Source organism: Thermus sp., from assembly GCF_056332225.1.
Window position 1 is genome coordinate 287 of record NZ_JBWGQW010000008.1, and the last position, 51,778, is coordinate 52,064.

The window sequence follows — 51,778 nt, forward strand, 5'->3', positions numbered from 1 at the left end:
GTCTACAAGGTGCGGGGGGCGGCGGAGCTTTTAAAGCGCTACTACCCCGAGCTCTCCCGCCCCGAGTTCAAAAGCCGCATCGCCCTGGGCCACAACCGCTACTCCACCAACACCCTCTCCACCTTTGAGCAGGTCCAGCCCTTCGGCCTCCTCGGCCACAACGGCGAAATCAACACCATTGAGCGCCTGAGGCGGGAGATGGACTTCCTGGGCATCCCCCGCACCGGGGGCTCGGACTCCCAGGACCTGAACCGCATGCTGGAGGGGCTCATCTACCGCTTTGGCCTCACCCTCCCCGAGGCCATGGACCTGGTCTTTCCCCCCGTTTTGGGGGAGATCAAGGCCCTGCCCGAGGACCTCCAGGACCTTTACATGGCCCTGCGCCAGCGCTTCGGACCCTTGGCCCAGGGCCCGGCCGCCATCGTGAGCCGCCACGGGGACGAGGCCGTGTTCGCCACCGACGCCATGGGCTTGAGGCCCCTTTGGCAGTTTGAAACCCCCTATGAAATCGTCTTCTCCTCCGAGCGCGGGGTCTTCAGCGCCGAGGAGTTCGTCTCCGAGCCCAAGCCTTTGGCCCCGGGGGAGAAGGTCTACCTCCGCCTCACCCCGGAAGGCCCCAAGGTCCTGCCCTTTGACCGGCACCAGCGCCTGGTGCTGGAGAGGATGGCCGCCCGCACCCCGGTGGGGGGCTACCGGGTGCACCTGGCGGGGCCCCTCCGCGAGGGCCCGCCCCCCCTGGCGGGAGGAAGCGGGGCCGAGGTGGAGGAAAAGCCCGCCCCACCCCCCCTGGGCCTGGAGCGGGCCTACGGCTGGGACCGCTGGGACCAGGCCTACCTCGAGGCCCTGGCCAAGACGGGCAACGAGCCCATCGGCTCCCTGGGCTACGACGGGCCCCTCGCTGCCCTCAACCCGGAAAAGCCCAACCTCTCCGAGTTCTTCAAGGAGACGGTGGCGGTGGTGACCAACCCCGCCATTGACCGGGAGCGGGAGGTGGAGCACTTCTCCACCCGCACCCTCCTCGGCAGAAGGCCCCTTCCCGACGGCCGGGAGGGGGGAAGGGTGGAGGAGCTCCTTCTGCCCCTGGTGCTGGAGGAGGACCAGGCCCTGGCCGAGGCCTTCGGCACCCTGACCCTCTCCGAGGTCCGGGCCCGCTTCAAGACCCAGACCCTCGTCCCCCAGTTCGCCGTGGAGGAGGGGCTCCTTGCGGGGCTCAAGCGCCTGGAGGAGGAGGCGGTGAAGGCCGTGGAGGAGGGGGCCGAGGTCCTCATCCTCTCCGACCGGGAGGCCTTCCAAGGAGGGGTCTGGATTGACATCGGCCTCGCCGTGGCCGCGGTGAACCGGGCCCTCATGAAGCGGGACGCCGAGGGGGTGGCCCTAAGGCGCAGGACCTCCCTCCTCGTCCACTCCGGGGGCGTGCGGAACCTCCACGATCTGGCCTTCCTCCTCGGCCTCGGGGCGGAGGCGGTGGCCCCGTGGCTTCTGGAGGAGAAGGCCCGGGCCCTGGAGGGGAGGAAGGGGGTGGCGAACGCCCTCGAGGCCCTCCGCAAGGGCCTGGAGAAGGTCATCTCCACCATGGGCATCCACGAGCTTAGGGGCTACGGCCGGATCTTCAGCGCCATCGGCCTCAAGCCCGAGCTCGCCGAGCTCTTCGGCACGCGAAACTTCTTGGGCTCGGAGGGCGCCGGGTACGGCTTTTTGGAGCTGGAGCGCACCCTCCTTGAGCGGGAGGGCTTCCTTAGGGCGGAGAAGGTCATGCCCGCCAAGGACTTCCGCTTCAACCCCAGGATCTACAAGGCGGCCCAGGAGGTGGCCGCGGGCCAGGCCCCTTACGCCCACTTCCAGGAGAAGGTCCGCGCCCTGGAGCGGGAAAACCCCGTGGCCGCCCGCCAGCTTCTGGAGGTGCGCTTCCCCGAAAGGAGCGAGGTGGCCCCGGAGGAGGTGGACCTCTCCGTGGGGGCCCACTCCCTGCCCTTCGTCATCAGCGCCATGAGCTTCGGCTCCCAGGGGGAGGCCTCCTTCCGCGCTTACGTGGAGGCGGCCAAGCGCCTCAACATGCTCTGCGTGAACGGGGAAGGCGGGGAGATCCCCGACATGCTGGGCAAGTACACCCCCTGGCGGGGCCAGCAGGTGGCCTCGGGCCGCTTCGGGGTCCACGCCTACATGCTGAACTCCGCGAGCGTCATTGAGATCAAGATCGGCCAGGGGGCGAAGCCCGGCGAGGGAGGGCACCTCCCCGGCAAGAAGGTCTCGCCCAAGGTGGCGGCCGCCCGGAACGCCGTCCCCGGGGTGGACCTCATCAGCCCCTCCAACAACCACGACCTCTACTCCATTGAGGACCTGGCCCAGCTCATTGAGGAGCTGAAGACGGTGAACCCCAAGGCCCTGGTCTCGGTGAAGGTGCCCGTGATCCCCGGCATCGGCACCATCGCCGTGGGCATCGCCAAGGCGGGGGCGGACGTCATCACCCTCTCCGGGTTTGAGGGGGGGACGGGGGCGGCGAGACTCCACGCCCTGAAGTACGCCGGGCTTCCCGTGGAGCTCGGGGTGCGCCGGGCCCACCGGGCCCTGGTGCGGGCGGGGCTTAGGGACCGGGTGGAGATCTGGGCCGACGGGGGCCTCAAGACCGCCTACGACGTCTTGCGCATGGTTCTCCTGGGGGCCGACCGGGTGGGCATGGCCACCATGGCCATGGTGGCCATCGGCTGCACCATCTGCCGCGGCTGCCAGTTGGACACCTGCCACGTGGGCATCACCACCCAGATCGAGACCCTGGAGGAGGCCCTGGCCCACGGCCTCAAGCGCTTCGTCCCCCAGGACCTGGACCGGGCGGTGGAGCAGCTCGTCCGCTTTTTCGGGGCCAAGGGAGAGGCCCTAAGGGAGCTCGTGGCCGCCCTTGGGGCCCGCTCCCTTCGGGAGCTAAGGGGCCGCTCGGACCTCCTCTACCAGCGGGACCACCTGGAGGAGCTGGACCTGGGCTACTTCTTCGCCCCCGTGGAGGAGCCCGACTGGCTCAAGGACACCTCGGCCCACGTCCTCAGGAAGCCCCTGAACCAGCTCACCCGCACCATCACCGAGGTGGTCATGGCCGCCTACGCCGAGGGCAGCAAGCGCCTCGTCTTCCAGGAAGGCCCCGTGGACTCCACCGACCGGGCCCTTGGGGCCCACCTCGCCGGGGAGATCGCCCGGAGGCGCCTTTACGGCAAGGGGTTTGAGGCCGAGGTGGAGCTCCGCTTTGACGCCGGGAGCGTGGCCGGAAACGGCCTCGCCGCCTTCAACGTGGAGGGGATGAAGGTGGTGGTGGAAGGCGGGGCCCAGGACGGGGTGGCCAAGGGCGCCTTCGGCGGCACCGTGGCCGTCCTCAAGGGGCGGAACCCCTACGGGGCCTACGTGGACGGCTCCGTGGGCAAGAGCTTCGCCTACGGGGCCATCGGGGGCCTCCTCATCGTGGAGGGGGTGGCGGACAGCCGCTTCTGCATCCGGCTTTCCGGGGCCGACGTGGTCCTGGGCGGCGAGCCGGAAAGGCCCTTAAGGGACGACCTCGGCAACCTCGCCGCCCGGGCCCAGGCCAAGGGCTTCGCCTTTGAGTACATGACCCGGGGGCGGGCCCTGGTCCTCGGGGACCCCGGGCCCTGGATCTGCTCGGGGATGACCGGGGGGCGGGTCTACCTAAGGCACTGGCCGGAGATGGGCCTCACCGAGGAGGCCATGAAGCGCCGGCTGGCCAAGGGGGCCAAGGTGGCGGTGAAGCCCCTGGACGCCCGGGGCGTGGAGGACGTGCGGGAGCTCCTTACCGCCTACCTCCGCGTGCTTAGGGAGGCCAAGCGGGAGGAGAAGGCGAGGCGGCTGGAGACCCTCCTGGAGAACCCGGCGGAGCACTTCCGCATGGTGGAGCCCGCGAACCAGCAGGTGGAGCAGGGGGTGAGCACGGAGTAGCGGCACCCCATGCCGGCGTAAGCACCCCAACGGCATAAGCTCGGCCGGAGGAGGTAGGCCGAGCTTTTCCATCGCCTTCTTGGGCAGAGGGCCCGCACCCCCTGCCTGGAGCCGGGCCCTTTGCCCTAGACGGGAAGAGCCCGGGAAGGGTAGATTTGTCCCGTGGGCCCCGGGGAGCTTTTGCAACTCCTAAAGCGGCGCACGGGCTTCACCGAGGCCCATGCCGCCCTCCTTAGGGAGCTCGGCGAGGTCATGACCCCTATCGCCCACGAGGTGGCCCTGGCCTTCTACGACTACCTGGGGCGGGACCCGGAGCTCGGCGCCATCCTCCACGCCGAGCCGGGGCGGGTGGAGCGGCTTTACCGGACCTTCGCCCGCTGGTACGGCGAGCTCTTCTCGGGGGCGTACGACCGGGCCTACGCGGAAAGGAGGCGGCGCATCGGCCTGGTGCACGCCCGGCTCGGCATCGGTCCCAAGGCCATGATCCCCGCTATGGGCATCGTGCAGGAGCTTTCCCTGGAGCATCTGCGCACCGCCCTCCGTGGCCCCGAGGTCTACAGCGCCGTGGAGGCTTTTGAGAAGATCGTCGCCATAGAGATCGCCCTTATAGAGGAGAGCTACCTCGAGGCCCTCTCCTTAGGCCTTTCCCTGGGGCACCGGGACCTCGCCCGTGCCCTCAAGGAGGGGGCCTCGGCCCTTCTTTCCCAGGCCTAGGGTTCCTTGGCCAGGTCGTTGAAGCGCACGTGCTGGGCGTGGAACTGCAGCTCCACGGTGCCCGTGGGGCCGTTCCTTTGCTTGCCCACGATGATCTCGGCGATGCCCGCCTTCTCCGAGTCGCGGTTGTAGTACTCGTCCCGGTAGATGAACATCACCAGGTCGGCGTCCTGCTCAATGGAGCCCGACTCCCGGAGGTCGGAGAGCATGGGGCGCTTGTTGGGCCTGGCCTCCACCGCCCGGGAGAGCTGGCTTAAGGCGATCACCGGCACGTCCAGCTCCCGGGCCAAGGCCTTAAGCCCCCGGGAGATGGCGGCGATCTCCTGCTGCCGGTTCTCCCCCTTCTGCCCCCCGCCGGGCCCCGACATGAGCTGGAGGTAGTCTATGATGATCAGGCCCACCCCGTGCTGGCTCTTAAGCCGCCTCGCCCGGGCGCGAAGCTCCATGAGGGTGAGGTCGGGGGTGTCGTCAATGAAGATGGGGGCCTCGGAGAGGCGTCCCGCCACGTCCACGAGCCGGGAGAAGTCCCGGTCGGAAAGCTGCCCGAGCCGCACCCGGTTCATGTCAATGCGGGCCTCGGAGCACATCATGCGCAAGGCCAGCTGGGCGGCGGGCATCTCCAGGGAGTAGATCCCCACCCCCACCCCCTCCTTGAGGGCGGCGTGCTGGGCGATGGTGAGGGCGAAGGCGGTCTTGCCCATGGCGGGGCGGGCGGCGATGATGTTGAGGGAGCCCGGGGCCAGGGTGCCGATGAGCCCGTCCAGCTCCTTGAAGCCGGTGCGGACCCCGGCCACCTCCCCCTTATTTTGGAAAAGGGCCTCAATGTGCTCAAAGGTCTCGTGGACCAGCTCCCGCATGGCCCGGGCCTCGGTCTCGGTCTGGGTGAGGGCCACCTCGAGGATCCGCTTCCCCGCCTGGTCCAGGATCTCGTCCAGGCTCCCCGCCTCCTCGTAGGCGAGGCGCATGGCTTCACCGGCGGCCTGGATGAGCTTTCTCAGGGTCCACTTCTCCGCCACGATGCGGGCGTAGTGCTCGGCGTAGGCGGCGGTGGGGGTGGCCTCGGAGAGCTGCACCAGGTAGCTCACCCCGCCCACCCCCGCAAGCTCGTCCCGGCGGGAAAGCTCCTCGGCCAGGGTCACCAGGTCCACGGGCTTCCCCTGGGCCCTTAAGGCCTGCATGGCGGCGTAGATCTTGCGGTGGGCTTCCATGTAAAAGGCCTCGGGGGAGGGGAGGAGGCCCTCCAGCTCGTCCATCACGCCGGAATCCAGGAGGATGGACCCGAGCACGCTCTGCTCGGCCTCGAGGCTGTGGGGAGGAATACGGCCTTCCAAACCCATAGACCCCACCAGGCTACGCCCGCCCCCCCTCTTCCCGCCAGGGTCCTTCCCCTGTGGGAAGGATTGGCTCTTTGCCGCCTCTCAGGAGGAGAGAATAAGCTCTAAGGCGTGCGCTGGCTTCTCCTCTTTCTCCTCATCCTCGCCGCCTGCCGGGCCCAGGACCTACCCGGGCCCTACGCCGCCCTGGAGAAGGGCAACGTGGAGGCCCTCCGCCAGGTGGCCCTCTCCGGCGAGGGGTACGCGGGGCTCCTCGCGGGCTGGCTCCTGGTGCGGGAGGAAGACCTCCCTCTTTCCGAGCGGGCGGAGTACGCCTGGCGCTACGCCCTCTTCCTGGAGGAGGTACGGGCCTTTGAGCCGGGCTGGGAGGCGGAGGCCTTCTGGCGTGTGGCAGCCCCCCTTTTGGAGCGGGCGGGGGACGTGAGGGCCTTCTCCGCCTGGGCGAGGCTCCTCCCTAGGGAGGAGGCCGCCCAGGCCCTCCTCCGCCTGGGCCAAGGGGAGAGGCTCTGGGAGGCCCTTTTTAGGGGCCGGGCGTACGAAGCCCTCCTCAAGGCCCTCCCCGAAGGGCAACGGCCCGACCTCCGCGCCCAGGCCCTCTACCGCCTGGGGCGCTACGAGGAGGCCCTTCCCCACTACCGGGCCTGGGCGGAGGCCGACCCCCGGGGCTACCTGGGCCTCGGGTACGCCCTATGGCGGCTTGGAAGGCGGGAGGAGGCCCTAAGGGCCTTCGCCCGCTACGACCACCCGGAAAGCCGCCTGGCCGAAGGCCGCCTCCTAGAGGCCATGGGGAAAGTGGAAGAGGCCCTGGTCCGCTACCGGGAGGGCCCCCCGGAGGGCCTCTGGCGGGCCACGGCCCTTCTGGAGCGCCTGGGCAGGAAGGCCGAGGCCCTTCCCCTCTACCTCGCCCTGGCCCGAGGGGAAAGCCCCTACGCCGACGACGCCGCCCTCCGCGCCTACCTCCTCGCCGGGGAGCTCGGGAAAAAGGAGGCGCAGCAGGAGGCTTACGCCCGCCTCGAGGGGGGCCTCGGCCTCCTCGTGGGCAAGGCGCCGAGCCCACCCCCCCAGGCCCCTGGGGCCCCGATGCCGGAGGTGGCTCCCCTGGTGGAGGCCCTGGCCCGGGCGGGAAGGGAGGCCTGGGCCCGGGGAGAAGTGCGCTACGCCCTCTGGCGGAGGCCCGAGGACTGGCCCGCCCTCGTCCCCCTCCTCTACCGCCTGGGGGCCTACCGGGAGGGGATCCGGGCCGCCTGGCCCACCGCCCTCGCCTACCCCCGGGCCTACCGGGCGTGGGTGGAGGGCTACGCGAGGAGGGAGGGCCTGGACCCCGACCTCCTCTTCGCCCTCCTCCACGTGGAAAGCCGCTTTGACCCGGGGGCGAGGAGCCCCACGGGGGCCTTTGGCCTCGCCCAGTTCCTGCGGAGCACCTGGGCGGACGTGGCGCGGATGCTCGGAGAGCCCCCCGCCGACCCCTTGGACCCCGAAAGCGCCATCCGCTACGCCGCCCGCTACCTCCGCTGGCTCATGGAGCGGTGCGCCGCCTTCTCCGGCGTGGAGCAGCTCGCCTGCGCCCTCACCGCCTACAACGGCGGGATCGGCTACACCCTAAGGGGCGTGGCCCGGGAAGGGGGGCTTTTCGCCTTCCTCCGCTTCCAGGAAAGAGACGAGCCCCGGGAGTACCTCGCCAGGGTGCTCTCCGCCTACGCCGCCTACAAGGCTACTCCTTCGCCCCCTTGAGGCCCGCTTCCGCCCAGGCGATGAGGGGCTTTAAGGCGAAGGGGGCGAAGAGGGTGGTGAAGACCACCATGAAGAGGACGATGGCGTACTCCTCCTCGTTCACCGCCCCCGCCGAAAGGCCCAAGGCGGCCACGATGAGCCCCACCTCCCCCCGGGGGGCCATCCCCACCCCCACGGTGAAGGCGCTCCGCACCCCTTGGGTGAGGGACCCGAGGAACCCCCCGAGGACCTTCCCCAGGATGGCGATGAGGGTGACTACGGCTCCCGCCGCCAGGACCACGGGGCTCGCCAAGGCGGCGAGCTCCAACCTCACCCCCACCATGGCGAAGAAGAGGGGGGCGAGGAAGCCCTCTATGGCGAAGACGGGCTCCTCGAGGCGGTACTTCTCCCGGACCTCGGAGAGGAGCATCCCCCCGAGGAAGGCCCCCACGATGGGGGCGAGGCCGATGCTGGCCGCCAGGGCCGCCATGCCCACGCCCAAGGCCAGGGCGAAGCCCAAGGGGCTCCCCACGGGAAGCCTCTCCAGGGGCAGGCGGGCCACCCAGGTGGAGAGGAGGACCGCCAGGCCCACGAAGGCCACGGAGAGGAGGACGAGCTTGAGGATGGCCCCCACCTCCACCTGGCCCGTCTTGGCCACCCCGTTCACCACCGCCAGCACCATGAGGCCCAGCACGTCGTCAATCACCGCCGCCCCCAGGATGATGCGGGCGTAGGGGCGGGAGAGGACCCCGAGCTCCTGGAGGACCCTGGCGGTGATGCCCACGCTGGTGGCCACCAAGGAGGTGCCCAGGAAGAGGGCGGGGAGGGTTTGGAAGCCGATTTGCAGGCCGTAGAGGTACCCCCCCACGAAGGGGAAGGCCACCCCCAAAACGGCCACCAAAAAGGCCTCCTTCCCCACGGCCAGGATGTCCTTGAGCCGGGTCTCCAGGCCCACCATGAAGAGGAGGAAGATGGCCCCAAGCTCCGCCAAAAACTCCAGCACCTCCCCCTCGTGCACGAGGCCCAAAAGGGCGGGCCCCACCAGGACGCCCGCAAGCACCTCCCCGATGACCACGGGCTGGTTCAGGCGCCGGAAGAGGAAGGCCATGACCTGGGCCGCGAGGAGAAGGTAGAAGATCTCCAATAGGTGTTCCGCCCCGTGCATCAGCCCCTCCCCAGGATGAGCTTGAGGAAGTCGCTCCGGGTGAGGAGGCCCACCACCCGGTCCTCTCCGTCCACCACCGGGAGGTGGCGGACCTCGCTGGTAAGGAGGATCTCCAAGGCCTTGCCCAAAGGGGTTTCCGGATGGACCCGGGGGAGGTCGGTGCGCATCACCGCCTTTACCGGGGTCTTCTGGTAGCGGCGGTAGATCTCCTGGAGCACCCCCTCGTCCACCCACTCCCCGAAAAGCTGCAGGGCCTCCACATCGGAGAAGGGGACGTTTTCCGGCCTGGGCAGGAGCTCCTCCACCTGCAAAAGCCCGAGGAGGCGGCCCTCCCGGTCCACCACGGGGAAGCTCCCGTAGCGGGTTTCCAGGAGGCGCCGGGCGGCCTCCTCGAGGGTCGCCTCGGGGCCAAGGGTCTCGGGGTTTCGGGTCATGACCTCGGCCACCTTCATGGCCTAGAGTCTACCAGCGCCGCCACCTCCGGGCGAAGCGCGGGGCGAGGAGGAGGCCGAAGAGAAAGCCTCCGAGGTGGGCCCACCAGGCCACCCCGGGAAGGCCAAGGAGGCCCTGGAAGAGCTGGAGGATGGCCCAGTACCCCAGGTAGAACCCGGCGGGAAAGGTGACGAAGAAGGGGAGGACGAAGAAGACCACGGAAACCACATAAGCCCGGGGGAAGAGGACGTAGTAGGCCCCGAGCACGGCAGAGACCGCCCCGCTCGCCCCGATCATGGGCACGGTGGAGCCGGGCATGGCGAGGCCCTGGGCCAAGGCGGCGGCCACCCCTCCCAAGAGGTAGAAGAGGAGGAAGCGCCCGTGGCCCATGCGGTCCTCCACGTTGTCCCCGAAGACCCAGAGGAACCACATGTTGGAGAGGATGTGGAAAAGCCCCCCGTGGAGGAACATGCTGGTGAGGAGGCGGTGGGCCTGCCCCACGGGGTCCTGGAAGAAGAGGGCGGGGACGAAGCCCAGGGCCTCCACCACCCTCTCGGGGCCCGCGGCGAGCTCAAAGAGGAAGGCGAGGGCGTTGGCCAGGACCAGGCCCCGCACCACCACGGCGGGCCGATAGGCCCGGTTCAGGTCGTAGAGGGGGAACACCTACCGCCCCCCTCCTTGGCGGTAGGGGAGGGGCACGTACTGGACGCTCGGCCTCTGTCCCTGGGCCTGGGGGTAGAGGTCCATGAGCTCGTAGACCTCGAGGGGCATCTCCGTGGAAACCCTAAGCCCCATCTCCCGGGCCTGGGCCACGTCAATGGGGTAGTCGTGGGTCCAGGTGCCCTGGGAAAGGAGGGTGGCCACCTCCTCCGCCCTCTCCTCGGGCATGTGCTTCCTTAGGAGGTTCTTCACCGTGGCCTTCACCTGCCTCAGGGCCTTCTCCGCCACGTCGGCGAGGATCAGGGTCTGGTCGTCTATCTCGGAGAGGGGCTTCTTCTCCAGGACCTTGAGAATGCTTGCCGCCGGGTACTGGCCGAGCTGGGGGTCCACCGGTCCCAAGACGGCGTTTTCGTCCATGACGATCTCGTCCGCGGCCAGGGCGATGAGGGTGCCCCCGGACATGGCGTAGTGGGGGACGAAGACCGTGACCTTGGCGGGATGGCGAAGCAAGGCCTCGGCGATCTGCTCCGCCGCCAGCACCAGGCCCCCTGGGGTGTGGAGGATGAGGTCAATGGGCACGTTCTTGTCGGTGAGGCGGATGGCCCTCAGGACCTGTTCGGAGTCGTCTATGTTGATGAAGCGGCTGATGGGGATCCCGAGCAGGTTCACCGCTTCCTGTCGGTGGATGAGGGTGATGACCCGGCTTTGCCGCTTCCTTTCCAGCTCGGCGATCTTCCGGGCCCGGGCCCCGAGGAGCATCTGCTGCTGCAGGTAAGGGCTTAGGGCCGAGAGGATGAAGAAAAGCCAAAAAAGCTGGAAGAAAATCTCCATATGCGCCTCCAAGAGAAGTATACAGGGTCCTTGGCCTCACGGGGAGGCCGGGGGTTTTCCCGGAAGCCGCTTCCTCGAGGCCTCCCGGTAGAGGCGCTGGCCGAGCTCCGGGGCGAAGCGGATGAGGAGGGCTCCCAGGGGGATGGAGACCAGCACCAAGAGGACGGCCACCTGGGCCACCAGGGGGTAGCCTTGGCCTAAGGCCAAAGCCCCCAGCACCAGGTTGAACTCGCCCCGGGGGACCAGGTAGAGGGCGCTGTAGAGGCGCCGCTTCCGCCCAAGCCCCGCCTGGGCCCCGCCCAGGTGGTTGAGGGGAAGCTTGAGGGCGATCCCCATAAGGGCGAGGGCCAGGGCCCAGGGCGTAAGCCCTTGGAGAAGCCCCAGGGCCTGGGCCCCCACCACCAGGAAGAAGAGGGCCACCCCCAGGTCCCGCACGGGGCCGAAGAGGCGCTCAAGCCTTTCCCGAAGCCCGAGGCTTGCGGCGATGACCCCGGAGAGGAAAGCCCCAACGCCCTCCGAGGCCCCCGCGGCGTGGAAGAGGAGGGCGGTGCCCGCGGTGAAGGCGGCCCCGAGGAGAAGGACCAGCTCATCGGAGAACGTTTCCGCGAAGCGCACCATGGGGGGCCCGAGGAAGCGGGCGAAGAGGAGGTAAAGGAGGGCCAGGGCCACTCCACCCAGGAAGCCCGTGGGCCCGTGGCCGCCCAGGAGGGCGAGGAGGAGGGCGACGACCAGGTCTTCCAGGACCAGGACCCCCAGGACCACCTCGCTTTCGGGGTTGGCGGCCCGGCGCAGGTCAACGATGAGCTTGACGATGACCGCGCTGGAGCTCGCGTAGACTACCCCGGCCAAGAGGGCCGCCCCCTTGAGGTCCAGCCCGGCGAGAAGCCCCAGGAGGAGGCCCAAAGGCAGGGCTAAGGCGTCAAAAAGCCCTGCCCTCAGGGCCTTCCCCGAAAGGCTCCTAAGGCGGTCGGGGCCGAACTCCAGGCCCACGGAGAAGAGGAGGAGCAAAAGCCCAAGGGAGGGCAAAGGCTCCAGCTCCTCCACGTTAAGCCTTTCCCCCACGAGGAGGCCCGTGAGGAGGTAGACGGGAAGGGGCGGGAAGCCATAGCGGTGGACCAGGGCTGCCCCCAGGGCCAGAAGCCCCGCGGCCAAGGTGAAGGCCTCCAGGGAAGGGTGCATCAGAGGTTCCTCTTAAAGGCCTCCACCGCCTCCCGGCTCCCCGCCACCACCAGGGTGTCCCCCACCTCCAGGACCACCCCGGGCCCGGGGTGGGGAAGGAGGGGGGCCCCGGGGCGGTCCACGGCCAGCACGTGCGCCCCAGGGGGCAGGGGGAGGTCCCCCACCCGCTTGCCCGCGAGCCTGGAACCGGGCAGGACCTTGATCCACTCAATGACCTTCTCGGAGAGCTTGCTCTGGGTGTCCCCCACCGCCTCGGGGTGGAAGAGGACGCCGGAAAGGATGGCCCCGATCTCCCGGGCCTCCTCGTCGGTGAGGTCTAGGGCCATAGCGGGCTCGTCCTCCTCCCCGGCCTCAAAGTACTGGACCTCCCGCTTCCCCGAGTGGTGGACCACGATGACCAAGCGGTCGCCGCTTTGCACGGTGATGGTGAACTTCCGGCCCACTCCGGGCAGGACCACTTCCTCTACCTTCATGCCCTCCTCCTTTCCGGGGGGAAGCGCACGGCCAGGGTGCGCCCGGCCACCATGGCCAGGATTCCCAGGCTCCAAAGAAAGAGATCCGTTCCGGAAATCCGCTCGGCAAAAAGCAAGAGGAGAAGCTCCCTGAGGGCCAGGGCGATGCCCACCTCCAGAAGCACCTCCAGGCGGACCCGCTCAAACTCAAAGTACTCCACGAAGACCCGGACGAGCTCCAGGACGATAACCAGGGAAAGGACGTTGGTGATAAGATCCTTGAGCCCCAGGCGCACCGTGGGCTCCGTGAGGGTGAGGCCGAGTTCCAAGAAGGTGCGCCCCACCCCCGCGAAGAGGCCCACCAAGAGGGCCACCACCACCAGGTTGAAGACAAGCCGCGTGGCCCCCCGGTAAAGGCTTAAAAACAGGTCCTGGGACATGCTAAATCAGGAGATTGAAGACCCGCTCGGCCCGCTCGTGGTGCTCCGTCCTCGGGTTCTTGAGGGCGGGGTCCAGCTCCTTGAGCACCCGGGCGTAGGCCACCACCAGGGCCCCGGCGAGCTCGGGAAGGAGGTTCCGCACGTCCTCGGCGACCTCGAGGTCCAAGGGGGGGAGGGCCGCCAGGGCGTCCAGCACGGGCTTGAGTTCCAAGGCGGTGTCCATGCGGCGGAACTCCTTTAGGGTCTCCTGGAGGCCCTTGGTGATGGGCAGGTCGGGCTCAAAGATGAGGTCCCTGCCGTTGTAGCGGGCGTTCCGCTCCGCCACCACCAGGAGGTCGTAGAGCTTGTTGCGCAGGAAGTCGGAGAGGCGCTTCAGGTCGTTCTTGTCCACGTCCAGCCCGGCGGCCAGCCGGAAGAGCTTCTCAAACTCGGCGATCTTCATCAACATAAACCCTCACCGTCCCCAGGTTATCTGATTCAGCATCTTTATGTCAAGAATATTGCCCCTGAAAGAATCAGGGGCCCGGCGGTAGCCGGGCCCCCGGGGCTATCCTTCCCGGATCGGGATCTTCACCGGAGGCTCCTCGAGGCGCTTTTCCCGCGGGATCTTTACCTCCAGCACCCCCTTGGCGAGCCTGGCCTCAATCCCCTCCTTCTTGGCGTCCTTGGGGAGGAGGTAGGCCCGGTAGATCCGGCCGTAGGCGATCTCGGCGAGGTGCTTGGTGCGCTTCTCCTCCCGCTTCTCCCCTTCTATGACCAGCTGGTCCCCTTCCAGGCGCACCTCGAGGTTCTCGGGGCCAAGCCCCGGCACCTCCACCCGGAGGAGGTAGTGGTCCTCGCGCTCCTCGAGCTCGGAGAGGGGCTCCAGCACCCCTCCTGGCTCCTGGAAGACCTTCTCCAGGGCCTCCTCCACGGCTTTGCGGAAGCGGGACCGGCCAAAGGGCCAAAGCTTCTCCAGCATGGCGCACCCCTAGCGCACGTTCCCCGTCTCCAGCTTCCTCGCCTGGAGGTCCAGGAGGCTGTACTCCCCTTCGGAGAGGTCGCCGGGCACCACCACCCAGCTCGCCCCCAGGGTCTCGTGCTTCTGGCCCTTCCCGGCCACCACCACCAGGAGGGGGTTATGGGTCTTGATGAGGTGGGCCACCTCGTGGGAGCCTCCCTCTCCTAGGCCTTTGTGGTGGGGCATGGTGTGGAAGAGGAAGATCTTGGGGTAGTCCTTGAGCTCCCAGAGGGCCTTCAGGTGGTACTCGGCCACCCAGGCGGGGTAGCGGAGGGCCTCCTTCTCCTCGGGCTCGCCTTCATCGGTGATCTCCCCGCCGATGCCCGCCACCAGATAGGGGCCTTTCCAGAAGGTGAAGGTCTCGTGGACGTTCCGCATCTCGGGGCGGACCAGCTCAACGTTGGCCGCCTCCCTGAGGTACTCCCAGATGGGAGCGTCCTGGGGTCCGGGGACGTAGGCCGTGGGCAGGTGGGCCTCCGAGAGCACGCGGAAGAAGGCGGCGTAGTCGCGGCTCCTCGCCGTCTTGGGCATGAGGTTCCCGATCAGGGCGATGGCGTCTGCCCCGGTGTCGGGAGCCACCTTGACGAACTTCTCCAGGGCCTCGAGGTCCCCCATGGGGTTGGAGGTGGCCAGGATGTAGCGCACCGTCCGGCGCATACCCCACCTCCTCAGCCTTCCACCTGCACCTGAATCCTCTTAGGCTTGGTGGCCTCGGCCTTGGGCACCTTTAGGTGCAAGACCCCGTGGCGGAAGCGGGCCTCCACCTTGGCGAGGTCGTAGGTGCTCGGGACGTTGAAGCTCCGGGCGAAGGTGCCGTAGGGGCCCTCGAGGCGGTGGTAGGCCACGCCCTCCTTCTTCTCAAAGGGCCTCTCGGCCTTCACCGCCAAGACGCCCTCCTCCGCCACCACCTCCACCTTCTCGGGCTCCACCCCGGGCAGGTAGACCAGGATGTGGAGCCCCTCCCCGTCCTCCAGGATGTCCACGGGCGGCGCGAACACCCTCGGCCCTTGCTGGGGGGCGGCGAAGGTGCGGGCCAGCCTTTCCTGAAGCTCCTCCAGCTCCTTGAAGGGATCAAACCGGATCATTCTGCCTCACCTCCTACCACCTCAAGAGCGCGGCCATGCCGCCGCGCTCAAGAAGCCTCCTTTCGGCCTCGCCGCGCACGAACTCCAGCCTGGCGGCGTACCCGGCGGCGAGCTCCGGCGCCACCAGGGCCAGGGGCTTGGCCTGGGGTTGGTCGCAAAGGCCTAAGGCCTCGGCCTCATCGGCGAAGTAAAGGCCCTCGCAGGCGTAGACGCCGCCTTCCAGGTTCCAGGGAAGGACCCAAAGCTCTACCCGGCCTTCCTGCAGGCGGGCCAGCACCTCGGGGCCGAAGGCGGCCTTGGGGTAGGCCTCCTCCAGCCTCTTTAGGAGCTTGACCTCCTCCCGGCGCTCCACCTCCTCCAAGACCGGCTCCAAGCGCTTCAGCACCTCGCCGGGGCTCGCCCCAGGGTGGGGCAGGGAGGGAAGCTCCGCCACCACCCGCTCCCTTAGGCGTCCGGGGAGGTGGGTGAGGAAGAGCTTGGTGTGCTCCTCGGGGCCCATGAGGACGAGGCGGGTGAAGCCCCTTTCTGCCCAGAGCTTTTCCAGGTCGTGGGCTAGGGCTTTGTAGAAGCGCCCCTCCCAGGCCTCGAGGCGCTTGGCGAAGAGGTCCTGCCCCGCCCCGCCCCGGGCGATGCCCCCAAGGTGGAAGCGGCGCCCTGGGGCGTCCAGGGAGAGGCGGCGCCAGGCCTCCGTGTCCAGGGCCAGGAAGGCGTCCTGGACCTCGGCGATCTCCCCCAGGAAGACCTCAAAGACCCGCCACCGCTCCCGGTCCACGTAGACCACGCCGTAGCGCTCGTACTCGTCCAGGGCGTAGACCAGGGGGAGGAGGAAGGGCTCGCCAAAGTGGGCCAAGACCCCGTCGGTGAGGAGGCGGCTTGCCCCTTCGTCCAGGAAGGTGGTCTTGAGGGCGCTCACCAGGGGTAGCTCCACCTGCAAGGGGTAAAGTTCCAGGCGGGCCTCGTCGGCGAAAAGGGCCAGGGTCTTGGCCTGGATGACCTCGTGCCTGAGAAGCTCCAACACCCTCTCCGCCAAGGCCTCGGGCACCCGGAGGGCCTTCATGGCGTCCTTGGCCCTAAGGGCGTAGGCCCGGCCCGCGTTTTCCGGCTTGGCCGGGTTCACGTCCAGGTAGAGGGAGAGGCTTGGGGTCTTCAGGCCTTCCAGGCTTTCCTTGATGCGGCGGATCTCCTCTTTGCCAATCATAGGCTACCTCCTAAAAGGGCGATGGCCTTGCGCACCGCTTCCTGGTTGAGCCTTTCCTCCTGGCCGAGCCGGGTGAAGAGGGCTTCCAGCTCGGGGTCGGGGAGGGTGCTCTCCAGGTAGTAGGCCCGGTCCAGCCCCTCCTCGGAGAGGAGGCGGAGGAGGCTTTCCCACCCCCTCTCCTCGGGCTTGGGGGCGGGGGGAAGGGAGGCCCCGAGGCGGCGGAGGGCCTCGGCCAGGGCCTCGGCGTGGGCCCGCTCCCGCTCGGCCACCTCCTTGAGGAGCTTCTTGAGGTGGGGGTAGGGAATGCCCTCCGCCGCCCTTTCCGCCCTGAGGGCGTCCAGGAGCTCGTCCTGGTAAGCTTTCTGCAGAACCTCCTCTACCCTCATGGCTTCCCCCTTTAGGCCACCAGACGCTCGGCGGTTTGGAAGGTGAGGCCCGTGGGCCCGGCCTCCACCACCACCCGGTCGCCTTCCTTGACCTCTCCCGCCAGAATCTTCTTGGCCAGGGGCGTCTCCAGCTCCCGCTGGATCACCCGCTTGAGGGGCCTCGCGCCGAAGACCGGGTCGTAGCCCCTTTCCGCCAGGAAGTCCTTGGCGGCCTCGGTGAGCTCCAGGGTGATGCGCTTCTCGGCGAGGCGCGCCCGGAGGTAAGAGAGCTGGATCTCCACGATCTCGCGGATCTGCTCCTTGGAGAGGGGCCGGAAGACCACGATCTCGTCCAGGCGGTTCAGGAACTCGGGGCGGAAGTGCTTCTGCAGGACCCCGAAGACCTCGTCCCGGATCCTTTCGTAGGGCCAGCCCTTCTGGATGCCTTCCAGGATGAGGGGGCTTCCCAGGTTGGAGGTGAGGATGATGACGGTGTTGCGGAAGTCCACGGTGCGCCCGTGGCTGTCGGTGAGGCGGCCGTCGTCCAGGATCTGGAGGAGGAGGTTGAAGACGTCGGGGTGGGCCTTCTCAATCTCGTCAAAGAGGATGACCGTGTAGGGCCTCCTCCGCACCGCCTCGGTGAGCTGGCCCCCCTCCTCGTAGCCCACGTAGCCGGGCGGGGCCCCGATGAGGCGGGAGACGGCGTGCTTCTCCATGTACTCCGTCATGTCAATGCGCACCATGGCCTCCTCGGTGTCAAAGAGGGTGGCGGCCAGGGTCTTGGCGAGCTCGGTCTTGCCCACCCCCGTGGGCCCGAGGAAGAGGAAGCTCCCGATGGGGCGGTTCGGGTCCTTGAGGCCGGCCCGGGCCCTCCGGATGGCGTCGGCCACCGCCCTTATGGCCTCCTCCTGCCCCACCACGCGCTTGTGGAGCTCCTCCTCGAGCCTAAGAAGCTTCTCCCTTTCCCCTTCCAGGAGCCTGGCCACGGGGATCCCGGTCCAGCGGGAGACGATCTCGGCGATGTCCTCCTCGGTGACCTCGAGGCGGACGAAGCGGGCGTTCTTCAGCCTCTCGGAGAGGGCCTCCACCTCGGCCTCCAGCCTGGGAAGTTCCCCGTAGCGGAGCTCCGCCGCCCGGTTCAGGTCGTACTGCCGCTCGGCGAGCTCAATCTCCCGCCTCACCTCGTCCAGGCGGTGCTGGGCCTCCCGGAGCTTCTTCAGGACCTCCCTTTCCGCCTCCCACTCGGCCCGGAGCTTGGCGATCTCCTCCGTGAGCTTGGCGATCTCCTCTTCAATGGCCTTGAGGCGCTCCTGGGAGTCGGGGTCCTTCTCCTTCTTGAGGGCTTCCCGCTCAATCTCCAGCTGGAGCTTCTTGCGCTCCAGGGCGTCAATCTCCTCGGGAGCGCTCTCCAGGGCCATCCTCAGGCGGGCCGCCGCCTCGTCCACGAGGTCAATGGCCTTGTCGGGGAGGCGCCTTTCGGGGATGTAGCGGTGGGAGAGGACCGCCGCCGCCACCAGGGCGGGGTCGGCGATGCGCACCCCGTGGTGCACCTCGTACTTCTCCTTGATGCCCCGGAGGATGGAGATGGTTTCCTCCACGCTGGGCTCGTCCACGTAGACGGGCTGGAAGCGCCGCTCCAGGGCGGGGTCTTTCTCAATCTCCCGGTACTCGTCCAGGGTGGTGGCCCCGATGAGCCTGAGCTCCCCGCGGGCCAAGGCGGGCTTCAGCATGTTGCCCGCGTCCACGGCGCCCTCGGCCTTGCCCGCCCCCACCACGGTGTGGAGCTCGTCAATGAAGAGGATGACCTCCCCTTGGCTCCCCACCACCTCCTGGATCACCGCCTTGAGGCGCTCCTCAAACTCGCCCCGGTACTTGGCCCCGGCGAGGAGGGAGCCCATCTGCAAGGAGACGATGCGCTTGCCCTTCAGGCCCTCGGGCACGTCCCCCTTGACGATGCGCTGGGCCAGCCCCTCCACGATGGCCGTCTTGCCCACGCCGGGCTCGCCGATGAGCACCGGGTTGTTCTTGGTGCGCCGGAGGAGGATCTGGATGGTGCGGCGGATCTCCTCGTCCCGGCCGATCACCGGGTCCAACTTGCCCTCGGCGGCGAGCTTGGTCAGGTCAATGCCGTACTGCTCCAAGGCGTTGTAGGTGCTTTCCGCGTGTTCGGTCTGCACGTTTTTCCCTCCTCTCAGTTCCCAAAGGGCCTTCTTTAGCGCTTCCAGGCTGGGTAGCCCAGGGGTGGCCTCCCCCAGGGCCAGCACCAGGGTGTCCACGGCCACGAAACGGTCCTTGAGCTCCTCCATGAGGGCTTCGGCCCGGTTCAGGGCCCCGGAAAGCCGGGGGGTGAGGTACTGGCCGGCCTCGGCCCCCTCCACCCTGGGCAGCCGGGCGAGCTCCTTTTCCTGGAGCTCCCTAAAGGCCTTGGGATCGGCCCCGGCCTTTTCCAGAAGGCGCCAGGCCAGGCTTCCCGGCTCCTTAAGGAGCACCCGCCACAGGTGGGGCAGGTCTATGGCCTGGTGCTTCATCTCCCGGGCCAGGACCTGGGCCTGGGCCAGGGTTTCCCGCGCGGCTTGGGTCCAGCGTTCCAGGTTCATGCCTTCCTGCCCTCCTTTGCTACTTCTAGCATATCCATTGATAACGCTGTTGTCAAGAGATATGAGTAGGAAAACTTGAGGCGCTGAGTCCGAAGGCGGAGAAGGGGAGCCGCTACCCTGATTGTAGGGGAAGCCGAAGAGGAAAGATGTCCCTAGCCGCTCTCCAGAATCTCCACCACCAAAGCCGCCCCGATGAGGTTGGCTCCCAGGTCCTTGCGGATGCGCTCCGCTTTGGCCATTCTCAGGAGGTCCTTCTCCCGGAAGTACCAGGTGCCCCCCACCTCCAAGGGCTCCACGAAGCCGATCTCCACGTAGGCCCGCACGGCCCCTAGGGAGAGGCCGTACTGGGGGAGGGCCTCGAGGGAAAGCCACTGGCTACGCGCGAGCATAGTAGGCCTCCGCGAGCTTCTTCCAAAGGGCCTCCTCCTCGGGGGTGAGGCGCTCGGGGATGGTGACCCGCACCTCGAGGTAGAGGTCCCCCCGGCCCCCGGGGCCGGGGAAGCCCTTGCCCCTAAGCCTCAGCTTCTTCCCCGCCTGGGTCCTGGGCGGGATGGTAACCTCCACCGGGCCCTCTAGGGTAGGGGCCCGCACCTTCCCCCCCACCACGGCGATGGGGGCGGGGACGTCCAGGGTGGCGTGGAGGTCCTGCCCTTCCAGGCGGAAGACGGGGTGGGGGAGGAGGCGCACGGTGAGGAGGAGGTCCCCCGGGGGCTCGCCACGCTCCCCCATCCCCGGCACCCGGATCACGCTCCCCTCCTGGACCCCAGGAGGGATGCGCACCGTGACCCGCCTTCCCCCCACCTCCAGGACCCGCTCCCCGCCGTGGAAGGCCTCCTCGAGGCTTAGGGGAAGCTCGGCCCTGAGGTCGCGGCCCCGGCGGGGGCCCGACCTGCGCCTGCCGAAGAGTCCGGCCCCGAAGAGCTCCTGGAAGAACTCGGAGAAGTCTTCCACCTCAAAGCCCGAGAAGTCGTACCCGCCAGGGGGTGGGGGCGGGGGCGGGGTGGTGGTGCCGTAGGTGTCGTAGACCCGCCGCTTCTCGGGGTCGGAGAGGACGGCGTAGGCCTCGTTGATCTCCTTGAACTTCTCCTCGGCCTCGGGGCTTTTGTTGACGTCGGGGTGGTACTGCCGGGCCAGGCGCTTGTAGGCCCGCTTGATCTCCTCTTGGGTGGCGTTTTTGGGCACCCCCAGGATGGCGTAGTAGTCCTTCATGGTTTACTCCAGCTCGGCCTCTTCCGGCTTGGCCTCCCCCACCGCCACCCGGGCCGGGCGCACCAGGGCCTCGCCCAGGCGGAAACCCCGCTGGAAGACCCGGGCCACCTTGCCGGGCTCGCCGGGGAGGAGGCCCACCGCCTCGTGGTACCTGGGGTCAAAGGCCTCCCCCTCCCCCGGCACCTCCTCCACCCCAAGGCCCGCCAGGGTGCGGAAGAAGCCGTCCCGGACCGCCTTCACCCCCTGGCGGATGCTCTCGGGGCTCGCCTCGGCGAACTCCAGAGCCCGGTCCAGGTCGTCAAGGACGGGAAGGAGCGCCCTCAAGGCCTTGAGCACGCCCTCCCGCTCCCGCGCCTTGAGCTCCCCCTCCACCCGCTTGCGGTAGTTGTCAAAGTCGGCGAGGAGGCGGAGGTACCTGTCCTTGAGGCCTCTAAGCTCCTCCTCCGCCGCCTTTAGGCGCTCCTCCAGGGCCTGGGCCTCCTGGCCCACGGCCTCTAGGTCCTTCTCCAGGGTGTTCTCGTGGTTCCGCTCCTCCATGGGCCCTCCCCAAAAGGGGCCCCACCCAAAGGGGCGGAGCCCCCTTCCCTCGCCTTACTCCGCGGGCTTGTAGTCGGCGTCGATCACGTCGCCCTGGCCCTTGCCGGAGGCCGCCCCCGAGCCCTCGTAGGCCTGGACCGCCCTGAGGAGCTCCTCGGTGGCCGCCTTGAGCTCGGGGTCGGGGGCGTCCCGCTCCACGAGCTCCTTGGCCTTGCGGATGGCCTCCTCCAGCCGGGCCTTGGCCTCGGGGGCCCCCTGCTTCTCCTGGAGAACCCGCTCCGCCTGGATGCGGGCCGAGTCCAGGGCGTTCTTGAGCTCGGCGTGCTCCTTGCGGCGGCGGTCCTCCTCGGCGTGGCGCTTCGCCTCCTCAATCATCCGCTGGATCTCCTCCTCGGAAAGGGTGGTGGTGTTCTGGATGGTGATGGAGGCCTCGCGCCCGGTGGACTTCTCCTTGGCGGTCACGTGGAGGATGCCGTTGGCGTCTATGTCAAAGCAGACCTCAATCTGGGGGACGCCTGCGGGCATGGGGGGGATGCCCTCGAGGCGGAAGCGGCCCAGGCTCTTGTTGTCCGCCGCCATGGGGCGCTCCCCCTGGAGGACGTGGATCTCCACGGCGGTCTGGTTGTGCTCGGCGGTGGTGAAGATCTCGCACTTGCGGGTGGGGATGGTGGTGTTCCTCGGGATGAGCACCGTCATCACCCCGCCCTTGGTCTCCACGCCCAGGGAGAGGGGGGTGACGTCCAGGAGGACCACGTCCCGCACCTCGCCCATGAGCACCCCGGCCTGGATGGCCGCCCCCATGGCCACCACCTCGTCGGGGTTCACCGAGCGGTTGGGTTCCTTGCCCAGAAGCTCCTTCACCACCCGCTGCACCGCGGGCACCCGGGTGGCCCCGCCCACCAGGATCACCTCGTCGATCTGGGCGGGGGTGAGGCCCGCGTCCTTTAGGGCCTGCTCCACCGGGCCCCTTAGGCGCTTCAAGAGGGGCTCAATGAGCTCCTCAAACCTGGCCCGGGTGAGCTTCTTCTCCAGGTGGAGGGGGGTCTTGCTCGCCGGGTCCAAAGCGATGAAGGGGAGGCTGATGGTGGTCTCCAGGGTGCTGGAGAGCTCAATCTTGGCCTTCTCCGCCGCCTCAATGAGGCGCTGGAGGGCCTGGCGGTCGGCCTTGAGGTCCACCCCGTACTCCCGCTTGAACTCCTCGGCGAGCCAGTTGACGATGGCGTGGTCCATATCCGACCCGCCCAGGTGGGTGTCCCCGGAGGTGGCCTTCACCTCAAAGACCCCTTCGCCGATCTCCAGGATGGTGACGTCAAAGGTCCCGCCTCCCAGGTCAAAGACCAGGACGGTCTCGTTCCCCTTCTTGTCCAGGCCGTAGGCCAAAGCGGCGGCGGTGGGCTCGTTGATGATGCGCAAGACCTCGAGCCCCGCGATCCTCCCGGCGTTGGCCGTGGCCTCCCGCTGGGCGTTGTTGAAGTAGGCGGGCACGGTGATCACCGCCTTGGTGATCTTCTCCCCGAGCTTCTTGGAGGCGTCCTCCACCAGCTTGCGGAGGACCATGGCGCTGATCTCCTCGGGGGTGTAGAGCTTGCCCTTGACCTCCACCCTTACCCCCCCGTCGGGCCCGGGGACCACCTTGTAAGGCACCCGCTTGGCCTCCTCCTCTACCTCCTCAAAGCGGCGGCCGATGAAGCGCTTGATCTCAAAGATGGTCCCCTCGGGGTTCAGGACCGCCTGGCGCTTGGCCATGCGGCCCACCAAGGTCTCCCCGTCGCGGAAGGCCACCACGCTGGGGGTAACCCTTTCCCCTTCGGCGTTCTCCAAAACCACGGGCTTCCCGCCCTCCATGACGGCGATCACGCTGTTGGTGGTACCCAGGTCAATGCCCACTGCCTTGGCCATAACGCACCTCTCCCTTCTAGCGTAAGCGGTTCGGATTGTTCTTGTCAAGAGAGTTGAGCGCCATTGTATCATGGTGCCCCAGGCTACCCGGGCTTCCCTCTTTTCGTGTACCTTAGGGAAAGACATGTCCCGTTTGCCTTTGAACTTCCTGATCTTCCTCCTCGGCCTTCTCCTCCTGGCGTGGGCCTTCAGCCTGGCGGGAACCACGGGCGGCACCGGGGGTGGGGTGAACTACACCACCTTCCTCGAGGACCTCAAGGCGGGCCGGGTGAAGGAGGTGGTGGTGCGCTCGGGAGAGACCCGCATCCAGGGGACCCTGGTGGACGGCTCCACCTTCACCACCTACGCCGCAAGCCCCCCCGACAACGCCACCCTCGAGGCCTGGATGCAAAAGGGGGTGAGCGTGCGGGTGGAACCTCCTCAGGGGCAAAGCCCCCTGGGCTTCCTCTGGCCCCTCCTCCTGGTGGGCCTCCTCATCGGCGCCCTCTACTACTTCTCCCGCACGGGCCGGGCCGGGCCTTCGGACTCCGCCTTCAGCTTCACCAAGAGCCGGGCCCGGGTCCTCACCGAGGCCCCCAAGGTCACCTTCAAGGACGTGGCCGGGGCGGAGGAGGCCAAGGAGGAACTTAGGGAGATCGTGGAGTTCCTCAAAAACCCCGGCCGCTTCCACGAGATGGGGGCCAGGATCCCCAAGGGGGTCCTCCTGGTGGGGCCTCCGGGGGTGGGGAAGACCCACATCGCCCGGGCCGTGGCCGGGGAGGCCCGGGTGCCCTTCATCACCGCCTCGGGCTCCGACTTCGTGGAGATGTTCGTGGGGGTGGGGGCGGCGAGGGTCCGGGACCTCTTTGAGACCGCCAAGCGCCACGCCCCCTGCATCGTCTTCATAGACGAGATTGACGCCGTGGGAAGGAGACGGGGAAGCGGGGTGGGGGGCGGGAACGACGAGCGGGAGCAGACCCTAAACCAGCTCCTGGTGGAGATGGACGGCTTTGAGAAGGACTCCACTATCATTGTGATGGCCGCCACCAACCGCCCGGATGTGCTGGACCCCGCCCTCCTCCGCCCCGGGCGCTTTGACCGCCAGATCGCCATAGACGCCCCCGACGTCCGGGGCAGGGAGCAGATCCTGAGGATCCACGCCCGGGGGAAGCCCCTGGCCGAGGACGTGGACCTGGCCCTCCTCGCCAAGCGCACCCCGGGCTTCGTGGGGGCGGACCTGGAGAACCTCTTGAACGAGGCCGCCCTCCTCGCCGCCCGGGAGGGGCGGAAGAAGATCACCATGAAAGACCTCGAGGAGGCCGCCGACCGGGTGATGATGGGCCCGGCCAAGAAGAGCCTCGTCCTCACCCCCCGCGACCGCCGCATCACCGCCTACCACGAGGCGGGGCACGCCCTGGCGGCCCACTTCCTGGAGCACGCCGACGGGGTGCACAAGGTGACCATCGTGCCCCGGGGGAGAGCCTTAGGCTTCATGATGCCCAGGCGCGAGGACATGCTCCACTGGTCCAGGAAGCGGCTTCTGGACCAGATCGCCGTGGCCCTGGCGGGAAGGGCGGCGGAGGAGCTGGTCTTTGAGGACGTGACCACCGGGGCGGAGAACGACTTCCGCCAGGCCACGGAGCTCGCCCGCCGCATGATCACCGAGTGGGGCATGCACCCCGAGTTCGGCCCCGTGGCCTACGCCGTGCGCGAGGACACCTACTTGGGAGGCTACGACGTGCGCCAGTACTCCGAGGAGACGGCCAAGCGCATAGACGAGGCGGTGCGCCGCCTCATTGAGGAGCAGTACCAGAGGGTGAAGGCCCTTCTCACGGAGAAGCGGGAAGTCCTGGAGCGAGTGGCGGAGACCCTCCTGGAGCGGGAGACCCTGACCGCCGAGGAGTTCCAAAGGGTGGTGGAGGGCCTGCCCCTGGAGGAGCCCAAGGCCCCGGAGCCCAGGGAGGAAAGGGAGGCTCCCCGGGTGGTCCCCAAGGTCAAGCCCGGCGGGGCTTTGGGCGGGGTTTAGGCGCCATGAAGAGATAACCCGGGGAGGACTTCCTCCCCGGAGGAAGGGAATAGCTTACTTCTTGACCTTGTCCTTGAGGGCCTTGCCCGGCTTGAAGGCGGGGTACTGGGTGGCGGGGATCTTGATCTTCTCCTTGGTGCCGGGCTTCACGCCGGTGCGGGCCTTGCGCTTGCGCACCTCAAAGGTGCCGAAGCCGGTGAGCTGCACCTTGTTGCCCGCCGCCAGGGCCTCCTCCACCTTGCTCAGGAAGGCGTCCACCGCCGCCTTGACGTCTTTCTTCTTGAGGCCCGCAGCCGCGGCCACCTGGTCCACCAGATCCGCTTTGGTTACCGTCTTCTTTGCTGCCATTCTTTACCTCCTTTCCCTTTTCCCTTCCGGGCGGAATATATCACGCTTTAAGGTCCTCGCGCAATACCCCTGCCCATTTCTATACTTGTGTATAGCTATATGTGATAGCGGAAGCATTGACTCTAGCGGTAGCGAGGGGGGAGAAGTTCCCGTACCCGGGCCTCTATTTCCCGGGTGAGGTTTTCCAGCTCCTGGTGGGTGACCTTGCTTTTCCTTGGAACGGGGATGGGTTCCCCGTAGACCACCCGGATAGGGCGGCGGAGCCGGAAGAGCTTTTTCCCCACGGGCCAGGCCTCCTCCGTGCCGATGACCGCCACGGGCACCACCGAGGCGCCCGCGCGCAAGGCGATGGCCGCCACCCCGGTCTTAAAGGGCTGGAGCTTTCCGCTCCGGCTTCTCGTGCCCTCGGGGAAGATGCCGAAGGCCATGCCCTTTTCCAGGGCGCGGATGGCGCTTTTCACGGCGGAGAGGTCTCCTGTGCCCCGCTCCACGGGGATGGCGTAGAGGCGGGGAAGGAGCCAGGAGAGGAAGGGGAGCCGGAAGACATCCGCCCGGGCGAGGAAGCTCACCGGCCGCCGCACCCCTGCCCCTATCGCGATGGGGTCCAGGATGGAGAGGTGGTTGGCCGCCAGGATCACCGGGCCCACCTGGGGCACCCTTTCCGCGCCCTCCACCCGGTAGCCGAAAAGGAGGTGGAGGAGAAACCGGGCCAGGCGCCAGGCCGCCCGGTAGACGGGGTTGGGCTTCGTGGCCTCCACGCCCCTCAGTCTAAGGCCCGGAGGGCGCGGAGGGCTTCCAGGTGGGCGAGCCTCAGGGGCTCGGGAAGGCGGTAGCGGGTGGGAAGGCGCCTCACGAAGGCCAGGGCCTCCTCCAGCCCAGTTCGGTGTCCCGGGGAGACGTAGAGGGGTTTGGCCCCGGCTCGGCTCCGGTAGGCGTAGCCTATGGGCCTGCCATCCGGGGCGAGGAGGCGGACGGCGCTTCCCGCTTCACGAGGGAGAGGCCTCTCCAGGCGGCCAAAGAGGAGGCTTTTGGCCACGCCGATGCTGGGTAGGTCCAGGTGGACCCCCAGGTGGCTGGCGATGCCTAGGCCCCTAGGGTGGGCGATGCCCTGCCCGTCCACGAGGAGGGCCTCCGGGGCCTCGGGGAGGGCCTTCAGGGCCAGGAGGTAGGCGGGGGCCTCCCGGAAGGAGAGAAAGCCCGGGATGTAGGGGAAGAGCTCCGCCTCGGGGAGGAGGCCTTTCCCCACGAAGAGGGGCCCCCTTTCCAGGTGGTAAAGGACGGCCACGGCCAAGAGGGGCTTCCCCCGCTTGTGGGAGGCGTCCAGGGCGGCGATGCGTTTTACCCCCTCGAGGCTCCCCTCCACCCTCACCCGGGCGGCGAGGGCCTTCTGGAGCCTTGCCGCCTCCTCTAGGTTCCCGGGGCGGGGAAAGGGGGGGACTTCCACTAGCTCGCCTCCCGGAGCCTCTCCAGCACCTCCTGGTCCGAAGGGTCCACCCCGTAGAGGAGGGCGAGGTAGTAGGCGGTCCAGGCCAGGCGGTACCAGAGGGCCATGGCCTGGGCGAGGCGGCTCCCCTCCGGGGCGGGCACCTCGGCGAGGGCGTCCACCCGGGTCTCCAGGATCTCCTTGGCCAAGGAGGCGGCCTCCCCCCCTCCTAAGAGGACCGCCGCCAGGGAGTCCCCCTGCTCGTGGCGGGCCTCGAGGCCCGTGAGGAAGAACTCCAGGGCGCTATGGGGCGGGGTCAAGGAGAGGCTCTTGCCGATGCGGGCGAAGAGGCTTTGGGCGGCCCCCTCCAGGGGACGAAAGAAGGGGCTATAGAAGAGGGGAAGCCGTTCCAGGAGGGTGTAGGCCAGGAACTTGGCCGGGTTCTCCTCCAGGGGCACCTCGGGGGCGAGGCGCCGCCTTTCCCGGAGGAGGGCCTGGTCCACTTCCTCCAGGGCCTCCTCCCTCCCGGTGGCGAGGAGGAGGAAGCGGAGGTAGCGGTAGGGGCTTAAGGGGCTGGGGGCCAGGTAGACCTCTCCGCCCTCCCGGAAGCCCACCCGCACCACCCGCGCCCTTCCCGACTCCGCCAGGAGGCCCATGGCCGCGGCCTCCCCCAGGTCGTACCCCCCTTCCAGGAGGAAGAGGGTGCCCTCCTCCACCCACTCGGGGAGGGAGAGGAGCTGGGCGGCGAACCACCCCTCCCCGTAGGCCAGGACCCCGTGGGGGCCGGGGTAGGCTTCGGGGGGCACGGGGCCCGTGCCCACCAGGTCCCGAAGCTCCAAGGCCAGGCCCCGGCGGTCGGCCAGGTAGGTTTCCTCCCGGTCCAGGTCGCGCATACCCCTTATGCTAAACCCCGTGCGCCTCTTCGCGCCCAAACCCGTGGCCCGCATCTGGGGAGGAAGCGCCCTGGGCTTCGGCCCGGGGATCGGGGAGGTGTGGCTCTGCGAGGAGCCGCTTCTCGTGAAGCTCCTGGACCCGGCGGAGTGGCTTTCCGTCCAGGTGCACCCGCCCCACGCCTACGCCCTAAGGGTGGAGGGGAAGCCGGGCAAGTACGAGGCCTGGTACGTCCTCTCCTCGGGGGAGATCGTTTACGGCTTTGGCCAGCCCGTGGCCCGGGAGGAAGCGCTGAGGCGGGCGGAGGAGGGCCGCCTGGAGGAGGTCCTCCGGCGGGTGCGGGTGGAGCCCGGCCAGGTGGTCTACCTGCCCGCGGGGGTGGTGCACGCCCTGGGCCCGGGCACCCGGGTCTACGAGGTCCAAACCCCCTCGGACCTCACCTACCGCCTCTACGACTACGGCAGGCCCCGGGAGCTCCACCTGGAGAAGGCCCTGGAGGTGGCCCTCCTGGAGCCCACCCCTCTTCCCGAGGCGAGGCCCGAGCCCGTGGAGGGAGGGGAGAGGCTCCTTTCCACCCCCTACTTCTGCCTCTACCGCTATCCCCTAAAGGGGCGGCTTGCCCTGAGGCCGGAGGCTCCCCTGATCCTCACCCTCCTAGAGGGGGAGGCTCGCCTAGGGGAGAGGGTTTTGCGGCCCTTCGCCACCTTTCTTCTGGAGGCCAAAGAGGAGGCCCTCCTGGAAGGGGAAGGGCTCGTCCTGGGGGCTAGCCCAAGAGGCGCCTGAGGAGGGCCTCTACCCTGGGGGAAGGTTTTTCGCCAAGCTCCTCCCAGAGCCGCTTCCGGTAGCGCTCCAGGTGGGCTTGGGCCCGGGCCCGCTGCCCCCGGGCCAGGCACCCCTCCACCAGGGGGAGGAGGGCCTCCTCGTCCAGGGGGTCCAGCTCCAGGAGCCGCTCCAGATAGCGCGCCTCCCCGCCCTTGAGGAGAAGGGCCCGCACCCGGTGGAAGACCTCCTCCCGCTTCCGGTCCAGGAGGGGGTGGTCCAGACCGGGGAAGAGGGGCTCTTGGTAAAGGGCGTAGACCCTCTCTGCGTCCCCCTGCTTTAGGGCCTCCTCCAGGGCGTGGAGGTCGCAGTCCACCCGCCTCAGGCCTTCCTCGCCCAAGTAGGTGGGGACACCCCAGGGCTCGAGGGCCTTCCTGAGACGGTTCAGCCAGACGTAGAGGTTGTTCAGGGCGGCCTCCTCGGAGAGGTCGGGCCAGAGGGCGAAGGCCACCTCCTTCCGGGGAAGCCCCAGGAGGAGGAGGGCGAAGACCGCCTGCTCCTTGCCCTTGAGCTCCACCCCGCCCAAGGGGTTCCTCACCCGGAAGGTTCCCAGGACCTCTACCTGGAGAGGGGGGATTTCGGCGAGCCTCAGGGCCACGGCCTCCTTCCAGCCGCTCCTCAGGACCTCCCCCAGGGGGTAGGCCCGGGCGAGCTCCGGGCGCTTCCGGGGGAGGAGCCCTAGGGGGACGAGGCCCGGGAGGACCCGCTCCTTGGCGTCGGTTAGGGAGAGGAGGGCCTCGAGGTCTTCCTCCTCCCGAAGGAGGCGGTAGCGGGCGGCGTGCCAGTGGAGGCGCTCCTCCCGCTCCTCGGGGTAGGGAGGGAGGAGGGCGGGGTCCTCGAGGAGGAGGGCCCGGGCGAGGGCGGGGAGGAAGCCCTGGAGGCCCTGGAGGAGGCCCGGGTCCCGGCGGAGCCCGGCGAGGAGGGCCCGCCCCCGCGCCACCAGGTAGGGGTTCTCCAAGAGCTCCGCCTGGGCCACCAGGCGGGAAAGCCCTTCGGCGTCTTCCTCCAGGTGGGCGAGGAGCATCCGGGCCTCGAGGGCGGCCAGGGGGTGGCCCTCGGCCTCCTGGGCCCTTTTCAGGTGCTCCCGGGCCTTCTCCCTCTCCCCGAGGAGGAGGTAGAGCCGCCCCAGGTCCCGGAGGTGCCCCGCCAGGTTGGCGGGCCCGAGGGGCCCGAGGCGTTCCACCGCCTCCTCCAAGGCGGCGATCCGCCCGAGGAGGCTTCCTTCCCGCTCAAAGCGAAGGAAGGCCAGGTTGGTGAGGGGGGCGAGGCGGTAGGGGCTTTCCAAGGGAAGCCGCCTCAAGGCCTCCTCCAAGAGGGCCTCGGCTTCCAGGAGCCTCCCCTCCTCGTAGGGGACCCGGGCTGCGTCGTTGAGGAAGCGGCCCGCGAGCTCGGGGGGGACGCGGTCCAAGAGGGCCAGGCCCCGTTCCAGGTGGGCCCGGGCCGCCCCCAGGTCCTGGCCCAGAAGGGGGTCGGCCAGGTAGTAGGCCAGGTGGCCGGAGGCCGTGAGGGCCACGCCGGGGTCCGGGGATGCGGCCAGGGCCTCGAGGAGGGCGAACCCCTCCCGCCTCCCCACCTGGAGCAACGCCTCCCCCAGGCGGAGCCGGGCCCGGGGGCCGCCCCGGCGCAACACGCCCTCCCAGGCCACGAGCCTCTCCGCGGGGATGGGGAGGGGGATGGGCCTCTCCACGAGCTCAAGGAGCTCCTCCTCGAGCCCCGCCCCGAAGAGGGCCTCGGCCAGGAGCTCCGGGGGAAGCCGGCCCTCGGCCCCCCGCACCGCCTCCCGGACCTCCTCCCCCAGGGTCCTGAGGGCCATCCCCCGGAGGAGGGGGTGGAGGCGGTAGCCCGCGGGAACCCGCTGGAGGAGGCCCTTCCGGAAGAGGCCCTCCGTGACGGGGAGGGCGTGAGCGGAGGGGAGAAGGGGCAGGGCGGCGAGGAGGAGGCCTTCCCGGAACTCCTCCCCGGAGAGGCTTTCCCGCAGGCCCTGGAGGAGGGCCTCGGGCTCGGGGGACCTTCCGGTGAAGGCGGAGAGGAAGAGAGGCAGGGCCCAGCCCCCCGTGGCCCGGTGGGCCTCCCGCCACCCCTCCCGCCCCCCGAAGAGGGCCTCCGCCTCCTCCTCGGTGAAGGCGAGGTCTGGGGCCTGGAGGTGGACGAGCCTTCCCTCGGCGAGGAGCTTGGGGAGCTCGGGGTAGGGGAGGGGTTTGCGGCTCGCCAGGACCAAGAGGCAAGGTAGGGTGCGGAGGAGGGGGGAGAGGGCCTCCTCCCCGGTGAGGTCCTCGAGGACCACGAGGGAGGGCGCCTCCCCTAAAGCGGCCACCACCGCGTTCCAGGGGGCCTCCCGGGGAAGGCCCAGGGCCTCGGCCAGAAGGGCCCTCGGCTCCCCCAAAAGGGCGCTCGCCCAGAGGGCGCGGAGGCCAAGCCTGGCGGCGAGCTGACCGGCCAGGACGCTTTTGCCGAAGCCCGCCGGGGCCTCGAGCCAGACGCAAAAGCCCGGCTCCTCGGGGAGGAGGTCTAAAAGCCTTTTCCTCTCCAGGTAGACCGGGCTTGACCAGGCCAGGGCCATGCTTGGCTTCTATTCTAGCCAAGGTCCGCCCTTGACCAGACCCCCTCCCCGCCCCGAGACTATGAAGTCATGGACCGGCCTTTTCTGGACCTCCCTCCCTGCGGCCCTCTGCGGGGGGTCTTGCGGGTTCCCGGGGACAAGTCCGTCACCCACCGGGGCCTCATGCTCTTGGCCTTGGCCGAGGGGGAGGGGAGGCTCCTTTACCCCTTGAAGGCGGGGGACACCCTCTCCACGGCCCGGGTCCTTCGGGCCCTCGGGGCGGAGATCGTAGAGGAGGGTCCCCACTTCCTCGTGCGGGGGCGGGGCCTCCGCCTGGAGGAGCCGGAGGACGTCCTGGACTGCGGCAACGCCGGGACCCTCATCCGCCTCCTCCTGGGCCTTCTCGCCGGGCAGGAGGGGCTTTTCGCCGTGCTCACCGGGGACGCCTCCTTGCGCCGGAGGCCCATGGGGAGGGTGGTGGAGCCCCTTCGGGCCATGGGGGCGAGGGTGGACGGGCGGGAGAGGGGGGAGAAGGCGCCCCTTGCGGTGCGGGGCCAAGCCCTGAGGGGCATCCGCTATTCCCTTCCCGTCCCCAGCGCCCAGGTGAAGAGCGCCCTCCTCCTCGCCGGCCTCTTCGCCGAAGGGATGACGGAGGTGGAGGAACCCCTACCCACCCGGGACCACACGGAAAGGCTCTTCCGCCACTTCGGCCTGCCCCTTTGGGTGGAGGAAAACCGCATCCGCACCCAAAGGACCGGTCCCTTTCCCGCCAAGGACCTGGTGGTGCCCGGGGACTTCTCCTCGGCGGCCTTCTTTTTGGTGGCGGCCCTCCTTGCCCCGGGCTCGGAGGTGGTGGTGGAGGGGGTGGGCCTCAACCCCACCCGAACCGGCCTCCTCCGGGTCCTCAGGTCCATGGGGGCCGACCTGGAGTGGCAGGTGCTGGAGGGGGAGGCGGGGGAGCCCGTGGGGTGGGTGCGGGCCCGGTATAGCCCCTTAAAGGGGGTTTCCGTGGACCCTTCCCTCATCCCCCTCATGGTGGACGAGGTGCCCATCCTGGCCGCCGCCGCCGCCTGGGCGGAAGGGGAGACCCATATCCCGGGCCTGTCCGAGCTCCGGGTGAAGGAGTCGGACCGCCTTTCGGCCATCGCCAGGAACCTCCGGGCCCTCGGGGTGGAGGTGGAGGAGGGCCCGGACTGGCTCAGGATCCGGGGCGGGGGGGTGCGGCCCGGGGAGGTGGAGCCCTTCCACGACCACCGCATCGCCATGGCCTTCGCCGTGGCGGGCCTGCCCGTGGGGGTTAGGGTCTGGGATCCGGAGTGGGCCGAGATCTCCTACCCCGGCTTCTTCCAGGACCTGAAGGGGCTATGCGCGGCATCGTGACCATAGACGGACCCTCGGCCTCCGGGAAGAGCTCCGCGGCCCGGCGGGTGGCCGAGGCCCTGGGGGTGCCCTACCTCTCCAGCGGCCTCCTCTACCGGGCGGCCGCCTTCCTCGCCCTGAGGGCCGGGGTGGACCCGGGGGACGAGGCGGGGCTTTTGGGACTTCTCCAGGGGTTTCGGGTGCGCCTGGTGCCGGGGAAGGAGAACCGGGTCTTGGCCGACGGGGAGGACCTTACGCCAAGCCTCCACACCCTCGAGGTGGACCGCGTGGTCTCGGAGGTGGCCCGGCTTCCGGGGGTGCGGGCCTGGGTGAACGAGCGGCTTAAGGAGGTGCCCCCGCCCTTCGTGGCCGAGGGCCGGGACATGGGCACGGCGGTTTTTCCCGAGGCCCCTCACAAGTTCTACCTCACCGCTCGGCCGGAGGTGCGGGCCAAGAGGCGGGCCAAGGAGCGGCCTCAGGCCTACGAGGCCATCCTTCAGGACCTCCTTAGGAGGGACGAGAAGGACAAGGCCCAAAGCGCCCCCGCCCCCGATGCCCTTCTTCTGGACACCAGCGACCTTACCCTGGAGGAGGTGGTGGCCTGGATTCTGGAGCGCGTGAGGGACTAGCCATGGTGCCCGGGGCGAAGGCGAGACCCGTCCAGGAGTTCTTGAACCTGGTCCTCTACCGCCCCCTGGCCCACTTGGTGGTGCGCCTCCTCCTCCCCACCCCCGTGAGGCCCCACCACCTGGTCCTCTTTCACACCTTCTTGGTCCTCCTTGCCGCCTGGCTCGTCCTTAGGGAAGAGGACCTGCTTGCGGCCCTCCTCTTGCAGGTCAAGACCGTGCTGGACAACGCCGACGGGCAGCTTGCCCGCCTGAGAGGGGAGGTCACGGAGCTCGGGCGGTACCTGGACACGGAGCTGGACTTCCTGGGCAACCTCTGCCTCTTCCTGGCCCTCGGGGGGAGGACGGGGGAGTGGGGAAAGGCCCTCCTGGCCTTTCTGGTCTTCACCTTCGTCCAGTCCTACGACTTTAACCTGGAAAGGCTCTACCGAAGGGCCCGGGGCCTCCCAGAGCCCGAGGGGGCCCAGGACCCCGAGACCCCCCTCCTCGCCCTCTTAAGGGGGGCCTACCGCCTCCTCTTCCTGCCCCAGGACCGGGGCATCGCCGCCCTGGAGGCGGGCTTGGCGGGCCGGCTTGGCCTGGACCCCCGCCGCTTTTGGGACGAGGGGACCCTGGCGGGGGTGGTCAACCTGGGCCTCACCACCCAGCTCTTCTTCCTAGGAGTGTTTCTCGTCTTCCGCCAGCCTGGCGCCTACCTCACCTTCGTCCTCCTCCAAGGCGGGTATCTTGGCCTTTGGTACCTATGGAGGATCGCCCGCAGTATCCCATCCCCACGGTAGGGGCCTTGGTGGAGAAGGAAGGCCTTGTGCTCTTGGTGCGCACGGCCAAGTGGCGGGGGCTTTGGGGGGTGCCCGGGGGGAAGGTGGAGTGGGGAGAGGCCCTGGAGGAGGCCCTGAGGCGGGAGTTCAGCGAGGAGGTGGGCCTCGCCCTTTCCCGCATCCGCTTCGCCCTTTTGCAGGAGGCCATCTTCAGCCCCGAGTTTTACAGGCCCACCCACATGCTCCTCTTCAACTACTTCGCCCGGGCGGAAGGGGAGGTGCGCCCGAACGAGGAGATCCTGGAGTGGGCCTGGGTGGAGCCCGAGGCGGGGCTCGCCTACCCCTTGAACGCCTTCACCCGGGCCCTTCTGGAGCGCTACCTGGAGGAAGGATGAGGACCGCTTTGGTGACGGGAAGCGCCAAGGGCATCGGGAGGGCCATCCTCCTCGCCCTCGCCCGGGAGGGCTACGCCGTGGCCGTCCACTACCGCACCTCCGAGGGCCTGGCCGAGGCCACCCGGAAGGAGGCGGAGGCCCTCGGGGTGAGGGCCATCAAGGTCCAGGCCGACCTCACCCGGGAAGAGGAGGTGGCCCATTTGGTGGAAGAGGTGCGCTACCACTTAGGGGGCGTGGGCGTTTTGGTGAACAACGTGGGGGACTACCTCTACAAGCCCATAGAGGAGGTGAGCCTGGAGGAGTGGCGCTGGATCCTGGACACCAACCTCACCGCCACCTTCCTCCTCACCCAGAAGGTCCTCCCCCTCATGGTGGAGCAGGGCTATGGCCGCATCGTGAACCTGGGCTACGCCGGGGCGGGCAACCTCCTCGCCCGGACCCACATCACCCCCTACGCCATCGCCAAGACCGGGGTGATCCTCTACACCAAGGCCATCGCCAAGCGCTTCGCCCAAGCGGGCATCACCGCCAACGTGGTGGCCCCCGGGGTGGCGGAGAACTCGGTTTCCAAGCCCCTTCACGAGATCCCCATGGGGCGGCTCGCCCTTCTTGAGGAGATCGCCCAGGCGGTGCTCTTCTTCGTGCGCGAGCCCTACCTCACGGGCCAGGTGCTGGAGGTGGCGGGGGGGTGGAACCTTTAGCCCATCATGATGTGCTAAACTGTGTCCATGGGCCGGAACCTTACCCTGAGGCTTCCTGAGGACCTAGTACGCCGAGCCCGGGAGGAGGCGCTGCGCCGGGGGAAGAGCCTAAACGCCTTTGTGGAGGCCCTTTTGCGGGAGGCCGTGGGAGAGGAAGAGGGTGAGGCCTTCGCCCGTCAACTCTCTTGGATGCGTAGGGGACTTTACCGTACCGGGGGTGGAGCCTTGCCTTCCCGGGAGGAGCGGCATGCCCGTGGGGCTTGAGTTCGTGGATACCAACGTCTTGGTCTACGCCTACGATCTTTCCTCTCCGGAGAAAAGGACACGGGCCATCGCCCTTCTGGAGCCCCTTCTTTTGCAGAGAAGGCTAGCCCTCTCTTTGCAGGTGCTCCAGGAGTTCTACGTGGTGGTGACCCGCAAACTCCCAGAGCCTTTAGATGGGGAAACTGCCAGGCAGATCCTGGGAGATCTGGGGAAAGCCCGCCTGCACCTACCGACCTTGGAGGATGTCCTCTCCGCCTCCCTCCTCTCGGAGCGCTACCGCCTTTCCTTCTGGGACGCCATGGTCCTGCAAAGCGCGAAGGCTTTGGGGGCCAAGGTGGTGTGGAGCGAGGACCTCCACCCTGCTTCCTACGGGGGGGTGCGGGTAAAGAACCCTTTTGCGTGATACCTTAGCTTCGTGGACGGAAACGCCCCTGAACCCCAGTACTGGGACAAGATGCGCCTGGTGGCCGAGGTCTTGAAGGCGGTGGAGGGCCCCGTTTATATCGCCACCCACGTGGACCCGGACGGGGACGCCATCGGAAGCTCCTTGGGGCTTTATAGGGCCCTCAAGGCCCTGGGCAAGGAGGCCTACTGGGTGGCCGAGCCCCCGAGGTTCCTCCGCTTCCTCCCCAAGGAGGAGGAGTACTCCGACCCCGTGGATAAGCTCCCTCCGGGGGCCACCCTGGTGGCCCTGGACAGCGCCGAGCCTTCCCGGGTCGTGGGGGTCCCCGTGGAGGGCTTCGTCATCAACATTGACCACCACGGCACCAACCCCCGCTTCGGCCACCTCGCCGTGGTGGACCCCTCCAAGGCGGCCACCGCCCAGATGGTGAAGGACCTCATTGACCTTTTGGGCGTGGGGTGGACGGCGGAGATCGCCACCCCCGTCCTCACGGGCATCCTCACCGACACCGGCAACTTCCGCTTCGCCAACACCACGCCCGAGGTTCTTCGGGTGGCGGCGGAGCTTTTGGGCTATGGGGTGAAGCTCGCCGAGCTCACCGACCGCCTCCAGTTCCGCCCCCCTTCCTACTTCCGCCTCATGGGGCAGGTGCTCTCCACCGTGGCCTTCCACTTCGGGGGGCTCCTCGTCACCGCCCACCTCCCCGAGGACGCCAAGCGGGAAGAGGAGGACTCCGACGACTTCGTGGGCCTCATCCGCTACGTGGAGGGGAGCGTGGTCTCGGTCTTCCTCCGCAAGCGGGAAGAGGGGGTGAAGGTCTCCATCCGCTCCCGGGGCGGGGTTTCGGCCCAGAACATTGCCCTGAGGCTCGGGGGCGGGGGGCACGTGCCCGCCGCCGGGGCTACCCTGAAGGGGGTGGACCTGGACCGGGCCTACGAGGTGGTCCTCGAGGCCGTCCGGGAGGAGCTCACGCGGGCGGGGTACCTCTAGGCCCCGTACTTGAGGAGCTTCCCCGCGTGGGCGAGGAGGAGGGGCATGAGCTCCACCCCCCGGAGGTGGCCGAGGCTTCCCCTTAGGGCCTCCCCTTCCGTGAAGCGCCTCGCCCCGTCGGCCCGCAGGTAGGGGGCCTTCAGGAGGAGGGGCACGGGGTGCCAGGAGTGGGCCTTGAGGAGGGCGGGGGTGGAGTGGTCCCCCGTGATGGCGAGGACGTCCGGGCCCAGGGCCAGGATCTCGGGGAGGAGGGCGTCAAAGAGCTCAATCTTCTCCACCTTCCCCCAGAAGTTCCCGTCCTCCCCCATGGCGTCCGTCTTCTTCACGTGGAAGTAGAAGAAGTCGTACCGGTCCCAGTTCTCCCTCAGGGCCTCGAGCTTCCCCTCCAGGGCGTCCCCCTCCCCCTCCACGGGGAGGACCTCCATGCCCACCAGGCTGGCCAGGCCCTTGTACATGGGGTAGCTGGCGATGGCGGCGGGGGTAAGCCCGTAGACCTCCCCCATCCTGGGGAAGCTCGGTTTCTTGGAGGCTCCCCGGAAGAGGGCCCCGTTCATCCGGGGCTCGTCCTTGAGGACCTCCTGGATCCTCTGCGAAAGCAGGTTGACGATACGGGCCGTCTTCTCCGAGGCCGGGTTTAGGGCCTGGGCCCTTAGGGGGGGTAGGCCCGGCTTCTGGGGGTCGGTGTCCGTCACCTTGTCCTCTAGCCCTTCCCCCCTGAGGATCACCAGGAAGCGGTGCTCGCTTTCGGTGTAGAAGTGGACCTCCACGTCCTCTAGGCGGGGGATGGCCTCCTTGAGCCTGGCGACGACCCTTTGGTTCTCCTCGGTGCTGGGCCTTCCCGCCCTCCGGTCCACCACCTTGCCCTCGGCGAGGGTGGCGAAGTTCCCCCTTAAGGCCACGTCCCCCTCCCGGAAGTCGGCCCCGAGGCCCAAGGCGGAAAGCGCCCCCCGGCCCACCACGTAGCGGAAGGGGTCGTAGCCGAAGAGGGCCAGGTGGCCGGGGCCGGAGCCGGGAGCGAGGCCGGGGTAAACCGGGGTGAGGAGGCCTAAGGCGCTCCCCTCCGCCAGGCGGTCTAGGTTTGGGGTCTTGGCGGCCTCGAGCTCCGTGGGGCCCCCCGGCTCCAGGGGAAGCCCCCCCACGCCGTCTAAGACGATGAGGAGGATCTTGCTCGGGGTCTTCTGGGCGAGCTCCTCGAGGACGGGGAAGAGGTCCATGGGGCCATTTTACTGGGGTAAGATGGGCGGGTATGGCGAAGGAGAAGGGCCTAACCCCCCAGAGCCAGGACTTCAGCGAGTGGTACCTCGAGGTCATCCAAAAGGCCGAGCTCGCCGACTACGGGCCCGTGCGGGGGACCATCGTGGTCCGCCCCTACGGGTACGCCCTTTGGGAGAACATCCAGGGGGTTCTGGACCGCATGTTCAAGGAAACCGGCCACCAGAACGCCTACTTCCCCCTCTTCATCCCCATGAGCTTCCTCAAGAAGGAGGCCGAGCACGTGGAGGGCTTCTCCCCCGAGCTCGCCGTGGTCACCCACGCCGGGGGCGAAGAGTTGGAGGAGCCCCTGGCGGTGCGGCCCACCTCGGAGACGGTCATCGGCTACATGTGGTCCAAGTGGATCAAGAGCTACCGCGACCTGCCCCAGCTCCTCAACCAGTGGGGGAACGTGGTGCGCTGGGAGATGCGCACGAGGCCCTTCCTCCGCACGAGCGAGTTCCTCTGGCAGGAGGGGCACACCGCCCACGCCACCCGCGAGGAGGCGGAAGAGGAGGTGCGGCGGATGCTCTCCATCTACGCCAAGCTCGCCCGGGAGTACGCCGCCATCCCCGTGATTGAGGGCATGAAGACCGAGAAGGAGAAGTTCGCGGGGGCGGTCTACACCACCACCATTGAGGCCATGATGAAAGACGGCAAGGCCCTCCAGGCGGGCACGAGCCACTACCTGGGGGAGAACTTCGCCCGGGCCTTTGACATCAAGTTCCAGGACAAGGACCTCCAGGTGAAGTACGTGCACACCACGAGCTGGGGCCTCTCCTGGCGCTTCATCGGGGCCATCATCATGACCCACGGGGACGACCGGGGCCTTATTTTGCCCCCACGCCTCGCCCCCATCCAGGTGGTCATCGTCCCCATCTACAAGGAGGAAAGCCGCGAGCGGGTTCTGGAGGCCGCCTGGGGCCTCCGCCAGGCCCTTCTTGCCCAGGGCCTCCGGGTCCACCTGGACGACCGGGACCAGCACACCCCGGGCTACAAGTTCCACGAGTGGGAGCTCAAGGGGGTGCCCTTCCGCGTGGAGCTCGGGCCCAAGGACCTGGAAGGGGGCCAGGCGGTGCTGGCGAGCCGCCTCGGGGGCAAGGAGACCCTGCCCCTCGCCGCCCTCCCCGAGGTGTTGCCCCAAAAGCTTGACGCCTTCCACGAGGAGCTCTACCAAAGGGCCCTCGCCTTCCGGGAGGCCCACACCCGCAAGGTGGACACCTACGAGGCCTTCAAGGAGGCGGTGCAGGAGGGGTTCGCCCTGGCCTTCCACTGCGGGGACAAGGCCTGCGAGCGGCGCATCCAGGAGGAGACCACCGCCACCACCCGCTGCGTGCCCTTTGAGGCCGAGCCCGAAGAGGGCCCTTGCGTCCGTTGCGGCAGGCCCTCCGCCTACGGCAAGCGGGTGGTCTTCGCCAAGGCCTACTAGGCCATGCCCCGGGTCCTGGGCCGCAGGATCTACTGGCGCTGGTACGGGGAGGTCCTCCTTTCCGGGGGGGTCCTCCTCAGGATGTCGGGGGACGCCGCCAAGTGGCTGAGGCCGGGGGAGCGGGTGAGGCTTCGCACCGAGTTCAAGAAGCCCGTCCTCGGCTTTGAGGAGTACGCCCTCGAGGCCGCCTTCCCCCTCTGGCCCCCCTTCGCCAAGACCCTGGAGCACGTTCGGGAAAGCCCCTTGGGGGGCGAGGCCTACCGCTACCGCCTTAGGGCGCGGGAGGCCACCTACGAGGGGGATTACGAGGCCATCGCCGAGCTGGAGCAGTTCCACTACGCCTCGGAGAAGGAGGTGGTGGCCCTCTGGGTCTGCACCCGGTGCCGCAAGACCCTTCCCGCCAACGCCAAGCCCCTCTGCGACTGCGGCGGGGAGGCCAGGCTCAAGGAGATCCGGGGCTCCACTCCGGCAAGCCGCTTCCTGGTGCTGGAGCTCGTGGAGCGCCTCCCCTTTGAGCCCCGGATCCTCGGCTACCTGCGCCTAGACCCCCCCATCCCCCGCATGCACCGGAGGACCCCTGGGGGCGTGGAGCGGGACATCCGGGAAAAGATCTTCCCCCGGGACTGGTTCCACCCCACCTACGAGGGCGGGGCGGACTGGGAGAAGGCCTTAGACCGGGTGGAGACGGCCGCCGCCCGCATCGCCCGGGTGGTGGTCCACCCCGACTACCGCTCCGAGGGCTTCGGGGCGCTTCTCGTGCGGGTGGCCCTGGAGTGGGCGAGGGAGCGGGGGGCCCCCGAGGGGAGGCGGGAGAAGCACCTCGTCTACACCATCGCCCAGATGGCCCGCTACCACCCCTTTTTTGAGAAGGTGGGCTTCCGCTACCTCTTTGACACCGCCTCGGGAAGGCCCGTCCTCTTCTACCCCCTCACGGAGGAGGCCGAGGCCTACCTGGAGCGCTTCCTCCAGGAAGACCCCTACGCCCGTGCCCACGGGGGGCGGCTCTATAGGCCCCGGTTCGGGCGGGTTTCGGGGCTAAAGGGCCCCATCCGCCTTGCCGGGGTCCACAAGGCCTACCGGAGCCACCTGGACCTTTCGGGGCTTTCCGAGGAGGTGCGGGAGGCCCTCCTCGCCTTCGGGGTGAAGGCGAGGCGGTTGGAGCGGGCGGTCCTCAAGGGCGTGGACCTGGAGATCCCCCCGGGAAGCCTCGTGGTCCTGGCCGGGGCGAGCGGGGCGGGGAAGACCACCCTTCTATGCCTCCTCCTGGGGGAGGCCCCGGACCTCGGGGAGGTGGCGGCCCCTCCGGGAAGGCGGGTGGCCTACATCCCCGGGGAGGTGGAGGTGGACCTGGGGGAGGCGCCCATCCTCGAGGCCGTCTACCGGAGGCTAGGGGACGTGGGGGCGGCCATAGAGGTGCTGAACCGGGTGGGGCTTTCCGACGCCGTGCTCTACCGGGCAAGGCCCAAAGAGCTTTCCACCGGGCAGAGGGAGCGCTTCCGCTTAGCCCTCCTCCTCGCCGAGCGCCCCGACCTTCTCCTCCTTGACGAGTTCGCCGCCCACCTGGACGTGCCCACGGCGAGGCGGGTGGCCCTGGGGCTGGGGAAGCTCTGCCGGGAGGCGGGGATCACCCTGGTGGCCGCCACCCACCGGCCCGAGGTGGTGGCCGCCCTGGACCCGGACCTCCTCGTCTACGTGGGCTACGGGGGGCTCACCACCGTACCTCGGAGAGGTCCACGAACATGACCCGCCCGGGCCTTTTGGGGACGTAAAGGGGCTTTTCATAGCGGAAGGCGTTCTCCAGGACCCAGGCGTAAAGGGGAGCCCCTTCGGCGTAGGCCCGGAGGAAGGCCTCCTCCGCCCGGTGCTTCTCCCGGTGGGCGAGGAGCTCCTCCACGCTGAAAGGCCCCTCCACCCCCACCAGGTCCGCCTGGCCGATGAGCCTCCCCCCGGTGACGATGCCCAAGGGGCCCCGGTGGTGGGCTTTCCGCTTGCGGATCTCCCAGACCTTCTTCCCGTCCACGATGAGGCTGGCGTAGGGCTCCCGGACGATGAGGCCGAGCTTGGGCCTTTCCACCTCCTCATTGTAGAGTGGAGGGCGTGGCGTGCCCGGAGGAGGGCAAAAGGGAGAAAAGGGCCCGGGCCCAAAGGATCCTGGAGGCCCTGGAGAAGGCCTACCCTGGGGCCCGCACCGAGCTTAGGCACGAAAACCCCTTCCAGCTCCTCGTGGCCACGGTCCTCTCCGCCCAGGCCACCGATAAAAGCGTGAACGAGGCCACCCCGGCCCTCTTCGCCCGCTTTCCCGACGCCAAGGCCCTGGCGAAGGCCACCCCGGAGGAGGTGGAGCCCTACATCCGGAAGATCGGCCTCTACCGCACCAAGGCGAAGAACCTGGTGGCCCTGGCGAGGAGGCTCGTGGAGGAACACGGGGGAGAGGTGCCCAGGGACAAGGAGGCCCTGATGCGCCTTCCCGGGGTGGGGTGGAAGACGGCCACCGTGGTGCTGGGGGCGGCCTTTGGGGTGCCGGGGATCGCCGTGGACACCCACGTGGCCCGCCTCGCCCGGAGGCTCTGCCTCTCGGAGGCCAAGGCCCCGGAGAGGATCGGGAAGGACCTCGAGGCCCTCTTCCCCAAGGAGCGGTGGGTCTTCGTCCACCACGCCCTGGTCCTCCACGGGCGCTACGTGTGCACCGCAAGGAGGCCCCGCTGCGGGGCCTGCCCCCTCGCGCCCCACTGCCCAAGCCGCGAGGTCTAGCGCCACCCCACGCGGGCTTGGGCCGGCGTGGGGGGCTATTTGGGGATTTCTGAGGCCGGGCGCGAGAAGGGGCATAAGAAAGGAGACGCTTTGCGCGAACCCTCTCCCGCCTACCGCTTTCTCTTGGCAGGCTTCCTCTGGTCCTTCGGGGGGAACCTGGTCTACTTCTTCCTCAACTTCCACCTCGAGGCCCTGGGCTTCTCCCGCCAGGCCATCGGCTTGGCCCAGGCGGTGGTCCTCCTCTCCGGGGTGGCCTTCGCCCTGCCCCTGGCCTACCTCATCCCCCGCCTGGGCTACCTGAAAAGCCTCTACCTGGCCTTTTTCCTCGCCGTGGGGAGCGGGTTCCTTCTGGGCCTGGGGCTTTGGGTCTTCCCCTCCCTGGCGGGCTACGGCCTGGCGGGGGCCCTCCTGCAGGGGGCCTCGGCCCCTCTCCTCGCCCAGCTTGTCCCCGAGGGGAAGCGGGTGGCCTTCTTCAGCCTCCAGGCCGCCCTCACCACGGCGAGCGGCTTCTTCTCCACCCTGCTTGCGGGCTACCTCTCGGACCTCCTCGGGGCGCGGTGGGTCCTCCTCTTCGCCCTGCCCTTCTTCTTCCTGGGCCTTCCCCTGGTGCGGGGCCTGCCCGCCGGGGTGGGGGAGGGCAGGCCCCCCCGCTTCCTGGGCCGGGTCCGGGCGTGGCTCAGGCTCCTTTTGCCCCAGGTGCTCATCGGCTTCGGGGCGGGGCTCGTCATCCCCTTTCTGAACCTCTTCCTCAAGGAGAAGTTCGGCCTCACCTACGGGACCACGGGGCTGGTCTTCGCCCTCTCCTCCCTGGCCACGGGGGCGGCCATGCTCCTCCAGCCCCTTCTTGCGCGAAGGCTTGGGCGGCTTGGGGCCATCGTCTTCGTCCAGGCCCTCTCCCTTCCCTTCCTCGCCGCCCTGGCCTGGGCTCCCTGGCTTCCCCTGGTCACCCTGGCCCTCCTCATCCGGGGGGCCCTGATGAACGCCGCCGGGCCCGTCTACGCCGCCTTGGTCATGGACTACCTGGCCGAGGAGGAGCGCCCCGGCTTCTTCCTCCTGGAAAGCGCCCTCTGGAGCCTGCTCTTCGCCCTGGCGAGCGCCCTTTCCGGGGCGGTGCAGGGGGCCTTGGGCCTAAGGGCCTTTGACCTCCTCTTCGGGGCCACCCTCGCCCTCTATACCTTGGGCATCGCCCTCTGGCCCTGGGCCTTCCGGGGGCTAAAGCGGGTAGACTGAGGTGCGATGCGGACGAACCTCTCCGTGGAGGAAGCCCTGGAGGTGGTCCTCGAGGCGGCTCAGGGAAAGCTTCCCGTGGAGGAGCTTCCCCTCAAGGAGGCCTTCGGCCGGGTGCTGGCGGAAGACCTCGCCTCCCTGGTGGACCACCCCGACCAGGACGACACCGCCATAGACGGCTACGCCTGCCGGGCGGAGGACACCCTGGGGGCCTCCTTAGAGCGCCCGGTGCGCCTCAAGGTCATCGGGGAGTCCCCGGCGGGGAGGCCCTTCCCCGGCGAGGTGGGGCGGGGCGAGGCCGTGGCCCTCTACACCGGGGCCCCCATCCCCAAGGGGGCGGACGCGGTGGTCCGGGTGGAGGACACCAGGCGGGAAGGAGATGAGGTCCTCCTCTTCGCCCCCGCTTCCCCCAAGGACATCCGCCCCAAGGGGGATGACCTCAGGCGGGGAGAGGTCTACCTGAGGCGGGGGGACCTCCTCACCCCGGGAAGGCTCGGCCTGGCGGCGGCCATGGGCCACCCCCGCCTCAGGGTCTTCCGGAGGCCCCGGGTGGGGGTCCTCTCCACCGGGGACGAGGTGGTGGAGCCGGGGGAGCCCCTGCCCTATGGCGGGGTCTACAACTCCAACGCCTACAGCCTCATGGGGCTGGTCCTCGAGGCGGGGGGGGAGCCCGTCCTCTTAGGTAAGGTCCCGGACGAGCCGGAGGCGGTGCTCGCCAAGCTGGAGGAGGCGGGGCCTTTGGACCTCCTCCTCACCTCGGGGGGCGTGTCCATGGGGGAGTACGACGTGGTGCGCAAGGTCCTGGAGCGCCACGGGGAGGTGGTCTTCTGGAAGGTGAGGCAGCAGCCCGGGGGGCCTCTCCTCTTCGCCAGGCTCGGGGGGCTTCCCGTCCTCGGCCTTCCCGGGAACCCCGTTTCCAGCATGGTCACCTTCTTCCTCTACGGGAGGCCCTTCCTCTTTAGGCTCCTTGGGCGCACCGACCCCCCCTACGGCCGCATGCGGGCCCGGGCCCTCACCCCCTTCAAGGGGGCCAAGGGGAAGAAGGTCTTCCGCCGGGGGGTGCTCTCCGTGGCCGAGGGGACGGTGCGGAGCACGGGGAACCAAAGCAGCGGGGTCCTCCGCTCCATGGCCTTCGGGAACGCCCTGGTGGTCCTGCCCCCCGACCAGGACGCTTCCGAGGGGGAGGAGGTGGAGGTCATCCCCTTGACTTTCGTGCCCTAGTTCACTAAACTGGAAAGGTTTACGGGCGCTACCTCCCTTTTCGGGCGCAGGTGGGCCCGGAAAGGCAGAGCATGGAGTTCAAAGACTTTCCCCTGAAGGAAGAGATCAAGGAAGCCCTCCTCAAGCGGGGCATCACCGCCCCCACCCCCATCCAGGCGGCGGCCCTGCCCTTGGCCCTCGAGGGCAAGGACCTCATCGGCCAGGCCCGCACCGGCACGGGCAAGACCCTGGCCTTCGCCCTCCCCATCGCCGAAAGGCTCGCCCCGAGCCGGGAAAGGGGAAGAAGGCCCCGGGCCCTGGTCCTCACCCCCACCCGGGAGCTCGCCCTCCAGGTGGCCTCGGAGCTTTCCGCCGTGGCGCCGCACCTTAAGGTGGTGGCGGTCTACGGGGGCACGGGCTACGCCAAGCAGAAGGAGGAGCTTGCCCGGGGGGCGGACGTGGTGGTGGCCACCCCGGGGCGGGCCCTGGACTACCTGAGGCAAGGGGTCTTGGACCTCTCCCAGGTGGAGATCGCCGTCTTGGACGAGGCCGACGAGATGCTCTCCATGGGCTTTGAGGAGGAGGTGGAGGCCCTGCTTTCCGCCACGCCCCCTTCGCGCCAGACCCTCCTCTTCTCCGCCACCCTCCCCTCCTGGGCCAAAAGGCTCGCCGAGCGCTACATGCGAAGCCCGGTGGTCATCAACGTGGTGCGGGAGGAGGGGGTGACCTACGAGGAGGAGGCCATCCTGGCGCCTTCCGACCGCCTGGGGCTCCTCTCCGACCTCCTTTACGTGAAGGCCCCCAAGCGGGCCATCGTCTTCACCCGGACCAAGGCCGAGACCGAGGAGGTGGCCGCGGGGCTCCTCCGCCTGGGCCACGCCGCCCGGGCCATCCACGGGGACCTGTCCCAGTCGGACCGGGAAAGGGTCATGCGGGCCTTCCGCGAGGGGGAGGTGCGGGTCCTGGTGGCCACGGACGTGGCCGCCCGGGGGCTGGACATCCCCGAGGTGGACCTGGTGGTGCACCACCGCCTCCCCGACAAACCCGAGACCTACCAGCACCGCTCCGGGCGCACGGGCCGCGCGGGCCGGGGGGGAGAGGTGGTCCTCCTCTACGGCCCCCGGGAAAGGCGGGAGCTTTCCGAGCTGGAAAAGGCCGTGGGCCGCGCCTTCAAGCGGGTGAACCCGCCCACCCCGGAGGAGGTCCTCGAGGCCAAGTGGCACCACCTCCTGGCCCGCCTCGCCCGGGTGCCGGAGAGGGACTACCGCCTCTACCAGGACTTCGCCGCCCGCCTCTTCGCCGAGGGCCGGGTGGAGGTGGTGGCCGCCCTCATGGCCCTCCTCCTGGGGGGCGCCCCCAAGGAGAAGAGCCTCCTCACCGGGGAGGAGGGCTGGCGCACCCATAAGGCCACGGGGCCGAGGCTCTCCCTGCCCCGGCTGGTGGCCCTTCTCAAGGAGCAAGGCCTCGAGGTGGGCAAGGTGGCCGAGGCCGAGGGGGGCTTTTACGTGGACCTCCGCCCCGAGGCCCAGGCCGAGGTGGCGGGCCTCCGCCTGGAGCCCGTAAGGAGGGTGGAAGGCCTCCTGGAGACCCCTTCCCGCCCGAGGCGCCCGGCCCGGGCGTGAGGCCACCCCATGCGGGCTTGCGCCCGCATGGGGTGGTATAAGGCCCCGCCAGGGGCGGGGCCTTGGGGTCTGGTGCGCCCGGAGGGATTCGAACCCCCGACCTAGGGCTTAGGAAGCCCCCGCTCTATCCTGCTGAGCTACGGGCGCCCACGCCTAAGGGATTCTAGCACTCCCGAAGGCCCAAGGCAACACCCGCTTTCGCGGGTATAGTCTTTCCCGGGGGAAGGGGGCTTTCCATAAGCGCTCCTTTATCCTCTTGGGCCTCGAGGCCACCTTGTGCCCGGCTTCACGGGAGCGTACCCTGGAGGGAACCATGACCGAGACCAAGGACCTCACCGCCCTTTCGGTGAACGCCATCCGCTTCCTGGCCATAGATGCGGTGGAGAAGGCGAAAAGCGGCCACCCCGGGATGCCCATGGCCATGGCCCCCCTGGCCTATCTCCTCTTCCGGGAGGTCCTGCGCCACAACCCCTTAGACCCCGCCTGGCCCGACCGGGACCGGTTCGTCCTCTCGGCGGGGCACGGGTCCATGCTCCTCTACGCCGTCCTCCACCTCACGGGCTACGACCTCCCCCTGGAGGAGCTGAAAGGCTTCCGGCAGTGGGGCTCCAAGACCCCGGGCCACCCCGAGCGCGGCCACACCCCGGGGGTGGAGGTGACCACGGGGCCTCTGGGCCAGGGGATCTCCACCGCCGTGGGGCTTGCCCTGGCGGAGAGGAAGCTCGCCGCCGAGTTCAACCGCCCGGGGCACCCCGTGGTGGACCACTACACCTACGTCCTGGCCTCGGACGGGGACCTGATGGAGGGGGTCTCCGGGGAAGCGGCCTCCTTAGCGGGGCACTGGGGGCTTTCCAAGCTCATCGTCTTCTGGGACGACAACCGCATCTCCATTGACGGCCCCACCGACCTCGCCTTCACCGAGGACGTCCTCGGGCGCTACCGGGCCTACGGCTGGCAGACCCTAAAGGTGGAGGACGCCAACGACCTCGAGGCCCTCCGCAAGGCCATCAAGCTCGCCAAGCTGGACGAGCGCCCCACCCTCATCGCCGTGCGGAGCCACATCGGCTTCGGCTCCCCCAAGCAGGACTCCCCCAAGGCCCACGGGGAGCCCTTGGGCCTTGAGGCGGTGGAGGCCACCCGGAAGGCCCTCGGCTGGCCCTACCCGCCCTTCGCGGTGCCCGAGGAGGTCTACCGCCACATGGACCAGAGGGAGCGGGGAAAGGCGCTTAAGGAAGAGTGGGAGCGGCGCCTAAAGGCCTACGCCCGGGCGTACCCGGACCTTTACCAGGAGCTCGTGCGGCGCCTAGAAGGGGAGCTTCCGCCCCTGCCCGAGGCGCCCCCGGCCTTTGACAAGCCCATCGCCACCCGGGCGGCGAGCGGCCGGGTCCTAAGCCTCCTCGCCCCCCGCATGCCCGAGCTTTTGGGGGGAAGCGCCGACCTCACCCCCTCCAACAACACCCAGGCCGAGGGGATGGAGGACTTTTCCCGCGAGAACCCCTTAGGCCGCTACCTCCACTTCGGGGTGCGGGAGCACGCCATGGGGGCCATCCTGAACGGCCTCAACCTCCACGGGGGGTACCGGGCCTACGGGGGGACCTTCCTCGTCTTCTCCGACTACATGCGCCCCGCCATCCGCCTCGCCGCCCTCATGGGAACCCCCACGGTCTATGTCTTCACCCACGACTCCATCGCCCTCGGCGAGGACGGCCCCACCCACCAGCCCGTGGAGCACCTCATGAGCCTTCGGGCCATGCCGAACCTCTGGGTCATCCGCCCCGCGGACGCCTATGAGACCTTCTACGCCTGGCAGGTGGCCCTAAAGCGCAAGGAGGGCCCCACCGCCCTCGTCCTCACCCGCCAGGCGGTGCCGCTTCTTTCCCCGGAGAAGGCCAAGGGGCTTTTGCGGGGAGGCTATGTTCTAGAGGACGCCGAAAAGCCCCAAGGGGTCCTCGTGGCCACGGGGAGCGAGGTGCACCTGGCCCTGAAGGCGAGGGCCCTCCTCCGGGAGAAGGGGGTAGGGGTGCGGGTGGTGAGCCTCCCCTCCTTTGAGCTCTTCGCCGCGCAGCCCGAGGCCTACCGGAAGGAGGTCCTCCCCCCCGGGCTTCCCGTGGTGGCGGTGGAGGCGGGGGCCAGCCTGGGGTGGGAGCGGTACGCGAGGAAGGTGGTGGGCCTGGACCGCTTCGGGGCCAGCGCCCCCTACCCCGAGGTCTACGAGCGGCTCGGCTTCACCCCGGAGAGGGTGGCGGAGGCCCTCCTTTCCCTGCTTTAGCCATGCTGGCCACCTTGCGGGAGGTGCTTCCAGGAAAGGGCCGGGCCGTGGGGGCCTTTGACGTGGTGGGTCTGGAGTGGGCCGAGGCCGTTTTGGAGGGGGCCGAGACCTTGGGCCTTCCCGTGGTCCTCAGCGTGGCCCCCCACCTGGGGGGACCTCCCCTGCCCGCCCTTGCCCCGGCCTGAGGTTCCTGGCCGAAAGCGCCCGGGTGCCCGTGGCCCTGCACCTGGACCACGGGGAGAGCCTTTCCCAAGTGGCCGAGGCCTTGCGGCTGGGCTTCACCAGCGTGATGCTGGACGGGAGCCACCTGCCCCTGGAGGAGAACATCCGCAAGACCCGCCTAGCGGTGGAGGTGGCCCGGGCCTTTGGGGCCACGGTGGAAGGAGAGGTGGGGGCGGTGCCCGGGGGGTATGGCGGGGAGGTGGACCTGGGCCCCGTGGCCTACACCGACCCCGAGGAGGCTTGGCGCTTCCTGGAGGAGACCGGGGTGGACGCCTTGGCGGTGAGCATCGGCACCCGCCACGGCCTGCACAAGGGTCCGGTCCGCCTCAACCTGGCCCTCTTGGAGGAGCTTTCCCGCCTTCCGGTCCCCCTGGTTCTCCACGGGGCCTCGAGGCTTTCCCCGGAGGAGTACCGGGCGGTGGTGGAGCGGGGGATTCGCAAGATCAACCTCTACGCCGACCTGGCCCTTAAGGCGGCGGAGACCCTCAAGGAGGGGGAGGGGGAGGACTACCTCGCCCTGGTGGCCGGGATGAAGGAGGCCCTCAGGGGGCTTGCAGAGGCCCGGATGCGGCTATGGTGGGATTGAAGGCCCTCTTCTTTGACCTGGACGGCACCCTGGCGGAGACGGAGGAGCTTCACCGGGAGGCCTTCAACCGGGCCTTCGCCGAGGCGGGACTTCCCTTCCGCTGGGACCGCGCCCTCTACGGGGAGCTCCTTTGGACCACGGGGGGCAAGGAGCGCATCGCCGCCTTCCTAAGGCGGTGCGGGGACTGCCCGGGGCTTTCCCCCGAGGCCCTGGCCCGGCTCCACGCCAGGAAGAACGCCCTTTACCACGCGCTTTTGCGGGAGGAAGGGGTGGCTTTGCGGCCCGGGGTGGCGAGGCTTCTAGGGGAGGCCAAGGAGGCCGGGATGGCCCTGGTCCTGGCCACTACCACGAGCCCCGAGAACGTGGAAGCCTTTTTGGAAAGCACGGGGCTAAGGGGGGTTTTTGACCTGGTGCTGGCGGGGGATGCGGTGCCCGAGAAAAAGCCCCATCCGGCCATCTACCTTCGGGCGCTGGGGGCCCTGGGCCTGGAGCCGGGAGAGGGACTGGCGGTAGAGGATTCCCTTAACGGCCTCCTGGCCGCCCGGGGGGCGGGGCTTCCCGTTTTGGTAACGCCGGGCCTCTACACCTCGGACCAGGACTTCTCCGAGGCCCAGGCGGTGCTGAACCACCTGGGGGATGAGGGGAACCCGGGGCTTGTCCTCCGGGGCCCCAGGGAGGGGGAGAGGGTGATGGTGGACCTGGTTTATTTGGAGGAGGTGCGGAGATGGTGGAGCACCTGATCGTGTTCAATGCCGAGGCCTCGAGGGAGGAGGTCCTGCGCATGGCCGAGGAGGCCCGGGAGGTCCTCTTGCGGATCCCCGGGGTGGTGGGGCTCCGCTTTGGGGAAGCCCTGGGGGAGGGGCCGAGGTACCGCTACTTCCTCTCCGTGGTCTTCTCGGGACCGGAGGTGGTGGAGCGCTACCGCCACCATCCCCTGCACGTGGAGTTCGCCGACCGGGTCTTTCGCCCCATGGCCAAGGACCGGATCACCACCGATTACCGGGTCCTCCTGGAGGTGCCCCCGTGCGGGAGCTGACCTACCGGGAGGCCGAGGCCAAGGCCGTGAAGGTGCTGGCGGACGGGGTGGGGGAGGGCCTCGTCCTCCTGGGGGAAGGAGGGTACTACGCCCTCTACTACTTCTTCTCCCTCTACGGCCGGAAGGCGCCCCACCCCGAGGAGACCCCTGACTGGGTGGAGGGCCCGAAGCCCTCGCCCGAGGGGTTTCGCCCGCCCTACGACCAGGCCCGCTGGTTGGAGGCCCATGGCTACACCCTCTTCGTCAACGAGTCCAAGTAGGAGGTGAGGTGTGGAGTACGACGAGCTTCCCTACGCCAAGGCCAAGGCGATGGCGGTGAAGGTGCTGGAGGACGGGTATGGGGACGCGGTGGTCCTGAAGGACGAGCGGGGCTTTTACGTCCTCTACTACTTCTACGGGTTCCAGGCCCCGCCTCCCACCGCCCTGCCCCACTGGATGGAGGGCCCCAAGGCCTCCTTGGAGGAGGTGCGCCCTCCCTACGAGGCCAAGCGCTTTTTGGAGGAACACGGGGAGCCCGACTACCTCAACGACGTAGACTAAGGGGGTGAAACGGGACGCTTTCCGCCTTCTCCAGAGCGCCGAGACGACCATCTACCTCTTCGCGGGCTTCCTCATCGCCGCCGGGGCGGCGGCGCTCCTCCTCACCGCCTTTTGGGAAGGGGTTCTTCACCTTCTGCAGGGGGATTACGGGAAGGTGGCCTTGGGGCTTCTGGACCGGGTGCTTTTGGCCTTGATGCTGGCGGAGATCCTCTACACCCTGCTTCGCTTCGCCAAGGAGGGGACCATCGAGGCCACCCCCTTCCTCGTCATCGGCATCATCGCCGCCACCAGGCGGGTCCTGGTCCTCACCGCCGAGGCGGTGGAGAAGTTCGATCTGGAAGACCCTGCCTTCATGGCGGTTCTGGCCGAGCTCGGGCTTCTTTCCCTCATGGTGGTGGCCTTCGCCCTGGCCATCCGCCTGGTCAGGACCGGAGGAGGGCAATGAGGGTCTGGGCCGCCGGGTTGGCCACCCGCTTGGGGTAAACCAGCCAGAAGTAGCGGCGGATCTCCCCCACCGGCGGGGCCAGGCGCAGGGCCCTGAGGTTGCCCACCTTCAGGTTGGGTTGGACCACCACCCGGCTCACGATGCCCACCCCGGCCCCCGCCAGCACCAGCCGCTTGGTGACCTCGTTGTTGTCGGTGTAGAAGGTGGGGTTGAGCTCTAGGTTGGCCTGTTCAAAGGCCCGCTCCAGGGCCCGCCAGGTCATGGAGCCCGGTTTGCGCACCACCAGGGTTTCCCTTTGAAGCCAGTCTGGGGGCACTTCCTCCCGGCCCGCCCAGGGGTGGTCCGGCGGGACGATGACCACCAGTTCGTCCTCGTAGAAGAGGTGCCGCTCGTAGCCTTCCCAGCGCTCCACCCCCTCCACGATGGCGAGCTCCAGCTCCCCCATCAGCAAGCGCTCCGCCAGGCGCTCGGAGCTCCCGCTTTCCAGGTGGACCCGTACCCCGGGGTGCTCCTCGTGGAACTTCTTCAGGAAGAAGGGGACCACGTAGGTGGCCATGGTGGTGGAGGCTCCCAGGGTGACCTCCCCTATCTCCAGCCGGCCCATGGCCTGGGAGATCCGCTGGAACTCCTCCAGGGCCTGCACCACCCGCCGGGCCTCGGGAAGGAGGGCTTCCCCTACCCGGGTGAGGACCAGGTGCCGTCCCTGGCGCTCAAAGAGGGGATGGCCCACGTGGTCCTCGAGGGTCCTGAGGTACTGGCTCACCGCCGGTTGGGTGATGCCCAGGGCCAGGGCGGCCCGGCCCACCCCCCCTTCCTCCACCACGGTGACGAACACCCTTAAGGCGGCAGGGTTAGGCAACTTAGAGGCTGTCGTAAAAGGGTGGTATCCTTAAGGGGTGACTCTCAGACGATCTTACCCCAGCGACCTCAGCGATGCGG

The 51,778-nt window shown here is 68.9% G+C and carries 54 protein-coding genes and 1 tRNA gene; 27 read left to right on the top strand and 28 right to left on the bottom strand.

The window, feature by feature from the left end; all coding sequences use genetic code 11:
- Positions 1 to 3,933, top strand: a 3,933-nt coding sequence (locus tag AC01Y6_RS02820; RefSeq protein ID WP_476670127.1) for a glutamate synthase-related protein, incomplete at its 5' end; no start/stop codon positions are given.
- Positions 3,934 to 4,095: 162 nt separating this feature from the next.
- The gene (locus AC01Y6_RS02825) at positions 4,096 to 4,647 is read left to right on the top strand and encodes a protoglobin domain-containing protein (RefSeq protein ID WP_476670128.1); all 552 of its coding nucleotides are present in this window, start codon (positions 4,096 to 4,098) and stop codon (positions 4,645 to 4,647) included.
- On the opposite strand, the gene dnaB is transcribed toward AC01Y6_RS02825, so the two are convergent.
- Entirely contained in the window at positions 4,644 to 5,978 is a 1,335-nt protein-coding gene (dnaB, locus tag AC01Y6_RS02830) for a replicative DNA helicase (RefSeq protein WP_476670174.1), read from the bottom strand. The two genes, AC01Y6_RS02825 and dnaB, sit on opposite strands and share 4 nt — an antisense overlap.
- 114 nt (positions 5,979 to 6,092) lie before the next feature.
- Here dnaB and AC01Y6_RS02835 point away from each other — a divergent pair, with 114 nt between their 5' ends.
- Positions 6,093 to 7,712, top strand: coding sequence for a lytic transglycosylase domain-containing protein (locus AC01Y6_RS02835; RefSeq protein WP_476670129.1), 1,620 nt, complete (start codon positions 6,093 to 6,095; stop codon positions 7,710 to 7,712).
- Here the strand turns inward: AC01Y6_RS02835 and AC01Y6_RS02840 are convergent.
- The 18 genes from AC01Y6_RS02840 to dnaK all read right to left on the bottom strand — a co-directional run bounded on the left by AC01Y6_RS02840 (position 7,693) and on the right by dnaK (position 22,740).
- The gene (locus AC01Y6_RS02840) at positions 7,693 to 8,856 is read right to left on the bottom strand and encodes a cation:proton antiporter (RefSeq protein WP_476670130.1); all 1,164 of its coding nucleotides are present in this window, start codon (positions 8,854 to 8,856) and stop codon (positions 7,693 to 7,695) included. The genes AC01Y6_RS02835 and AC01Y6_RS02840 overlap by 20 nt on opposite strands.
- Positions 8,856 to 9,308: a CBS domain-containing protein gene (locus AC01Y6_RS02845; RefSeq protein WP_476670132.1), complete on the bottom strand. Its 453-nt coding sequence runs from the start codon at positions 9,306 to 9,308 to the stop codon at positions 8,856 to 8,858. Before AC01Y6_RS02845 ends, AC01Y6_RS02840 begins: the two co-directional genes overlap by 1 nt.
- Before the next feature lie 10 nt (positions 9,309 to 9,318).
- A complete protein-coding gene (locus tag AC01Y6_RS02850) occupies positions 9,319 to 9,951 on the bottom strand; it encodes a rhomboid family intramembrane serine protease (protein ID WP_347240447.1) in 633 nt (210 codons plus the stop codon).
- A complete protein-coding gene (locus AC01Y6_RS02855; RefSeq protein ID WP_476670135.1) occupies positions 9,952 to 10,779 on the bottom strand; it encodes an SDH family Clp fold serine proteinase in 828 nt (275 codons plus the stop codon).
- Positions 10,780 to 10,815: 36 nt separating this feature from the next.
- The gene (locus AC01Y6_RS02860; RefSeq protein WP_476670136.1) at positions 10,816 to 11,958 is read right to left on the bottom strand and encodes a cation:proton antiporter; all 1,143 of its coding nucleotides are present in this window, start codon (positions 11,956 to 11,958) and stop codon (positions 10,816 to 10,818) included.
- On the bottom strand, positions 11,958 to 12,431 hold the full coding sequence (locus AC01Y6_RS02865) for a cation:proton antiporter regulatory subunit (protein WP_476670137.1): 474 nt from the start codon (positions 12,429 to 12,431) through the stop codon (positions 11,958 to 11,960). Before AC01Y6_RS02865 ends, AC01Y6_RS02860 begins: the two co-directional genes overlap by 1 nt.
- Positions 12,428 to 12,850: a phosphate-starvation-inducible PsiE family protein gene (locus tag AC01Y6_RS02870; RefSeq protein WP_476670139.1), complete on the bottom strand. Its 423-nt coding sequence runs from the start codon at positions 12,848 to 12,850 to the stop codon at positions 12,428 to 12,430. The genes AC01Y6_RS02865 and AC01Y6_RS02870 overlap by 4 nt, the downstream gene beginning before the upstream one ends.
- 1 nt (position 12,851) lies before the next feature.
- Positions 12,852 to 13,298 (bottom strand): DUF1931 family protein, encoded by a 447-nt coding sequence (locus AC01Y6_RS02875; protein ID WP_476670141.1) that lies wholly within the window; start codon positions 13,296 to 13,298, stop codon positions 12,852 to 12,854.
- Positions 13,299 to 13,397: 99 nt separating this feature from the next.
- Entirely contained in the window at positions 13,398 to 13,811 is a 414-nt protein-coding gene (locus tag AC01Y6_RS02880; RefSeq protein WP_428721434.1) for an Hsp20/alpha crystallin family protein, read from the bottom strand.
- A gap of 9 nt (positions 13,812 to 13,820) precedes the next feature.
- Positions 13,821 to 14,507, bottom strand: coding sequence for a metallophosphoesterase family protein (locus AC01Y6_RS02885; protein ID WP_428719661.1), 687 nt, complete (start codon positions 14,505 to 14,507; stop codon positions 13,821 to 13,823).
- An 11-nt stretch (positions 14,508 to 14,518) separates the two neighbouring features.
- The gene (locus AC01Y6_RS02890) at positions 14,519 to 14,935 is read right to left on the bottom strand and encodes an Hsp20/alpha crystallin family protein (RefSeq protein ID WP_476670142.1); all 417 of its coding nucleotides are present in this window, start codon (positions 14,933 to 14,935) and stop codon (positions 14,519 to 14,521) included.
- A 13-nt stretch (positions 14,936 to 14,948) separates the two neighbouring features.
- Complete coding sequence (locus AC01Y6_RS02895) at positions 14,949 to 16,133, bottom strand: VLRF1 family aeRF1-type release factor (RefSeq protein ID WP_428719660.1); 1,185 nt, start codon at positions 16,131 to 16,133, stop codon at positions 14,949 to 14,951.
- Positions 16,130 to 16,519, bottom strand: a complete 390-nt coding sequence (locus AC01Y6_RS02900) for a ferritin family protein (RefSeq protein ID WP_347240458.1) — start codon at positions 16,517 to 16,519, stop codon at positions 16,130 to 16,132. Before AC01Y6_RS02900 ends, AC01Y6_RS02895 begins: the two co-directional genes overlap by 4 nt.
- A gap of 11 nt (positions 16,520 to 16,530) precedes the next feature.
- Positions 16,531 to 19,095 (bottom strand): ATP-dependent chaperone ClpB, encoded by a 2,565-nt coding sequence (clpB, locus tag AC01Y6_RS02905; RefSeq protein WP_476670143.1) that lies wholly within the window; start codon positions 19,093 to 19,095, stop codon positions 16,531 to 16,533.
- A 152-nt stretch (positions 19,096 to 19,247) separates the two neighbouring features.
- Positions 19,248 to 19,484, bottom strand: a complete 237-nt coding sequence (locus AC01Y6_RS02910) for a chaperone modulator CbpM (protein ID WP_347240461.1) — start codon at positions 19,482 to 19,484, stop codon at positions 19,248 to 19,250.
- The gene (locus AC01Y6_RS02915; RefSeq protein ID WP_428721429.1) at positions 19,471 to 20,304 is read right to left on the bottom strand and encodes a DnaJ C-terminal domain-containing protein; all 834 of its coding nucleotides are present in this window, start codon (positions 20,302 to 20,304) and stop codon (positions 19,471 to 19,473) included. The genes AC01Y6_RS02910 and AC01Y6_RS02915 overlap by 14 nt, the downstream gene beginning before the upstream one ends.
- A gap of 3 nt (positions 20,305 to 20,307) precedes the next feature.
- On the bottom strand, positions 20,308 to 20,841 hold the full coding sequence (gene gprE, locus AC01Y6_RS02920) for a nucleotide exchange factor GrpE (RefSeq protein ID WP_347240463.1): 534 nt from the start codon (positions 20,839 to 20,841) through the stop codon (positions 20,308 to 20,310).
- Between the two features lie 54 nt (positions 20,842 to 20,895).
- On the bottom strand, positions 20,896 to 22,740 hold the full coding sequence (gene dnaK, locus AC01Y6_RS02925) for a molecular chaperone DnaK (protein WP_476670144.1): 1,845 nt from the start codon (positions 22,738 to 22,740) through the stop codon (positions 20,896 to 20,898).
- A gap of 124 nt (positions 22,741 to 22,864) precedes the next feature.
- On the opposite strand from dnaK, the gene ftsH reads away from it, so the two are divergent.
- Positions 22,865 to 24,745: an ATP-dependent zinc metalloprotease FtsH gene (gene ftsH, locus AC01Y6_RS02930; protein ID WP_476670146.1), complete on the top strand. Its 1,881-nt coding sequence runs from the start codon at positions 22,865 to 22,867 to the stop codon at positions 24,743 to 24,745.
- 54 nt (positions 24,746 to 24,799) lie between these two features.
- Here ftsH and AC01Y6_RS02935 read toward each other — a convergent pair whose 3' ends face one another.
- The 4 genes from AC01Y6_RS02935 to AC01Y6_RS02950 all read right to left on the bottom strand — a co-directional run bounded on the left by AC01Y6_RS02935 (position 24,800) and on the right by AC01Y6_RS02950 (position 27,409).
- Entirely contained in the window at positions 24,800 to 25,093 is a 294-nt protein-coding gene (locus AC01Y6_RS02935) for an HU family DNA-binding protein (protein ID WP_347240466.1), read from the bottom strand.
- A 122-nt stretch (positions 25,094 to 25,215) separates the two neighbouring features.
- Positions 25,216 to 25,851, bottom strand: coding sequence for a lysophospholipid acyltransferase family protein (locus AC01Y6_RS02940; RefSeq protein WP_347240467.1), 636 nt, complete (start codon positions 25,849 to 25,851; stop codon positions 25,216 to 25,218).
- A gap of 5 nt (positions 25,852 to 25,856) precedes the next feature.
- The gene (locus tag AC01Y6_RS02945) at positions 25,857 to 26,537 is read right to left on the bottom strand and encodes an endonuclease V (RefSeq protein ID WP_476670149.1); all 681 of its coding nucleotides are present in this window, start codon (positions 26,535 to 26,537) and stop codon (positions 25,857 to 25,859) included.
- Positions 26,537 to 27,409, bottom strand: a complete 873-nt coding sequence (locus tag AC01Y6_RS02950) for an SIS domain-containing protein (RefSeq protein WP_476670150.1) — start codon at positions 27,407 to 27,409, stop codon at positions 26,537 to 26,539. Before AC01Y6_RS02950 ends, AC01Y6_RS02945 begins: the two co-directional genes overlap by 1 nt.
- A gap of 19 nt (positions 27,410 to 27,428) precedes the next feature.
- Here AC01Y6_RS02950 and AC01Y6_RS02955 point away from each other — a divergent pair, with 19 nt between their 5' ends.
- Positions 27,429 to 28,190 (top strand): class I mannose-6-phosphate isomerase, encoded by a 762-nt coding sequence (locus tag AC01Y6_RS02955; RefSeq protein WP_476670152.1) that lies wholly within the window; start codon positions 27,429 to 27,431, stop codon positions 28,188 to 28,190.
- Here AC01Y6_RS02955 and AC01Y6_RS02960 read toward each other — a convergent pair.
- Positions 28,171 to 30,786 carry a BTAD domain-containing putative transcriptional regulator gene (locus AC01Y6_RS02960; protein ID WP_476670154.1) on the bottom strand — a complete coding sequence of 872 codons (2,616 nt, stop codon included), beginning with the start codon at positions 30,784 to 30,786 and terminating at the stop codon, positions 28,171 to 28,173. The genes AC01Y6_RS02955 and AC01Y6_RS02960 overlap by 20 nt on opposite strands.
- 69 nt (positions 30,787 to 30,855) lie before the next feature.
- Here AC01Y6_RS02960 and aroA point away from each other — a divergent pair, with 69 nt between their 5' ends.
- From aroA to AC01Y6_RS03000, 8 genes are read left to right on the top strand one after another with little or no spacing between them, the layout of a single operon-like run.
- A complete protein-coding gene (gene aroA, locus AC01Y6_RS02965) occupies positions 30,856 to 32,145 on the top strand; it encodes a 3-phosphoshikimate 1-carboxyvinyltransferase (RefSeq protein WP_476670155.1) in 1,290 nt (429 codons plus the stop codon).
- Entirely contained in the window at positions 32,130 to 32,753 is a 624-nt protein-coding gene (gene cmk / locus AC01Y6_RS02970; RefSeq protein ID WP_476670156.1) for a (d)CMP kinase, read from the top strand. The genes aroA and cmk overlap by 16 nt, the downstream gene beginning before the upstream one ends.
- 2 nt (positions 32,754 to 32,755) lie before the next feature.
- Positions 32,756 to 33,529, top strand: a complete 774-nt coding sequence (locus tag AC01Y6_RS02975; RefSeq protein ID WP_428719651.1) for a CDP-alcohol phosphatidyltransferase family protein — start codon at positions 32,756 to 32,758, stop codon at positions 33,527 to 33,529.
- On the top strand, positions 33,493 to 33,903 hold the full coding sequence (locus AC01Y6_RS02980; protein ID WP_428719650.1) for an NUDIX domain-containing protein: 411 nt from the start codon (positions 33,493 to 33,495) through the stop codon (positions 33,901 to 33,903). Before AC01Y6_RS02975 ends, AC01Y6_RS02980 begins: the two co-directional genes overlap by 37 nt.
- Entirely contained in the window at positions 33,900 to 34,604 is a 705-nt protein-coding gene (tmpR, locus tag AC01Y6_RS02985; RefSeq protein ID WP_476670158.1) for a bifunctional dihydropteridine reductase/dihydrofolate reductase TmpR, read from the top strand. The genes AC01Y6_RS02980 and tmpR overlap by 4 nt, the downstream gene beginning before the upstream one ends.
- A gap of 27 nt (positions 34,605 to 34,631) precedes the next feature.
- Positions 34,632 to 34,868, top strand: coding sequence for a DUF6364 family protein (locus AC01Y6_RS02990; RefSeq protein ID WP_347240478.1), 237 nt, complete (start codon positions 34,632 to 34,634; stop codon positions 34,866 to 34,868).
- Positions 34,852 to 35,271, top strand: coding sequence for a PIN domain-containing protein (locus AC01Y6_RS02995; protein WP_428716548.1), 420 nt, complete (start codon positions 34,852 to 34,854; stop codon positions 35,269 to 35,271). Before AC01Y6_RS02990 ends, AC01Y6_RS02995 begins: the two co-directional genes overlap by 17 nt.
- Positions 35,272 to 35,283: 12 nt before the next feature.
- The gene (locus AC01Y6_RS03000) at positions 35,284 to 36,261 is read left to right on the top strand and encodes a DHH family phosphoesterase (protein WP_428719648.1); all 978 of its coding nucleotides are present in this window, start codon (positions 35,284 to 35,286) and stop codon (positions 36,259 to 36,261) included.
- Here AC01Y6_RS03000 and AC01Y6_RS03005 read toward each other — a convergent pair.
- Positions 36,258 to 37,475 (bottom strand): 2,3-bisphosphoglycerate-independent phosphoglycerate mutase, encoded by a 1,218-nt coding sequence (locus tag AC01Y6_RS03005; RefSeq protein WP_476670160.1) that lies wholly within the window; start codon positions 37,473 to 37,475, stop codon positions 36,258 to 36,260. The two genes, AC01Y6_RS03000 and AC01Y6_RS03005, sit on opposite strands and share 4 nt — an antisense overlap.
- A gap of 32 nt (positions 37,476 to 37,507) precedes the next feature.
- On the opposite strand from AC01Y6_RS03005, the gene proS reads away from it, so the two are divergent.
- A complete protein-coding gene (gene proS / locus AC01Y6_RS03010) occupies positions 37,508 to 38,941 on the top strand; it encodes a proline--tRNA ligase (RefSeq protein WP_476670161.1) in 1,434 nt (477 codons plus the stop codon).
- Positions 38,942 to 38,944: 3 nt separating this feature from the next.
- Positions 38,945 to 40,684 carry a GNAT family N-acetyltransferase gene (locus tag AC01Y6_RS03015; RefSeq protein WP_476670163.1) on the top strand — a complete coding sequence of 580 codons (1,740 nt, stop codon included), beginning with the start codon at positions 38,945 to 38,947 and terminating at the stop codon, positions 40,682 to 40,684.
- On the opposite strand, the gene AC01Y6_RS03020 is transcribed toward AC01Y6_RS03015, so the two are convergent.
- On the bottom strand, positions 40,650 to 41,015 hold the full coding sequence (locus tag AC01Y6_RS03020) for an ASCH domain-containing protein (RefSeq protein ID WP_476670164.1): 366 nt from the start codon (positions 41,013 to 41,015) through the stop codon (positions 40,650 to 40,652). The two genes, AC01Y6_RS03015 and AC01Y6_RS03020, sit on opposite strands and share 35 nt — an antisense overlap.
- Positions 41,016 to 41,029: 14 nt before the next feature.
- On the opposite strand from AC01Y6_RS03020, the gene nth reads away from it, so the two are divergent.
- The 4 genes from nth (at position 41,030) to AC01Y6_RS03040 (ending at position 45,741) form a co-directional block, all read left to right on the top strand.
- A complete protein-coding gene (gene nth, locus AC01Y6_RS03025) occupies positions 41,030 to 41,692 on the top strand; it encodes an endonuclease III (RefSeq protein WP_347240486.1) in 663 nt (220 codons plus the stop codon).
- A gap of 90 nt (positions 41,693 to 41,782) precedes the next feature.
- Positions 41,783 to 42,922 (top strand): MFS transporter, encoded by a 1,140-nt coding sequence (locus AC01Y6_RS03030; protein ID WP_347240487.1) that lies wholly within the window; start codon positions 41,783 to 41,785, stop codon positions 42,920 to 42,922.
- A gap of 6 nt (positions 42,923 to 42,928) precedes the next feature.
- Complete coding sequence (locus tag AC01Y6_RS03035) at positions 42,929 to 44,140, top strand: molybdopterin molybdotransferase MoeA (protein WP_476670166.1); 1,212 nt, start codon at positions 42,929 to 42,931, stop codon at positions 44,138 to 44,140.
- Between the two features lie 71 nt (positions 44,141 to 44,211).
- Positions 44,212 to 45,741 carry a DEAD/DEAH box helicase gene (locus AC01Y6_RS03040; protein WP_476670168.1) on the top strand — a complete coding sequence of 510 codons (1,530 nt, stop codon included), beginning with the start codon at positions 44,212 to 44,214 and terminating at the stop codon, positions 45,739 to 45,741.
- 70 nt (positions 45,742 to 45,811) lie between these two features.
- Here AC01Y6_RS03040 and AC01Y6_RS03045 read toward each other — a convergent pair.
- Positions 45,812 to 45,888 (bottom strand) — tRNA-Arg (locus tag AC01Y6_RS03045).
- 166 nt (positions 45,889 to 46,054) lie between these two features.
- On the opposite strand from AC01Y6_RS03045, the gene tkt reads away from it, so the two are divergent.
- From tkt to AC01Y6_RS03085, 8 genes are read left to right on the top strand one after another with little or no spacing between them, the layout of a single operon-like run.
- The gene (gene tkt, locus AC01Y6_RS03050) at positions 46,055 to 48,010 is read left to right on the top strand and encodes a transketolase (protein WP_476670169.1); all 1,956 of its coding nucleotides are present in this window, start codon (positions 46,055 to 46,057) and stop codon (positions 48,008 to 48,010) included.
- Positions 48,011 to 48,012: 2 nt separating this feature from the next.
- Positions 48,013 to 48,195, top strand: a complete 183-nt coding sequence (locus tag AC01Y6_RS03055) for a hypothetical protein (RefSeq protein WP_347240491.1) — start codon at positions 48,013 to 48,015, stop codon at positions 48,193 to 48,195.
- A gap of 23 nt (positions 48,196 to 48,218) precedes the next feature.
- Positions 48,219 to 48,818, top strand: a complete 600-nt coding sequence (locus AC01Y6_RS03060) for a class II fructose-bisphosphate aldolase (protein ID WP_428720189.1) — start codon at positions 48,219 to 48,221, stop codon at positions 48,816 to 48,818.
- A complete protein-coding gene (locus tag AC01Y6_RS03065; protein WP_428720190.1) occupies positions 48,806 to 49,558 on the top strand; it encodes an HAD-IA family hydrolase in 753 nt (250 codons plus the stop codon). The genes AC01Y6_RS03060 and AC01Y6_RS03065 overlap by 13 nt, the downstream gene beginning before the upstream one ends.
- Positions 49,543 to 49,854 carry a Dabb family protein gene (locus tag AC01Y6_RS03070; protein WP_476670171.1) on the top strand — a complete coding sequence of 104 codons (312 nt, stop codon included), beginning with the start codon at positions 49,543 to 49,545 and terminating at the stop codon, positions 49,852 to 49,854. Before AC01Y6_RS03065 ends, AC01Y6_RS03070 begins: the two co-directional genes overlap by 16 nt.
- Positions 49,842 to 50,114, top strand: coding sequence for an annexin VII (locus AC01Y6_RS03075; protein ID WP_428720191.1), 273 nt, complete (start codon positions 49,842 to 49,844; stop codon positions 50,112 to 50,114). Before AC01Y6_RS03070 ends, AC01Y6_RS03075 begins: the two co-directional genes overlap by 13 nt.
- A gap of 10 nt (positions 50,115 to 50,124) precedes the next feature.
- A complete protein-coding gene (locus tag AC01Y6_RS03080; protein ID WP_347240496.1) occupies positions 50,125 to 50,394 on the top strand; it encodes a hypothetical protein in 270 nt (89 codons plus the stop codon).
- Positions 50,395 to 50,398: 4 nt separating this feature from the next.
- Complete coding sequence (locus AC01Y6_RS03085; protein ID WP_347240497.1) at positions 50,399 to 50,839, top strand: phosphate-starvation-inducible PsiE family protein; 441 nt, start codon at positions 50,399 to 50,401, stop codon at positions 50,837 to 50,839.
- Here AC01Y6_RS03085 and AC01Y6_RS03090 read toward each other — a convergent pair.
- Positions 50,817 to 51,674: a LysR family transcriptional regulator gene (locus AC01Y6_RS03090; RefSeq protein WP_476670172.1), complete on the bottom strand. Its 858-nt coding sequence runs from the start codon at positions 51,672 to 51,674 to the stop codon at positions 50,817 to 50,819. The genes AC01Y6_RS03085 and AC01Y6_RS03090 overlap by 23 nt on opposite strands.
- Positions 51,675 to 51,778 lie beyond the last annotated feature (104 nt).

Excerpts from the sequence above, each read along its gene's own strand:
- AC01Y6_RS02840 (WP_476670130.1), bottom strand. The coding sequence starts at position 8,856 with ATGCACGGGGCGGAACACCTATTGGAGATCTTCTACCTTCTCCTCGCG.
- AC01Y6_RS02845 (WP_476670132.1), bottom strand. The coding sequence starts at position 9,308 with ATGAAGGTGGCCGAGGTCATGACCCGAAACCCCGAGACCCTTGGCCCC.
- AC01Y6_RS02855 (WP_476670135.1), bottom strand. The coding sequence starts at position 10,779 with ATGGAGATTTTCTTCCAGCTTTTTTGGCTTTTCTTCATCCTCTCGGCC.
- AC01Y6_RS02860 (WP_476670136.1), bottom strand. The coding sequence starts at position 11,958 with ATGCACCCTTCCCTGGAGGCCTTCACCTTGGCCGCGGGGCTTCTGGCC.
- AC01Y6_RS02865 (WP_476670137.1), bottom strand. The coding sequence starts at position 12,431 with ATGAAGGTAGAGGAAGTGGTCCTGCCCGGAGTGGGCCGGAAGTTCACC.
- AC01Y6_RS02870 (WP_476670139.1), bottom strand. The coding sequence starts at position 12,850 with ATGTCCCAGGACCTGTTTTTAAGCCTTTACCGGGGGGCCACGCGGCTT.
- AC01Y6_RS02875 (WP_476670141.1), bottom strand. The coding sequence starts at position 13,298 with ATGTTGATGAAGATCGCCGAGTTTGAGAAGCTCTTCCGGCTGGCCGCC.
- AC01Y6_RS02880 (WP_428721434.1), bottom strand. The coding sequence starts at position 13,811 with ATGCTGGAGAAGCTTTGGCCCTTTGGCCGGTCCCGCTTCCGCAAAGCC.
- AC01Y6_RS02885 (WP_428719661.1), bottom strand. The coding sequence starts at position 14,507 with ATGCGCCGGACGGTGCGCTACATCCTGGCCACCTCCAACCCCATGGGG.
- AC01Y6_RS02890 (WP_476670142.1), bottom strand. The coding sequence starts at position 14,935 with ATGATCCGGTTTGATCCCTTCAAGGAGCTGGAGGAGCTTCAGGAAAGG.
- AC01Y6_RS02895 (WP_428719660.1), bottom strand. The coding sequence starts at position 16,133 with ATGATTGGCAAAGAGGAGATCCGCCGCATCAAGGAAAGCCTGGAAGGC.
- AC01Y6_RS02900 (WP_347240458.1), bottom strand. The coding sequence starts at position 16,519 with ATGAGGGTAGAGGAGGTTCTGCAGAAAGCTTACCAGGACGAGCTCCTG.
- clpB (WP_476670143.1), bottom strand. The coding sequence starts at position 19,095 with ATGAACCTGGAACGCTGGACCCAAGCCGCGCGGGAAACCCTGGCCCAG.
- AC01Y6_RS02910 (WP_347240461.1), bottom strand. The coding sequence starts at position 19,484 with ATGCTCGCGCGTAGCCAGTGGCTTTCCCTCGAGGCCCTCCCCCAGTAC.
- AC01Y6_RS02915 (WP_428721429.1), bottom strand. The coding sequence starts at position 20,304 with ATGAAGGACTACTACGCCATCCTGGGGGTGCCCAAAAACGCCACCCAA.
- gprE (WP_347240463.1), bottom strand. The coding sequence starts at position 20,841 with ATGGAGGAGCGGAACCACGAGAACACCCTGGAGAAGGACCTAGAGGCC.
- dnaK (WP_476670144.1), bottom strand. The coding sequence starts at position 22,740 with ATGGCCAAGGCAGTGGGCATTGACCTGGGTACCACCAACAGCGTGATC.
- ftsH (WP_476670146.1), top strand. The coding sequence starts at position 22,865 with ATGTCCCGTTTGCCTTTGAACTTCCTGATCTTCCTCCTCGGCCTTCTC.
- AC01Y6_RS02935 (WP_347240466.1), bottom strand. The coding sequence starts at position 25,093 with ATGGCAGCAAAGAAGACGGTAACCAAAGCGGATCTGGTGGACCAGGTG.
- AC01Y6_RS02950 (WP_476670150.1), bottom strand. The coding sequence starts at position 27,409 with ATGCGCGACCTGGACCGGGAGGAAACCTACCTGGCCGACCGCCGGGGC.
- AC01Y6_RS02960 (WP_476670154.1), bottom strand. The coding sequence starts at position 30,786 with ATGGCCCTGGCCTGGTCAAGCCCGGTCTACCTGGAGAGGAAAAGGCTT.
- aroA (WP_476670155.1), top strand. The coding sequence starts at position 30,856 with ATGGACCGGCCTTTTCTGGACCTCCCTCCCTGCGGCCCTCTGCGGGGG.
- cmk (WP_476670156.1), top strand. The coding sequence starts at position 32,130 with ATGCGCGGCATCGTGACCATAGACGGACCCTCGGCCTCCGGGAAGAGC.
- AC01Y6_RS02975 (WP_428719651.1), top strand. The coding sequence starts at position 32,756 with ATGGTGCCCGGGGCGAAGGCGAGACCCGTCCAGGAGTTCTTGAACCTG.
- AC01Y6_RS02980 (WP_428719650.1), top strand. The coding sequence starts at position 33,493 with ATGGAGGATCGCCCGCAGTATCCCATCCCCACGGTAGGGGCCTTGGTG.
- tmpR (WP_476670158.1), top strand. The coding sequence starts at position 33,900 with ATGAGGACCGCTTTGGTGACGGGAAGCGCCAAGGGCATCGGGAGGGCC.
- AC01Y6_RS02990 (WP_347240478.1), top strand. The coding sequence starts at position 34,632 with ATGGGCCGGAACCTTACCCTGAGGCTTCCTGAGGACCTAGTACGCCGA.
- AC01Y6_RS02995 (WP_428716548.1), top strand. The coding sequence starts at position 34,852 with ATGCCCGTGGGGCTTGAGTTCGTGGATACCAACGTCTTGGTCTACGCC.
- AC01Y6_RS03005 (WP_476670160.1), bottom strand. The coding sequence starts at position 37,475 with ATGGACCTCTTCCCCGTCCTCGAGGAGCTCGCCCAGAAGACCCCGAGC.
- proS (WP_476670161.1), top strand. The coding sequence starts at position 37,508 with ATGGCGAAGGAGAAGGGCCTAACCCCCCAGAGCCAGGACTTCAGCGAG.
- AC01Y6_RS03015 (WP_476670163.1), top strand. The coding sequence starts at position 38,945 with ATGCCCCGGGTCCTGGGCCGCAGGATCTACTGGCGCTGGTACGGGGAG.
- AC01Y6_RS03035 (WP_476670166.1), top strand. The coding sequence starts at position 42,929 with ATGCGGACGAACCTCTCCGTGGAGGAAGCCCTGGAGGTGGTCCTCGAG.
- AC01Y6_RS03040 (WP_476670168.1), top strand. The coding sequence starts at position 44,212 with ATGGAGTTCAAAGACTTTCCCCTGAAGGAAGAGATCAAGGAAGCCCTC.
- tkt (WP_476670169.1), top strand. The coding sequence starts at position 46,055 with ATGACCGAGACCAAGGACCTCACCGCCCTTTCGGTGAACGCCATCCGC.
- AC01Y6_RS03055 (WP_347240491.1), top strand. The coding sequence starts at position 48,013 with ATGCTGGCCACCTTGCGGGAGGTGCTTCCAGGAAAGGGCCGGGCCGTG.
- AC01Y6_RS03065 (WP_428720190.1), top strand. The coding sequence starts at position 48,806 with ATGGTGGGATTGAAGGCCCTCTTCTTTGACCTGGACGGCACCCTGGCG.
- AC01Y6_RS03070 (WP_476670171.1), top strand. The coding sequence starts at position 49,543 with ATGGTGGAGCACCTGATCGTGTTCAATGCCGAGGCCTCGAGGGAGGAG.